The organism is Flagellimonas sp. L-11 (assembly GCF_056857735.1).
In genome coordinates this window covers 1-45446 of record NZ_JBSXNR010000030.1, presented here as the reverse complement: position 1 = coordinate 45446, position 45446 = coordinate 1, and the positions used below count along the sequence as shown (strand labels likewise).

The 45446-nt window shown below is 43.5% G+C and carries 34 protein-coding genes and 1 pseudogene; 25 read left to right on the top strand and 10 right to left on the bottom strand.

Annotation, left to right across the window (positions count from 1 at the left end; all coding sequences use genetic code 11):
• Positions 1–225: 225 nt before the first annotated feature.
• Positions 226–1596: an exopolysaccharide biosynthesis polyprenyl glycosylphosphotransferase gene (locus tag AC13CC_RS03790; protein ID WP_482875767.1), complete on the bottom strand. Its 1371-nt coding sequence runs from the start codon at positions 1594–1596 to the stop codon at positions 226–228.
• 200 nt (positions 1597–1796) lie between these two features.
• On the opposite strand from AC13CC_RS03790, the gene AC13CC_RS03785 reads away from it, so the two are divergent.
• On the top strand, positions 1797–2699 hold the full coding sequence (locus AC13CC_RS03785; protein ID WP_482875766.1) for a hypothetical protein: 903 nt from the start codon (positions 1797–1799) through the stop codon (positions 2697–2699).
• 447 nt (positions 2700–3146) lie between these two features.
• Entirely contained in the window at positions 3147–9818 is a 6672-nt protein-coding gene (locus tag AC13CC_RS03780) for a PKD domain-containing protein (protein WP_482875765.1), read from the top strand.
• Positions 9819–10076: 258 nt separating this feature from the next.
• Here the strand turns inward: AC13CC_RS03780 and AC13CC_RS03775 are convergent, their stop codons facing one another.
• Positions 10077–10820, bottom strand: a complete 744-nt coding sequence (locus tag AC13CC_RS03775; protein WP_482875764.1) for a tyrosine-protein phosphatase — start codon at positions 10818–10820, stop codon at positions 10077–10079.
• Positions 10821–11081: 261 nt separating this feature from the next.
• Here AC13CC_RS03775 and AC13CC_RS03770 point away from each other — a divergent pair, with 261 nt between their 5' ends.
• From AC13CC_RS03770 to AC13CC_RS03740, 7 genes are all read left to right on the top strand, one after another.
• A complete protein-coding gene (locus AC13CC_RS03770; protein ID WP_482875763.1) occupies positions 11082–12356 on the top strand; it encodes a sensor histidine kinase in 1275 nt (424 codons plus the stop codon).
• A 1-nt stretch (position 12357) separates the two neighbouring features.
• Complete coding sequence (locus AC13CC_RS03765; protein WP_482875762.1) at positions 12358–13050, top strand: response regulator transcription factor; 693 nt, start codon at positions 12358–12360, stop codon at positions 13048–13050.
• Positions 13051–13111: 61 nt separating this feature from the next.
• A complete protein-coding gene (locus AC13CC_RS03760; protein WP_482875761.1) occupies positions 13112–13354 on the top strand; it encodes a hypothetical protein in 243 nt (80 codons plus the stop codon).
• Positions 13355–13414: 60 nt separating this feature from the next.
• Positions 13415–14179 (top strand): hypothetical protein, encoded by a 765-nt coding sequence (locus AC13CC_RS03755; RefSeq protein WP_482875760.1) that lies wholly within the window; start codon positions 13415–13417, stop codon positions 14177–14179.
• A gap of 84 nt (positions 14180–14263) precedes the next feature.
• Positions 14264–16819: a M1 family metallopeptidase gene (locus AC13CC_RS03750; RefSeq protein WP_482875759.1), complete on the top strand. Its 2556-nt coding sequence runs from the start codon at positions 14264–14266 to the stop codon at positions 16817–16819.
• Between the two features lie 147 nt (positions 16820–16966).
• Positions 16967–17647 carry a DUF6799 domain-containing protein gene (locus tag AC13CC_RS03745; protein ID WP_482875758.1) on the top strand — a complete coding sequence of 227 codons (681 nt, stop codon included), beginning with the start codon at positions 16967–16969 and terminating at the stop codon, positions 17645–17647.
• A 68-nt stretch (positions 17648–17715) separates the two neighbouring features.
• Positions 17716–18624 (top strand): hypothetical protein, encoded by a 909-nt coding sequence (locus AC13CC_RS03740; protein ID WP_482875757.1) that lies wholly within the window; start codon positions 17716–17718, stop codon positions 18622–18624.
• Positions 18625–19048: 424 nt separating this feature from the next.
• Here the strand turns inward: AC13CC_RS03740 and AC13CC_RS03735 are convergent, their stop codons facing one another.
• Positions 19049–19423, bottom strand: coding sequence for a Fur family transcriptional regulator (locus AC13CC_RS03735; protein WP_326279008.1), 375 nt, complete (start codon positions 19421–19423; stop codon positions 19049–19051).
• A 79-nt stretch (positions 19424–19502) separates the two neighbouring features.
• On the opposite strand from AC13CC_RS03735, the gene AC13CC_RS03730 reads away from it, so the two are divergent.
• Both AC13CC_RS03730 and AC13CC_RS03725 read left to right on the top strand, forming a co-directional pair.
• On the top strand, positions 19503–20411 hold the full coding sequence (locus tag AC13CC_RS03730; protein WP_482875756.1) for an NAD(P)/FAD-dependent oxidoreductase: 909 nt from the start codon (positions 19503–19505) through the stop codon (positions 20409–20411).
• Positions 20412–20435: 24 nt separating this feature from the next.
• The gene (locus tag AC13CC_RS03725) at positions 20436–20822 is read left to right on the top strand and encodes a MerC domain-containing protein (protein WP_482875755.1); all 387 of its coding nucleotides are present in this window, start codon (positions 20436–20438) and stop codon (positions 20820–20822) included.
• A 170-nt stretch (positions 20823–20992) separates the two neighbouring features.
• On the opposite strand, the gene AC13CC_RS03720 is transcribed toward AC13CC_RS03725, so the two are convergent.
• The 3 genes from AC13CC_RS03720 to AC13CC_RS03710 form a co-directional block, all read right to left on the bottom strand.
• Positions 20993–22060, bottom strand: coding sequence for an LD-carboxypeptidase (locus tag AC13CC_RS03720; RefSeq protein ID WP_482875754.1), 1068 nt, complete (start codon positions 22058–22060; stop codon positions 20993–20995).
• A gap of 138 nt (positions 22061–22198) precedes the next feature.
• Positions 22199–23518 carry a carboxypeptidase-like regulatory domain-containing protein gene (locus AC13CC_RS03715; protein ID WP_482875753.1) on the bottom strand — a complete coding sequence of 440 codons (1320 nt, stop codon included), beginning with the start codon at positions 23516–23518 and terminating at the stop codon, positions 22199–22201.
• Positions 23519–23633: 115 nt separating this feature from the next.
• Positions 23634–26084 carry a M14 family metallopeptidase gene (locus AC13CC_RS03710; protein WP_482875752.1) on the bottom strand — a complete coding sequence of 817 codons (2451 nt, stop codon included), beginning with the start codon at positions 26082–26084 and terminating at the stop codon, positions 23634–23636.
• Between the two features lie 160 nt (positions 26085–26244).
• Here AC13CC_RS03710 and bshC point away from each other — a divergent pair, with 160 nt between their 5' ends.
• The gene (gene bshC, locus AC13CC_RS03705) at positions 26245–27849 is read left to right on the top strand and encodes a bacillithiol biosynthesis cysteine-adding enzyme BshC (RefSeq protein ID WP_482875751.1); all 1605 of its coding nucleotides are present in this window, start codon (positions 26245–26247) and stop codon (positions 27847–27849) included.
• Between the two features lie 221 nt (positions 27850–28070).
• Here bshC and pgmB read toward each other — a convergent pair whose 3' ends face one another.
• A complete protein-coding gene (gene pgmB, locus AC13CC_RS03700) occupies positions 28071–28730 on the bottom strand; it encodes a beta-phosphoglucomutase (RefSeq protein WP_482875750.1) in 660 nt (219 codons plus the stop codon).
• 207 nt (positions 28731–28937) lie between these two features.
• Between pgmB and guaA the strand changes: the two genes are divergently transcribed.
• From guaA to AC13CC_RS03680, 4 genes are read left to right on the top strand one after another with little or no spacing between them, the layout of a single operon-like run.
• Positions 28938–30470 carry a glutamine-hydrolyzing GMP synthase gene (gene guaA, locus AC13CC_RS03695; RefSeq protein WP_482875749.1) on the top strand — a complete coding sequence of 511 codons (1533 nt, stop codon included), beginning with the start codon at positions 28938–28940 and terminating at the stop codon, positions 30468–30470.
• Complete coding sequence (locus tag AC13CC_RS03690) at positions 30467–32647, top strand: LysM peptidoglycan-binding domain-containing protein (RefSeq protein WP_482875748.1); 2181 nt, start codon at positions 30467–30469, stop codon at positions 32645–32647. Before guaA ends, AC13CC_RS03690 begins: the two co-directional genes overlap by 4 nt.
• Entirely contained in the window at positions 32625–33029 is a 405-nt protein-coding gene (locus tag AC13CC_RS03685; RefSeq protein ID WP_163625627.1) for an OsmC family protein, read from the top strand. Before AC13CC_RS03690 ends, AC13CC_RS03685 begins: the two co-directional genes overlap by 23 nt.
• Positions 33017–33556, top strand: coding sequence for a DUF922 domain-containing protein (locus AC13CC_RS03680; protein ID WP_482875747.1), 540 nt, complete (start codon positions 33017–33019; stop codon positions 33554–33556). Before AC13CC_RS03685 ends, AC13CC_RS03680 begins: the two co-directional genes overlap by 13 nt.
• Positions 33557–33660: 104 nt before the next feature.
• Here the strand turns inward: AC13CC_RS03680 and AC13CC_RS03675 are convergent, their stop codons facing one another.
• Positions 33661–34524, bottom strand: a complete 864-nt coding sequence (locus AC13CC_RS03675; RefSeq protein WP_163625619.1) for a hydroxypyruvate isomerase family protein — start codon at positions 34522–34524, stop codon at positions 33661–33663.
• Between the two features lie 43 nt (positions 34525–34567).
• On the opposite strand from AC13CC_RS03675, the gene AC13CC_RS03670 reads away from it, so the two are divergent.
• The 3 genes from AC13CC_RS03670 (at position 34568) to yidC (ending at position 38429) form a co-directional block, all read left to right on the top strand.
• Positions 34568–34810 (top strand): DUF3820 family protein, encoded by a 243-nt coding sequence (locus AC13CC_RS03670; RefSeq protein ID WP_163625618.1) that lies wholly within the window; start codon positions 34568–34570, stop codon positions 34808–34810.
• Between the two features lie 49 nt (positions 34811–34859).
• Positions 34860–36494: a CTP synthase gene (locus AC13CC_RS03665; RefSeq protein ID WP_482875746.1), complete on the top strand. Its 1635-nt coding sequence runs from the start codon at positions 34860–34862 to the stop codon at positions 36492–36494.
• A gap of 66 nt (positions 36495–36560) precedes the next feature.
• Positions 36561–38429, top strand: a complete 1869-nt coding sequence (yidC, locus tag AC13CC_RS03660) for a membrane protein insertase YidC (protein WP_482875745.1) — start codon at positions 36561–36563, stop codon at positions 38427–38429.
• A gap of 272 nt (positions 38430–38701) precedes the next feature.
• Here yidC and AC13CC_RS03655 read toward each other — a convergent pair whose 3' ends face one another.
• Positions 38702–40570 carry a fasciclin domain-containing protein gene (locus AC13CC_RS03655; protein WP_482875744.1) on the bottom strand — a complete coding sequence of 623 codons (1869 nt, stop codon included), beginning with the start codon at positions 40568–40570 and terminating at the stop codon, positions 38702–38704.
• A gap of 202 nt (positions 40571–40772) precedes the next feature.
• Here AC13CC_RS03655 and mnmA point away from each other — a divergent pair, with 202 nt between their 5' ends.
• From mnmA to AC13CC_RS03640, 3 genes are read left to right on the top strand one after another with little or no spacing between them, the layout of a single operon-like run.
• On the top strand, positions 40773–41963 hold the full coding sequence (gene mnmA / locus AC13CC_RS03650) for a tRNA 2-thiouridine(34) synthase MnmA (RefSeq protein ID WP_482875743.1): 1191 nt from the start codon (positions 40773–40775) through the stop codon (positions 41961–41963).
• 54 nt (positions 41964–42017) lie between these two features.
• Entirely contained in the window at positions 42018–42959 is a 942-nt protein-coding gene (locus AC13CC_RS03645; protein WP_482875742.1) for an NAD(P)H-dependent flavin oxidoreductase, read from the top strand.
• Between the two features lie 49 nt (positions 42960–43008).
• Positions 43009–43482 (top strand): hypothetical protein, encoded by a 474-nt coding sequence (locus tag AC13CC_RS03640; RefSeq protein ID WP_482875741.1) that lies wholly within the window; start codon positions 43009–43011, stop codon positions 43480–43482.
• A gap of 85 nt (positions 43483–43567) precedes the next feature.
• Here AC13CC_RS03640 and AC13CC_RS03635 read toward each other — a convergent pair.
• A pseudogene (locus AC13CC_RS03635) lies at positions 43568–43728 on the bottom strand (IS1182 family transposase); the annotation flags it as partial.
• Positions 43729–43970: 242 nt separating this feature from the next.
• Here AC13CC_RS03635 and parS point away from each other — a divergent pair.
• The 3 genes from parS to AC13CC_RS03620 all read left to right on the top strand — a co-directional run.
• Positions 43971–44486, top strand: coding sequence for a type II RES/Xre toxin-antitoxin system antitoxin (gene parS / locus AC13CC_RS03630; RefSeq protein WP_482875740.1), 516 nt, complete (start codon positions 43971–43973; stop codon positions 44484–44486).
• Positions 44486–44944 carry an RES family NAD+ phosphorylase gene (locus AC13CC_RS03625; protein WP_482875739.1) on the top strand — a complete coding sequence of 153 codons (459 nt, stop codon included), beginning with the start codon at positions 44486–44488 and terminating at the stop codon, positions 44942–44944. Before parS ends, AC13CC_RS03625 begins: the two co-directional genes overlap by 1 nt.
• A 124-nt stretch (positions 44945–45068) precedes the next feature.
• On the top strand, positions 45069–45446 hold a 378-nt coding region (locus AC13CC_RS03620; protein ID WP_482878239.1), incomplete at its 3' end, for a transposase.

The window sequence follows — 45446 nt, the reverse complement described above, 5'->3', positions numbered from 1 at the left end:
TTCTTCGTAATTTGTGCATACTTGAAGATTAAAAAAACCCCGTTTTTCGAGCTAGAGACTCATTTTCGGGGTTTTGTTATACCTAAATATACGAATTAATTATCTGATAATCAAATAATTACACTACTTCTGAACGTGCCTATCTTAATCCACACCCAAGATTATCCTTATCCTAAGGATGATGTATTTTGGTTTAAATCACTTCAAAAAATTGATCATGCTACTTTAAACACCCCTCGAAAACAAAATGGTCGAGAGCGTCTTAAAGATGATTCGTAAATCAAGAACCACGGATTTATTCTTGATGTAATAAAGGTCGTATTCCAGCTTTCTAATGGAGTCCTCCAGATTTTCACCATATTTATATTTGACCTGTGCCCAACCGGAGATGCCTGGTTTTACAAGGTGCCTAACATTGTAAAATGGAGTGACCTCGTTTAATTTGTCCACAAAAACCTTTCTTTCCGGTCTGGGCCCTATAAAGGACATATCTCCACGGATAATGGACCATACCTGTGGCAGTTCGTCCACCCTAAATTTTCGCAAAACCTTTCCGAATTTGGTAACCCTTGCATCGTTTTTGGTTGCCATTTTCGCGCCTTTTTTCTCGGCATCCACAACCATGGATCTAAACTTAAAAACTTTGTATTCCTTTCCATGTTTGCCCACCCTTAATTGGGTGTAAAAGAGAGGTCCGGGATTGAAAAAAATATTCAATAGAAATACAAATGGTATGGAAAGCAAAAAAGCGATTCCGGAGATCAAGGTTAGGAAAAAATTGAATGCAAAGTTGGCAATGCCCTGCAAGTAATGGATTTTATTATTGCTCAATTGCAAGATCTCGTAAAGGCTGTCATTGTGGGAATCTATGGGAAGTGCCTCATAGGTGCTTTCATAAAACGAAGTATAGGTGAGCACCTCTTTTCCCGACAACAATGAATTTACCAGCATATTTTCCATTTGTTTGGAAAAATGGTTGTAGCTCCTTGTATTGATAATGCACGAATCTATATTTTTTTCAATAAGCTTGTTCTCACTGATGGGGTCGCTATCCTCGGAATTTAAATAAGTGGAAACAACTTTATAGTAGGTCTCGTTGTCATCTCCATTGATATAGTCAAGGTTTTTCTCCAAACTATCCTTGGTCGTTTCGTCGTATATGTAGAGAACCCGTTTGGTCGTAGGGACAAATTTGAAAATATAATTGAAGAGCAAGCGCCATAACGATAACTGGATAGGGCAGAAAATGATGAAAACCAGTAAATACAATTGCCAATAGGCAAAAGCAAAGAAAAATGTGGTAACCCCCACTATGGAAATAGTGAACAAAAATGTAATGGTAAATATCCTTATAATGGAATAGGTGATGGATTTGGGAACCTTCTCCAGATTGTAGGTTTCAAAAATATACGCCAAAACAAAGTAAATGGCCACCCCAATGGCAACAATCGTTATTTGATAGAAAAGGGGGTCTTCATTCTGGTAATCAACGGCCCTTAAAACAAAGTTTCTTAGAGAGATCCCAATCAATGTCAAATCACCTAAAAACAGAATGGATTTTCTTTCTAAGGTATTCAGTAGAGGTTTTGTACTCATAATTTTCTATATGCTATTAGAGCTCAATTCAAATGTACGCCTAAGCACCAAGGGATAAAAATCCTATTGAACAAACGTTCATTTTTCGAGATTCATATACGAACACCCGATTTTTTTGAAGTTTGACGAAAAGAAATCCGAGAGTTCCCCTTCAGGATTTTTTAGTCTTAAATTTGGTTAAAACCATCATTCATTTTGTTATGACCAAGAACAATCTTCGCATCAATAAAATGTTCCCCGTAAGATTAGTTTTTCTAATTGATATATTGCTTACAAGTATATCTTTTGTGCTGTCGTACTTTCTGTGCTCCCTTATCCTTCCAGATATTTGGAACCACGGAATGTTGATCCAATTGCCAATTATTGTAGCGCTTACATCATTTATTTTTCTTTTTATAGGCATTTACAAAGGATATGTGAAATATAATACTGTACGTGAAGTATATAGCATTTTCAATGCCATTTGTCTGGCCAATATTTTAACAATAGTCCTAGTGGTCGTTAATGGAAAACTGTTTATGGAAAAGGATTTAATGGTACCGCTATCGATTATTATTGTCCACAGTATATTGAGCTTTAGTGCACTCGCAATCTCTAGGTATCTTTACAAATTCTTTACCCTAAAAATTTCAAAACAAGTACAAAATTCTTCTATACTGATCTATAACAATGCCTTGGAAGTAAAAAAACTAAAATCCATGATTTCCCTGCTTGAAGAAAGAAACGGGGGGAACGATCAATTTTTGGTATTGAACAGTGAACATTTTGTAAAACGGTTTAGTGATAAATATATTTCTAAAATAGATTCCTGGTACATACATGAGGATTTGCTCGGGAACTACAATGATGAATATATGGAGTTTATTGACAAGATCCTAAATAAGAGTGAAACCGTTTATTTGGTCAATCTGATTACAAAGGATTTGGATTCGTCACAGTATGAGTTAACATTGATTGACTTAAACAAAAATGGAGTCCTTGCCAATAAGAAACTTGGAAGTGGAGAAAATAAAGTCCTGCACGACCAAAAAGTAAGTGTCAATGAAAACCTGACCATTCCCATTGGCAACAATTCAAACTTCCTGAATCAACAATCCGTTTAAGTACATTCAACCTTGGCCCAATAAAGCCCATAGTTGGTGACATTTAATTAATGTCTATTGATATAGGTTATGGGCTAATCCGATCTTAATTTTCTATTTATCATGTCGTCTCATTCAAGAAGTATCTTGCTGTGATGTGCATTCCTTTCTACCTATCAAAAATCAATGAGTATTTCATGTAAGGGACTATACCTTATTTTACAAGGATTCAGGTTAACAAGAATAATATTACAAAATATAAGCCATTGATTGTCAGGTGTATGAATCAAAATGGCGTTCGTCGATCTTAATGGTAGTTGGTCTAATTGCCATTTCCGCTTTATGAGGGTTCAAGCTTGTGATTTATCTTCGTATGGTTCCCCAAACAATAACACAAGATGAAAATGAAAATCAGCACGTTTGGGGATTGTTTCCCCTCCCTTTACGTTTACCAAACCAACAAATAAAATGAAAGAACACTACTCCACAACGCAGAGGTGCGCGGGCTTCCTTTGTTTCCTTTTCCTTATTTTCTATAGTTCCTCGATTTCAGCTCAAGTAAGTTTTTCCCAAACATTGCTAAAGTATAATGGCAATGAGGATTTGAGTGGAGGGGTTACGGGAATGATGTATGGTCCCGATAATCGATTGTATGTTACCTCCCTCAAAGGAATGGTAAACATATTCACGATAGAACGGAACTTGACAAACGATTATGAAGTGCTTGATGTGGAGGTTTTGGATGATATCCAAGGTATTGTTAACCATGATGATGATGGATCGCCCTGTAGTGGAAGTTATTCCCAATGCCATACACGCGAGACCATAGGAATCGTAGTGAGCGGCTCGGCCGAGAACCCGGTTTTCTATGTCTCCTCTAGCGATGTTAGAATAGGCGCAGGTTCTGGGGGCGGTAACGGTGATGTAGGTCTGGACACCAACTCAGGGGTCATTACCAGGTTCAGCTGGACAGGGAGTTCATGGGACGTGGTGGATATTGTACGTGGGTTGCCAAGATCTGAGGAAAACCATGCTACAAATGGTTTGGATTTGGTAACGATAGGAGGCAAGGAATATTTATTGGTGGCCCAAGGAGGCCATACCAATGGGGGTGGCCCCTCGGTTAATTTTGTGTTTTCCACGGAATATGCACTTGCAGCAGCTATTTTGGCCATTGATCTTGATGCTATTAACAGTATGCCCGTACAATTGGACAATGGACGTCAATATGTTTACGACCTACCAACGCTTGATGACCCAACACGAGCCAATGTCAATGGTATAACCGATCCAGATTCGCCCGGTTACGATGGAGTCGACATCAATGATCCCTGGGGAGGCAACGATGGCCTAAACCAGGCAAAGGTGGTACCCAACGGTCCCGTTCAAATCCTATCACCGGGTTACAGGAATGCCTATGATTTGGTGGTCACAAATTCGGGCGCGCTTTATGTGACCGACAATGGTGCCAACGGGGGTTGGGGCGGGTTTCCAGTAAATGAGGGAACTGCCAATGTCAACAACGACTATGACCCAAATGAACCCGGAAGCCAATCCTATTCCGGTGGGGAGCACATAAACAATAAGGACCACCTACAATTGGTAACAACGGATTTGTCCACCTATACATTCTGGGAATATTATGGTGGCCATCCCAACCCTGTGCGAGCAAATCCTGCGGGAGCTGGTCTGTATACCGCTCCAGGCGATGGAAACCTAGGAGCTGTTTTTAGAACCCAAATATATGATCCAAGTTCTCCAGGCACCGGATACACAAGTGACCCCAGTATCGCACTCCCTGCAGATTGGCCCCCTGTTCCCGTGGAATTGGCCAACGTGGAGGAAGGAGACTGGCGTGGTCCGGACGAGGACAATCCCGATGGGCCATTGGATGGTGAAATTGCCGTATGGAGCACCAACACAAATGGAATTGCCGAATACAGGGCCTCCAATTTCAATGGGGCCATGCAAGGAGATCTGCTGGCCACGGCAAGCAGCGGAAATATAAGAAGGGTACAGTTGACCTCCGATGGGCAATTGGAAAGTTTGAACCAAAGCTTTTTGTCGGGAACAAAAGGCTATGTTTTGGCCATTGCGACTACCGACGATGAAGAAATTTTTCCCGGAACCATTTGGACAGGTGACCTAAGCGGTAACATTCAGGTGTTTGAACCCTTGGATTTTGTGGAATGCATACTGCCTGGAAATCCAGGGTATGACCCATTGGCCGATAATGATTTTGACGGCTATACCAATCAGGATGAAATCGATAACGGTACCGATATCTGTAACGGGGGATCACAACCTTCGGACTTCGATAGTCTACAAGGGGGTACATTGGTTTCCGATTTGAACGATCCCGATGACGATTTTGATGGTATTCCCGACGTGGATGACCCCTTCCAGTTGGGGGATCCCACTACAAACGGAAGCGATGCCTTTACCTTGCCCGTTGCCAATGATTTCTTTAACTACCAACAAGGGCTGGGCGGTTATCTTGGTTTGGGGCTCACAGGATTCATGAACAATGGAACCGGTAACGGGAATTGGCTCAATTTTACCGATAGGAGGGATGACCCCAACGATCCCAATCCAAACGATGTAATGGGGGGCGCGCCGGGAATTGTTACCATGCACATGACCTCGGGCACTGCATTGGGGATTTCCAATACCCAGGAAAAGGGGCTGCAATATGGTGCCCAAGTTGATGTAACCACCGGGGTATTCCGTGTTACAGGGGGCATGGTCGGGCTTACAGGTGAATCGCGTTTGTACGGCAATACGGAAGCAGTCAATGGCGAACTTGGATTTTTTATAGGGGACGGAACACAATCCAATTACATCAAATTTGTAGTCAATACCAATGGCTTTTTGGTACAGCAGGAAATAAACGATGAGGCCGATTCGCCGATCATCGTATCTATTCCAGAGCCTGATCGTCCTGAAACTGGAATTTTGTTCCATTTTGTGGTAAACCCTTCAACGGGAGAAGTGACTTTTGAATATCAAATTGATGGTGCGGCCCCTGTTGAGATAGGTCGTCTTACCGCAGGGGGAAGCATATTGGAAGCCATTCAAAATCAAGGAACGGATTTGGCCCTTGGACTTATAGGCACTTCCAATACCGAAGGGGTTGAGTTGGAAGGTAGCTGGGACTTTTTGAATATTACCGGAAGCTCGCCTACGGTGGTGCAAGGCATAGCTGATATGGAGCGTATTGTAGGCTCTTCCGATGAAACCATCGATTTGGATACCGTTTTTGATGATAACCTAGGCGTGGAAAATTTAAGCTACTCCGTTGAGAACAACACCGATCCCAACATTGGGGCAAGCATATCGGGCAATATGCTGACCATAACCTTACCTGCAACACCTGCGGAAAGCACAATCACCATTAGGGCGACCGATAGTGAATCCTTGTTTGTTGATATGTTCTTTACCGTTAAGGCCATAGAGGAAAGTATTGTGATCTATAGGGTTAATGCAGGAGGCCCGGAGATAGCATCCATTGATGGCGATATGGCCTGGGCCGCGGATCAGTCAAGCAATAACTCTCCATTTTTGGCAGAGCCGGGAACCAATACGACCTATGCAGGAACCATCACCAACTTGGACCCAAGTATTGAAGCCGATACCACACCCTTGGCCATATTCGATACCGAACGTTTCGATGAAGCGAGCGGTGCCCCGAACATGACCTACTCCTTTCCCGTTCCCAAAAACGGCAATTATGAGATACGCTTATACATGGGTAATGGCTACTCGGGTACATCGCAACCTGGGGAGCGCATTTTTGATGCACTTATAGAAGGAATTGATTTGCCCCTTATAACAGATATTGATCTTTCGGAAAAATTTGGACATGCATCGGGCGGTGTGATAAGTCATATCGTCAAAGTATCCGACGGGGCAATAGATATCGAGTTTTTGCATGGAGCTATCCAGAACCCTTTGGTCAATGGTATCGAGATTTTGGATGTTTCCGATAATAGCACACCCATATATGTATTTGATATCCCAAATCAAATCAGCACCCCCGGCGAACAGCTCAACGGAAGCTTGATCGTTGATGCCAATGGTGGGGACGGCAACCTGACCTATGCCGCCGAAGGGCTTCCATCAGGGCTCTTTATTGAACCGACCAATGGTCAAATAGGAGGGACCATAGAAGCAAATGCGACCGAGGGAAGTCCCTATGCTGTTACTATAACCGTTGATGATAGTGATGGTACAACGGAGGATGCTGCAATAGTCAGTTTTCAATGGACCATCGACGGGGAGTACTTCTGGACGGACAAGAATGAAAATTTAAATTATACGGCAAGACATGAAAACTCCTTTGTGCAAGCCGGTGATAAATTCTACCTCATGGGAGGTCGGGAAAATGCACAGACTATTGATATTTATGATTACGGAACGGATACTTGGACTTCATTATCCGACTCGGCCCCATTTGAGTTCAATCATTTCCAGGCCACAGAATACAAAGGCCTAATTTGGATCATTGGCTCCTTTAAAACAAATGCATTTCCCAATGAAATCCCCGCAGAATTTATCTGGATGTTCGACCCAGCTAGCCAAGAATGGATACAAGGACCCGAAATCCCGACCAATAGACGTCGTGGATCATCCGGTTTGGTGGTTTATCAAGATAAGTTTTATGTAGTGGGGGGAAACACCGACGGACATGACGGGGGGTATGTGCCCTGGTTTGACGTATACGACCCCAAAACAGGGACTTGGACCGCCCTAACGGATGCTCCAAGGGCAAGGGACCATTTTTCGGCAGTGGTTATTGGTGACAAGCTATATGCGGCGGGAGGAAGGCTTTCCGGTGGTAGCGGAGGGGTCTGGGCCCCCACAATCGCTGAGGTCGATGTTTATGATTTTGCAACGGGAAACTGGAGTACTTTGCCCAACGGACAAAATATTCCAACGCCAAGAGGTGGAGCCGCAACGGTCAATTTCAACGATAAGTTAGTAGTTATCGGAGGTGAGGTAGAAGATGAAGAAGTATATGGGGTATTGACGGATGATGCCCTTAAAATCACAGAAGAGTATGACCCTATCACAGGTGCTTGGAAGCGATTGCCGGATATGAATTACGAGAGGCATGGTACACAGGCCATTGTCTCGGGCCCAGGAATTCACATTTTGGCAGGTGCCCCGAGCAGGGGAGGAGGCAACCAAAAGAACATGGAGTTTTTGGGCGTGGATGCCCCAGTAGGAACGGCAAGTCAGGCGAGTACATTACAGTTTGCCGAGAGCGTTGCTTTTGAGGACGGTCAAACTCTCGATATAGATCTGTCCGTGATGGGCGGAAACGTGGGGGTATTTATTAGGTCCATTGGGATTTCGGGCACTAACGCTTCAGATTTCAGTATAGATTCTGGTGCGCTTGTCAATGCCCTTCTTAATCCCGGTCAAACCCATACCATAACCGTATCCTTAAATGGTGCCGGAGCAGGTAAAACCGCAACTTTAACCATTGACTATGGTAATTCAAATACGGCCAGTATAGCACTTACGGGAACCGACGTAGACAGTGAAGGTGTTGTGGGCCTTACCTTGGTGGACGCCTCCACGGACACGGACCTGTTCAACTTGGTGGACGGCCAGCAGATCGACCTTGGGCCGTCGGGCGGACAGGCCCTCAACATCAGGGCGAACACACTCGGTGGACCGGGCAGCGTGCTTTTCGAACTGACGGGCCCTGTTTCGGCCACCCAGCGTGAGGGCGTAGCGCCCTACGCGTTGTTCGGCGACCTATCGGGCAATTACAACGAGAGGGACCTTCCGTTGGGGAACTATACCCTTACGGCCACGGCCTATAATGGCAGTGGTTCGAGCAGCGGGGTCATGGGCCAACCCTTGAGCGTGAACTTTTCCTTGGTGACCGTGGCGGATGGGATGCCCGTAGCTATGGCAACCGCCGATGTGGAGACCGGAGAAGCTCCATTGACCGTAAATTTCACGGGAAGCGATTCCACGGACGATGTGGGCATAATCTCCTACGAGTGGGACTTTGGGGACGGCAGTGCGCCCTCCAACGAGGCGGACCCCGTCCATACCTATACGGCAGCGGGCAGTTATGATGCGGTGCTGACGGTGACCGATGGCGATGGTCAGACGGATACAACTGGCATAACCATAATTGCAAATACGGTGCAGAGCGATCCCCCTATTTCCTTTGCCGAAGCAGACCAAGTAAGCGGGGACGCTCCCTTGGAAATACAATTTACAGGAAGCAATTCCACGGACGATGTGGGCATAATCTCCTACGAGTGGGACTTTGGGGACGGCAGTGCGCCCTCCAACGAGGCGGACCCCGTCCATACCTATACGGCAGCGGGCAGTTACGATGCGGTGCTGACGGTGACCGATGGCGATGGTCAGACGGACACGGATTTTGTGGCCATAAATGTATCGGGGCCCCTGACCGAAGGTGTTGTGGGCCTTACCTTGGTGGACGCCTCCACGGACACGGACCTGTTCAACTTGGTGGATGGCCAGCAGATCGACCTTGGGCCGTCGGGCGGACAGGCCCTCAACATCAGGGCGAACACACTCGGTGGACCGGGCAGCGTACTTTTCGAACTGACGGGCCCTGTTTCGGCCACCCAGCGTGAGGGCGTAGCGCCCTACGCGTTGTTCGGTGACCTATCGGGCAATTACAACGAGAGGGACCTTCCGTTGGGGAACTATACCCTTACGGCCACGGCCTATAATGGCAGTGGTTCGAGCAGCGGGGTCATGGGCCAACCCTTGAGCGTGAACTTTTCCATAGTTTCTGGTTTAACAGGTAAACAAAGTTCTTCCAATATGGATAATGCACTCGTGAAATCTGAACCACAATTCAATGTAGAAAATAAGGTCATGCCTTTTGAAATTATATTGTTCCCAAACCCCGGGGCAACAGAGGTCACAATATCGACCAACTCACTTAACCCGGACCTGAAAGGAATTAGAATATTTGATGCTACCGGACAATTGGTGAGGTCCTTCAACCCATCAGAATTTAGGGATGGCAGGAATGATTATAAACTACCTGTCAATAGTTTGCAGTCAGGGGTGTATCATCTTGGCATCTTGACTTATGATGGGGAGACCTATTTTAAACAATTGATCATAAGAAAATAAACAATATCGTACTTAACTGGAAACTTATTTAATCAGTAAACAAGCTTAGTTCCAACCCTTTTTCCCAAATAGTTTTTGTACTGGACAAAGGATTGGTTTTTTGAGGTTGAATGATGAGAATTTTTGCGAATTCCCTGTGGATGTATGCCTATGGACCTACTCCTGTCAAAATACGGTCTTTTTATGGGAAGTGACAACCAGTAAAGCAATATGGCCAAACGCAATAAGAATAAACATGGCCCACGGTACATTTCATGATCAGTAGAAAGACTGGATCGTATTTTCCATGACTGGAAGTAATCGGTTCAGCACTTTTTTGGAAAGCTTGATGTCTTTCAACAGGGAAAGCTGCCTACTGTTGTGAATATCCGTTCCAACAAAATCAATAAGCTTGTCGCTGAGCAGTTTTTCGGCCATTTTTTGAACCCCTATACCATAAGCCTCTGGGCCAAGGGAAAGCAGATTGAGCTGGAATAATATCCCATTGGATTTCATGGATGGATATTTCCCATACTTCTGGTGAAAATACATATATCGCTCCGGATGGGCCAGAATTGGAAAATATTGGCGCTTTGCAATTTTTTCGACGGCAATATCAAAATTAAAGGAAGGTTGCAGGTAGGACATTTCGATCAGCAAATATTGTTTGCTCAAGGGCATCACCTCTTCTTTTTCCAAAATGCTCTCAAAATTATCGTCGATCATGTGTTCTGCAGCACAATCGATATTGACGTTGGACAACCCCTTGTTGCCCAATTCCATTGAAAGTTGGTCGTAGGCTTTTTTAATGGTGCCAGGGGTGTTATCGTAAAAATTGTGCATGATGTGGGGGGTGCAAATAAAATGGGTCATACCAAGTTCGGATAGGCCATTGATCAAATCCATGGAATCATCCACCGTCTTTGCCCCATCGTCAATACCTGGAAGTATGTGATTGTGGATATCCACCAACCCATACAAATGGTCTGCCAAAAATTCTTTCTTCTGAAAAAAACTGAACATGATTAAAATTTGGACTACTAAGATAATGGATATGTTGACTTAATGTCAAAACAGGGGAGAGCGACTGGTATAAAACAAAAACCGACCCTTTTAAAGGTCGGCCCGATGGATTCGCTACTATTTTTATCTAACTAAACTCAAGTACTAAGATAGGCCTTGTTCCGATGCGTAGGGGTTAACAAAAGATCAAAAAGGTTAATGAAAGATTAATAGGGTTAACCATTGGGTAATTAGCTGGTTATTTTTTGTTTATTTAGCAATATGCTGACCAAGAGAAACCTGTATGTACTTGTTTTTGTGATTGCCGTAATTGGCCTTTTGGTGGTGCAGTACCAATATTTGCGCGTGGGACTCGGCTTGGCACGGGCCCAATTTTCAGATAAAATAGATAAGGCAAGGCAGAACATTACCAGTGAATTGGCCGAGGTAAACTCCTTGACCTACACCCTTGGCAATACCATACGAAAGGACACCACCGAGCTAAGGATAGGGCTGGACAGTCTTGAAAAGGCATCCCAATACTATTTAAACGATTATATATCGTATCAGTTGAACGTTTCCGGAATTGATGCACCTTTTTCCTATACCCTGTACTCCCGGGATTCCATAACCTATTTAAGTTCTGTCAGGTCGCATCTTAAGGCCGAGGATAAATTGACCTACCCTATTGAAATTAAGGGGTATTTGCCGGAACTTTTAAAAAAGGAGGTGATTCTGGAAATCGGTTTTGAGGATTTGAACAAGTACTTCTTGGGACAAATACGAGGGTTGATCATTCCAGGGCTGTTATTTCTTTTGATGATCGTCATCGTCGTTGTATGGGTACTCCGGTCATTTTACTTGCAGCGAAGCATCAATACAACTACCAACGATTTCATCAATAACCTGACACATGAACTAAAAACCCCGGTTTTTTCCATAGGATTGGCCACCAAGATTTTGGAAAAAGATGTTCCGGACAATAAAAAAGCCGTGGTGCAGCTCATTCGCACCGAGTCGGATAGATTGAAAAAGCATATCGAAAAAGTGTTGGAGCTGGCCAGTATGGAATCGGGAAAAAAACTTTTGCGGTTCCAAACATTCGATTTTAGGCCGGATTTAAAGCGAATTTGCGAAGGTTTTGCCTTACTTGCGCAACATGAGGCCATTGCATTCAAGTACGAACTGGGGGAGGGCCCTTATAACATTCGGGCCGAAAAGTTTCATTTGGAAAACGTAATCGGTAATTTATTGGAGAACGCACGGAAGTATTCGGACGACCCCAAGGTAACACTGACCGCCCAAACCCAAAAAGGATGGCTACTCGTTCATATTTCGGACAACGGCCAGGGTATTGCCAAGGAGGACATCAAAAAAATTTTCAGTAAATATTATAGGGTAAAGAACGGGGATGTGCACAAGGTAAAAGGCTATGGTCTGGGATTGTATTATGTGCAAAAGATCATTAAAATGCACCGTGGCCAAATTTCGGTGAAAAGTGAATTGGGAGAAGGAACTACTTTTATGCTATCCCTTAAATTGACCAAAAATGGATAAAATGTACAAATTGATTTTGGTAGAAGACGATAATTCCCTAGGGTACTTGCTCTCGGAATATCTGGGAATGAAAGGTTTTTCGGTCACTTGGGCCAAGGATGCTTCGGAGGCCATAACCAAAACAAAAAGCAATGTGTTCGACCTGGCCATTTTGGATGTGATGCTTCCCGATATGGACGGATTTGAACTTTCCCAGAAAATAAAGGCGATCAATGCAGAGCTGCCATTTATCTTTTTAACGGCCCGTTCGCTCAAAATAGATGTTTTAAAAGGGTTTTCCTTAGGTGCGGTCGACTATTTAAAGAAGCCGATCGATGAGGAGGAGCTGGTGGTCCGTATCAATGCCCTGTTGTCCAGATTGGTCAGCGATCCGGCACACGAAGACCAGGTATCTCAGTACGAAATCGGGGACTATGTCCTCAATATGGACAATTTTGAGCTCAACTATAAAGGAAAACCGATAAAATTAACGGGCAAGGAGTTTGACCTATTGGCCTTGCTGGCCAAAAACAAAAACCAATTGTGCACCCACAAGGAAATATTGACCACGGTTTGGGACAAAAACGACTATTTCAACAAAAAAAGCCTTAATGTTTTTATATCACATTTACGAAAACATCTTGGCCAAGACCCCAAACTGAGTATAGTAAACGTGAGCCGTCGCGGGTTTATGCTTCGGGTAGAGGAGACTTAAACCAAATATTCTGGCTTGGTTTTTGATACCCTTTCAGAGAATCTGGTTACCGTTTGTTTATATGTTTAATTTTTTTAAAAATAGTTCCCCCAAGCCCTCTTTGCACCAATTGGACCATCTTTATGGCCAAACCATATGTAAATGTCCGTTAAAAGAGCAAATATCCTATTGTCAAAGACTCATCGAAAGTTCCAAGTATCATTTGGAGCAATCCTGCCCAAAAAAGGATTCCGATTATTTTAAGGACTTGATCGAAGCTGCGGATAAAGAACTTCAACGATTGAACTCCCAAAGAAAATCCTGATGGATTTGAGGTGAAACGCTGCAAAAAGCAGTAAATTTAGGATTGTAAAAAAAAACAGCAATGAAAAAATCAATCCTTGTTATAGCCCTACTTTCAATTTGTATCAACGCCTTTGCCACAGAAACCAAACTTATGGTCCGGGCAAAAGCAAAGGACGCCAAGTTCGTGGGAAGTTCCATAGGTGGGGCACATGTTATTGTTCGCAATACCCTGAACGGTGAAATTTTAGCAGAGGGAAACACGGTCGGTGCTACGGGGAACACAGATCTTATCATGAAAAGTCCCCATGAGCGCTACACGCAACTTAGCGATGACAAAACTGCTGGTTTTTTGGCCATTGTGGATATTGACAAACCTACCTTTGTTCGCGTGGAGGTGCTCTCTCCCGTCAATAAAAAAAATGCACAGATACAGGCCAGTACCGAACTTTGGCTGATACCCGGAAAGGATATTTTAGGTGATGGCGTGGTATTGGAGATCCCGGGTTTTGTGATCGATATATTGGAACCCAACACGCATCAATATATTTCTTTGGAATCGATTCCCGCATCCGGTATAAAGATTACGGCCAACATTGTGATGATGTGCGGCTGCCCGATTGAGAAGGATGGTATTTGGGATTCCAATCTTATGGAGGTCAGGGCCTTGGTGCAAAAAGATGGAGTATCTTTTGGCGAAACGGTATTGAACAATCCAAGCCAAAACACCTTTGAAGGAACTCTGAAAGTCACGGAGGTGGGATATTACCAAATTACGGTGTATGCCTATAATCCCAAAACAGGAAATACGGGGGTTGATACGATAAATTTTGTGGTACGGGGATAAAGCCCACCTCATACAGGTTCCAAAACGACATTCATTGATTGGGTTGTGTAAAATTGGTACCTTATGCCTTCCAACCAGTCCATTATGAAAAAGAACATTGTGTTCTCCATTTGTTTATTGATACTCAACGGAGCCTGCGATACTGCCCCAAAGGTTGACTTATTGGAGGAAGGTATTCCCTTAAAAATGGCAGCATATAGAAAAGAGCAGGTGTCCGATGTGGTATATAACCTATCTTTCGATATCCCATCCGAAAAACAGGACCCAATTCCTTCCAGATTAAAGTTGGATTTGGAAATCAACGACCTTTCCCACCCCTTATACCTCGATTTCAATGCAGCCGGTTCCTTGCTAAAAAGCATCAGTGTCAATGGAGAAGCGCAGGAAATCAACCATCAAAAAGAGCACATCATTGTTTCTGGGAACCTTAAGAAAGGCCCAAATACCATCGAAATTGCTTTTAATGCAGGCGAATTGTCCCTAAACCGCAACGAGGACTTTCTCTACACGCTTCTTGTTCCTGACCGTGCCAGTACGCTGTTTCCCTGTTTTGACCAGCCCAATATCAAAGCACGTTATATTTTAGATGTTACTGCTCCAAACGGATGGAAAGTATTATGCGGCGCACCTTTGGTGAAAAGTACCAAGAAAGGAGACAAGGTCCACTATAATTTTGATGAGAGCGATTCCATGAGCACTTACCTGTTCTCCATGGTCGCCGGAAAGTTCGAGTCCGTTACAGAGAACCCAGGGGTATTTGATATGACACTTTTATACCGGGAAACAGACTCGGTTAAGATAGAGCATAGCATTCCGACCATTTTTGATCTGCATCAACGATCCATAGATTTTTTAAAGGATTATACACGGTATGAGTTCCCGTTTCAAAAGTTGGATTATGTGGCCATTCCCGGGTTCCAGTATGGCGGAATGGAACATGTGGGGGCCATTCAATACCGGCAATCCTCCATTTTTTTGGATGAGAGCGCCACGGAGCGCCGCAGAATGGGAAGTGCCAAATTGATAGCCCATGAAACTTCCCACATGTGGTTTGGGGACATGGTGACGATGGACTGGTTCAACGATGTTTGGATGAAGGAAGTGTTTGCCAATTTTATGGCCGATAAAATCATAAACCCCACTTTCCCCGATATCAACCATAAGCTGCAATTCTTGATTTCCCATTACCGGAGCGCCTACGGGGAAGATAGGACCCGTGGCACCAATCCCATACGTCAACAACTGGACAACTTAAAAAATGCCGGTAGCCTGTATGGGGGAATCATTTATAACAAGGCCCCCATTATGATGCGCCAATTGGAAGCGGCCATAGGGGAGAAGGCCTTTCGCGATGGCATACGGGAATATATTTCAACCTACGCCTACAACAATGCCACTTGGGGTGACTTGGTGGAAATTTTGGACGAACGTACCCCCAAGGATTTGGAACAGTGGAGCGAGGTATGGGTAAATCAATCCGGCAGGCCTGTTTTAACGGAAGAAATCAATTATGAAGAAGGAAAAATAAAAAGCTTTACCATTTCCCAACATGCGGAAGATGGGAGCGATAAGCTATGGCCACAGTCTTTTGAGGTAACCTTGGTGTACCCGGAAGCCGCCCGTATTGTCCCGGTTACGATTTCTGGAGGTAGTGTCGATGTAAAGTTGGCAGTAGGATTGCCAAAACCCCAGGCCATTATCTATAATTCCAATGCCTTTGGATATGGCGTTTTTCCTTTGGATGCATCGGATTTGGCCATCATCCCGCAATTGAAGGACGAAGTAGCTCGCGCTTATGCCTATGTAAACACATATGAGAACGCATTGTCCGGGAACATATCCCCTCTCGAAGCCTTTGACCTATATATGGAAGGTATTCTCAATGAAAGCAACGAGTTTGTGCACGGAATGGTATGCGGACAGGCAAGTGCTATATTTTGGGGTTTCTTGGACGGGGAACAACGAACAAAAAAACAACCTTTGGTTGAGGAACTGCTCTGGAAGGAACTTCTTGATGATGGGCACAAACCCAATATTAAAAAGAACCTATTTGGGCTTTGGAAGGGATTGGCCTATTCGGACAATGCCAAAGAGCGGCTTTACCAAATTTGGAACAAAAACCTTGAGATTCCCGATTTAAAGTTAAATCAAGATGATTATACCGACATGGCCATGTCCCTTGCGCTTTACGAGCACGATAAAACACCGGCCATATTGGAAAAGGCCAAAGCGCAGTTGAAAAATCCGGATAAAGTGAAACGTTTTGAGTTTTTATTGCCAGCTCTTTCATCGGATGTCGCCGTGCGGGATGCCTTTTTTGAGTCGCTCAAGGAAGCCCAAAACCGTGAAAAGGAATCTTGGGTGGGCACGGCATGTGCTTTTATACATCATCCGATTCGTCAAAAAACAGCGATCAAACATTTGCCCTTGGCTTTGGAACTGCTCGAAGAAATACAAAAAACAGGGGATATTTTCTTTCCCAAGCGATGGCTTACATCCACTGTAGGGCAATATCAATCCGATAAGGCCTATGGGATGGTCGAAACGTATTTATCGCAGCATCCTGATATGGAGCCATCATTAAAGGGCAAGCTTTTGCAGGCTTCGGATGATTTGTATCGTTTTGTAAATCAGGAGTAAAGACAATTTTTCTTCGTATTATGTGACTTTAGTTACAAGTGAATCACTCTAAATAATTGTTTTTCAGTGTTTTGATGATCAGGATCATTGTGTTCTTGTAGCAGTGGCCATACTTTGGTTCCAATAAATTTTATAAATACGAGTACCATGAAAAAGATTTTAATGTTGGTGTTCGTTGTTCTTGGAACAATGACGCTGATGGCACAGGACAGGGATAGGGACAGAGTCCAAGATCCCGATCAAGATCGAGACCGTTTAATGCTAATCGATGGCGATGTACTTCAAATTCGAGATCATGACCAGATGCGTTTGCAAGACCCCATTACGTTGAACGATGGAACGGTAGTTAACCCAAGTGGAACCTATTTTACCCGAGATCGAGATAGACTTAGGTTAAAAGATGGTGAATGTTTGGATAGTGATGGAATTAAATATCGCAATGAGTATCAGTATCGTTACAAAGTGATGCAAGCTGATAAAGGACTTACCGATGCACAGATTCAGCAACGCAACCAAAACAGGTATCAATTGATGCTCATTGATGGAGATGTATATCAAATCAGGACGCAATCACAAAACAGATTGCAGCAACGGCTTGAGCTTGCAGATGGAACCACGGTTGACCCAGACGGTACCTACATGAATCAAAATCGTCAGCAATTGAGGCTTCAAGACGGTGAATGTTTGAATTTGAATGGTGAAAAGTTCACAAACATGTACAAGCATCGTAAAATGATGGCAAACAAGAATATGAAGTCCATCAAAAACATGAAGTCTAAAAAATCCATGAACAAGGCTGCTCTTAAGAAAAAAAAGGGCGTCATGTGATGGTACTGGATATAGGGTTTGATCAATAGTATATGGTCGGGCCCTTGTCCTTTCTTAATTGATTTATCATGAAACGGTATGTACCCTTAAGTGTGATCTTGTGTTTAGGTACCCTAATGGGTGTATTTGCACAAAGGACCGGCAAGGAAAAGTCCGATAGCGAAGATTCCTATGTTTTGATGGATATAAGTCACATGAACGATGCGGTTTTTATGGGTAGGCGAGATTCCATAGCTGCTCCGTACCTATTGCCTTCCATTGGATATTATGACAAATCGGGATTGTTCATTGATGCCACTGTATCCTATCTAACAAGTTCCGATAAGCAACGCGTGGACCTTTTTTATTTGACTGGTGGGTATTTGTTTGATTCCAATAATTGGAGCGGAGGTGTTTCCGGAACGGCTTATTTTTACAATGAAGATAGTTACAATGTACAATCCGAGGTGGTCGCGGACATCACGGGTTTGATCGGTTACGATTTTAAATTGCTGGAACTATCGGTTTATGCCAGTTCCTATTTCAATAAGAATAGCTCACCCGATATGTTTTTAGGCCTTATGGCCGATCATACCTTTAGGGCATTTGACGATCATTTGTTGTTTGCTCCCCGATTTTCGGTTTATGCAGGATCCCAATACTTTTACGAAGAATACTACACTGCCAGCCGATTGGGCAATAGAAAAAGCAGTGGTGGTCAGGGTAGTGGTCCGGGGGGTTCTGTTGGTCCGGGAACCGAAATTACGATCGTGCACATTGCAGAGGCATCTGAATTCAATGTGCTCAATATGGAACTAGGCCTTCCCTTCCAATACCATTTCGACCAATTTATTTTGTCGTTTACACCTACTTGGGCATTTCCCCAGACCCCTGCAACCCTTACCACGGACACGGGTACATTTGAAGAGGATTTGGAGCATGTATTTTATTGGTCGGTAGGCATAAGCTACTGGTTCAACACATATAAGAAGAAATAAGGTTTCTATTTTCTATTGGGGCAAATAGTCCATAGGTTTTGGCCGCTGGTGGTTATCCTGTCCAAGTGCCCCACAAAGGATTCATCCTTCATTAAAAAATGAACATGTACAAAACCATTGGTATGTGTAAAAACTTCTTGGTGATGTTCGGAGTAAAACCCAACAAATCCCCCTTTGGCATTTTCAAATGAAAACTTTTGTGATTTCACTCCCTCTCGATAACCTTTCACTTCGGGCAAACAAAGGATAACAATATGGGGAAGAATAAGACATACGATGCCATCGCTAAAGGGAAAGCTTTTGCAGGCTTCGGATGATCTGTATCGTTTTGTCGGGATGGGATGGACCCATCTTAATGGATTTGATATACGTATATTGTTAATTATGGTTTAGGTTTCAGAACTCCACATACTCTTTTACAACACTAAGAACAATCCGCACAGGTACCCGTTAAAACACAGTTGACACTTTCAACCTTATAGCCCATAGGCAACGAAAAATCCACTTTTTCCTTTAAACAGGCGATAGTTTGGCAACTGGTACAACGAAAGTGGAAGTGGCTATCCGGCAAGGACTTCCCATCACAGTCCATGCAGATTGCAAAATACTGTTTACCATCCTCCGCTACAATATTATGGACCAGACCATCCTCACAAAACCGGTTTAAGATTCTGTATATGGTCGCCCTATTGATATCCATATCGATTTTGTCCTCAATGGCATCATGGCTCATGGCCTTGCCACTCTGGGACAATAAATCCAAGATTGCCTGTTTCGTTGGTGTGTTTCTTCTTTTCATAAATTATTAATGCGACATTGTTGCAATAATATAAAATATTCATAAGTTTGACAAAAATTTCGGGCTTACAAATCACATTATGGAAAAAAACAAGATATACGATGTTATTATTATAGGAGGGAGTTATGCAGGGCTTTCGGCAGCTATGGCCCTCGGAAGGTCGTTAAACCAAACCTTGGTTATTGATGGGGGCGAGCCATGTAATAGGCAAACTCCACATTCCCACAATTTTTTGACTCAAGACGGCAAACCTCCCAAGGAGATTGCCGACCTCGCAACAAGGCAGGTTAAGGACTATGAAAGTGTTGCGTTTTTTAAAGGCTTTGCATTAAATGCAAGTACATCTACAAGTGGTTTTCTTGTCCGTACCGATACTGGGGATGTTTTTGAGGGAAAAAAATTGATTATGGCCACAGGCATCAAGGATTTGCTGCCTGATATTCCGGGTTTTCAAGAATGCTGGGGGATTTCCGTGATACATTGTCCCTATTGCCATGGGTATGAATACCGCGGTAAAAAAACAGGGATATGGGCACCGGCAGAAAAAGCATTTCATTTGGCTCCGTTGTTGCTCAACCTTACCGATGATCTTACCATTCTAGGCCAAGAAGTGTCAAATTTTACCGAAGAAGAGTTAAAAACACTTCAAAAGCATGGTGTCAAAATGGTAAATCATAATGTTATGGCAATTGAACATGAAAATGGATACCTCCATAAAGTGGTCCTTGATAATGGGGACAAAATTTCCTTTTCGGCCGTTTATGCGGGTGTCCCATTTGAACAAAGTTCGGATATTCCCAATTCGCTGGGCTGTGAACTTACCGAAAAAGGTTTTATTAAAACGGACCATTTTCAGAAGACCACTGTGCCTGGAGTGTTTGCTTGTGGGGACAACAGTATTTCCATGCGGTCGGTTGCCCAAGCTGTGGCATCGGGCAACTTGGCAGGCGCCATGGCCAATATGGAACTCTCGAAAGAATCATTTTAAAAGAATCATTTTAAAACAAACTTCATGAAGATAAAAAACCAAACTTTTGACATAATTGCACTTACAAGCTCGTTTATTTGTGCCATTCACTGCGCGGCTGTGCCCATTCTGCTATCATTCCCATCCTTGTCCAGCCTACATTTTTTACACAATCCACTTATTGAATGGTCGTTTATCGGACTTGGTGTTGTCTTTGTATTTGTTTCCCTTTGGCCGAGCTATAAAAAAGTACATCGTAAATCAAGGCCTTTGCTCATTGCCGCCCTTGGTTTTGGTATAATTGCACTGGGCAGGTTGGATTTCAGCGGAACTTGGGAAGTCGTACATACGGTGTTTGGGGCCATCATGGTTGCTGTGGCCCATTTTATAAACTGGAAGTTGTTGCGTTTTAGGGGAGGGCATAAACATTAAAGTGCCGGGGGACAAACTTGATCATAATTTTAGCATCGACCTAACTGTTTTTGGACCAGGAGAATGTCCAAAATGTAAGAAACACCACCTCTTGGTATTTTCTATGTGCACAGTTTATGGGAAAGCCCCTTTAATTAAAAACATGCAAGCGATAGCTGGTGGCTTGGGGGTTAACCCACCGCCGGTTCCATTAAACGCAATTGTTTTTTATAGGCATTAAAGTAAGCCTCAACGCCTATGGGGAGGGTCGAATTTTGCGGTATGTGTCCAAAGCTCATGCCATAAGCGGCGGGAATGCCCAATGGGGAAATCCTGTCCATGATTACTTCCCTTAACGTAAAGTTTTCGGTAGTACGTTTACGGTCGCACCCTTTGCAAACACCAAAAATTATTCCCTTGGCCTTGGTAAAGCTTTCAACATCGCTAAGTTGGGTAAGCATACGGTCAATGCGGTACGGGGCTTCCTCCACATCTTCCAATAGTACGAGTTTGTCCGTAAAGTCGATTTCATAAGGAGTTCCTATCATGGCGGCCACCAAGGTTAAACTACCCCCTACAAGCTCGCCTTGACCAATGCCGGCGGTAATCGTATATCGGTAGTATTCGCTGTTGCGGTATTGTTTCGGGTCTTTTAATATGGCATTTTTGATGGGCAGTGTTTGCTGTGGTTCCATCAATACTTTTTTGAAGTAAACCTGACTGTACTCATCATCCAGCGTTTTTCCAACTGGTCCGTGAAAACCAATAAGACCGGTTTTTTTATAAATGGTGTTGATCAATGCGGTGATGTCGCTGAAACCAATTAAGGCCTTTGGGTTGTTTTCGATGACCCCATAATCCAATAAGTCAAGAATACGGGTGCATCCATATCCGCCACGGGCACAGAGAATGGCATCAATATCCGGGTTGGCAAACATTTCGTTCACATCCTTTGCGCGTTCTTCGTCGGTATCGCTGAAATAACCGTAATTACCTTTTATACGATCGGTGTGATAGGTCTTGAAACCCATTTTTTGCAGCGTGTCCAAAGCCAGATAGAGTGCTTCCTGTTCAATGGCAAATCCAGGGGCAACAAGGCCAATGGTATCCCCAAGTTTTAATTTTTTGGGCTTGATCTTGGGCTTGGGATCTGGGAAAGTTTGATGGCCCCAAGTGGTTTGGTGCAAAAGGGTGGCAGCTCCCAGAGCTGTTGCCGATTTTAAAAAACTTCTTCTTTTGGACATTGTTGAATCCCTCATAGAGGGTTTGACTCCCCGACGTTCTAGGTCGAAATGGATTATTTTTTTGGTTTGTACACCCCGTAGGCTTGCCCCCGAGGCAGTTGATTTATCAATACAAAATATAAAAATGCACAAAATTTAAAAGAACAGCATCAATTAATCACTGTTTCTTTCGTCTCTTAGTAATTGTCTTTGGATTTTTCTGATGGCCGATTCGATGGATTTTTCGGGTTCTATGATATTGTATTCGCCCCAAAAATCAGGATCCGAGAAGCCGGAGGCCTCATCACTTAGGATAATGGACTTTCGGATCTGTTGCCGATATCTGGGCCTTTCGGTCTTGCTTACTCTTTCCCAATCGGTGATGGCCATTTCGGCTGTCATGCTGTACTGTGAATTGAACCATTTATCGGCCCAGTCCACTTTAAACTCCATAAATACGCTGCTATAGCCGTAATGCCACTTTCCATCTTTTTCCCGGTAATCAACACGGTAGGAGACCTCTGTGGGCCATACATCCACTTTCGCGGGCTTTCTGCGCACAAAAAGTTGGGCAGCTTTGTTCCTATCTGTAATGTTCAATGAAAAAATGGCACCGGTTAAGATCTTATTCTCGACATCGATGTACAGTTCCCCGCGATATAAGGGCTCCAAAATACCTTCATGCTGATTGAATTTGATGACATAGATCAACCGATCATTGGTCATTGTGGAGCGATCAAAGGTAAATTTGTAGTTGGATAGGGACTCTTCCGAGAATATATATTCCGGGTACTTCATCATATCTACATACAAGGTGTTGTAAGGCCCCCCCTGAAGCTTTAGTGCCACGGTGTCCAACTTGCTGTAATCGGTGCTTTTTCTAGCCTTGTAAAGTTCAACGGCATCGTCCCGGGTGGAACTGTAAGGTGTTTTGTATACATTGACCACCGCTTCAGCCAAAGAAACGTTCCTTCTTCGTCTTTTTATGGTTTCTCGATAAAAGGCCGTCATTAACGAAGGATCTTCAAAATAATTCTCATCCCTGTTCTTTAGGGTCTCCTTGACCAAGGCCAACGCATCTTTTGGGGCGTTCACATTGATTTCCGAAAGCCTTGTAACGGACACCTCTAAGGATATTTCGTTTTTTTCACGTTCAAGGCTGGCAATGGGAACCTTTTTGGTTTTGTAGCCCAAAAATGAAACCACCACATTTTTGTTGGTGTATTCTTTGGGTACTTTTAAAAGAAAGTTTCCTTCTGTATTGGTAATGGTACTTATGTTGGTGCCTTCTACAGTGAGTGTGGCAAAAACCAAAGATTTATTGCTCGATGCCTCTTTGACCTCCCCACTATATTCATTGAAATCGACCGCTGCACCGTCTTGTTGAAAAGCAAAGGCCTCTGTTGGGCTTAACAGTGCCATAGCGCATAGTGCCAATGGCAAAAATGCATGGTGTTTTATGTTTAAAATCAATGATGGGATTCTCAGCGGCATATCGGCAATTTTTCTTTGTTATTTTTTATTAAATATACAAAATTTAGGGCGCAAATTTTCGTACCATTTTAGTTAAAAAACCGAACAATCCACTTAAAATCAGTTTGTAGGAACTTTAGTCCACCATAAAGAGCGCATTGGCAAAAAACAACTTGCCGTTTTCCCAAAATCCTCGGAACAAGGGGTTGTCCACCAAATAAATTACATGGCCGCGACCAAAATTTTCCACCCCGAATATTAAGGATTCGGAAATCTTTTTCTGTGCCTCTATACCTGCAAAACCAGAAAAGGGTTTGGTGTTTTGTTCGAGGTACACCGCATTTCCGTTGTCCAGATATTCATAGGCACTGCTTCCTAGCTTTAAAGAGAAATAATCGGAACCATAGCCGTAGGCCAATGGATTGGAGCTATCCACCTTGGTCTTGAAGATTGCGCCGGTAATCGCTCCCTTGATGCGTTCCCGCTCCCAATCTTTATAGGGTTGGGGGGTGTTTTCGGTGGAATCCTTTTCCACTTTCTTTTTCTTGATCCCAAATCCCTTTTTACCATCAAGGGCATCGATGGACCCGCCCATGGCAATGATTTTTCCGCCTTGTCTTACCCAATTCTTTAGCTTGGATAGTTGGTCTTCGTTAAAATGGTTGTCGTAACGCCCATCCGGCAGAACCAAAATGTTGTACTCGTTCAAGTCCACCCGGTTTGCATAGTCATCATCAATAACGGTAAGAGGGTAATGCAATTGTCGCTCAAAAAAGTGCCAAATTTCCCCGAATCGTAATGTTGAGGTGGGGCCACCGGATAAAACGGCGATCTTTGGCCTGCTTATCATTTGAATGGAAGAGGAACCAAAATCCTTACCTGAATCCACAAAACCTGTACTTGTGGAGGTAATCTCCTTTTTAAATGTAGCAGCAATGGTTTGCAGGGTTTGAATAAAATCTTCCTTGTTTTCGTTATCACCTTTGGTGATGATCAACGTACCACGCGCAAAGGATTTGCCTTCGATACTAAAAGGGTGGTCTGCTTTGCGAACCCTTATTCCCTCGTTTAGTAGGGCCGCCAAAAATCGGGCATCGTCCATGCTGTTCCAATCGGTCAGATAGGCATAGCTTCCGTTATTGATACCTGAAGGTACCATAACTTCTTCCGTGTTTAGGGAAGATACTTTGGACGTGGAGGCAATGGCGTCCAATCCATAGGCGTAGGGCAGCGACCAAGCGGTGATATCGTAGGTCAAAGAATCCGAAAGTTTGGCATTGGGCTCGAACAATACTTTTACCAAGGTGCCTTTGGGCTGGTCGGTAGATACTACCATACCATTTTTGTTGATGGACAGGCTGCCGTTGTTTCCGGTACCGTAGCTATGTCCTTTGTAAGAACCACTGGAAAGATCGCCGTATACAATATTGTGTTTGTCCAAAAGGGATTTAAGGGCATTCAATTTGTCCTTGCCGCCCTTTAGTACATAGCTTTTGTACTTAAAATCCTTATTTTGATGGAACTTCCTGAATTCCTCATTCAATTTATCCGCATTCTGGGAAGAAACCTCCACGGTGGAGAGCCCAGTGGTAAAGTGATGGGCAATCCGGTCTTTTAAGGTAAGTGTGTCACCAATAGCCGTGATAATCCCAAGCCCGGCCCTGCCACTTCCACCTTGTTCGTAGGTCATTCCAACAGAGCCGTTGTAAATGGGGTAGGTATCACCATAGCTGGGGTATAAGAGGTCAAAAACTTCTTTGGTGAAGTAAAACCAACCGTTGGCATCAAAATATTTGGCGTGATTTCTACCAAGGGTTACTTGAAAATCACGCTGAAAATCGGTGATCACCTCATGATAGGGTTCTGCCGCAGGTGCAAAATAATAGGGATTGTTCACCCCCTGCTCATGGAAATCCACATGGATGTGGGGCAACCATTGGTTGAACATTTTTAACCGTTGTTGGCTCTCTACCTGTGTCAACCACGCCCAGTCACGGTTCAGGTCGAACATATAATGGTTGCTCCGTCCGCTCCACCAACCTTCGTGGTGTTCCTTGCTGTTGGGATCCACTTGATACGGGCTGTTCTTATATTGATTGTACCAGTTGCTGTATCTGTCGCGCCCATCCGGGTTGATACACGGATCCATAATCACCACGGTGTTTTCCAGATAAGAACTCTTTTTGGTCAAAAGTTCATAAATGGTCTTCATGGAAGCCTCTGTGCTCACACTTTCGTTACCGTGTACATTATAGCTCAGCCAAACAATGGCCTTGGATGCATTTCCTCCTCCTCCTTCGGTATCCTTTAAATGATCCTGTCTGATGGTTTCCAGATTGGCCAAGTTTTCTGCGGAGGATACGTAGGCCAAGATCAAAGGCCTACGCTCGTAGGTCTGGCCATAAAAGGTAAGCTGCACCCTGTCCGGGGCGGATTCAGCCAAATACTCGTAATAATCCACCACTTCGTGATGACGGGTAAACTGTGTTCCGAGTTCGTACCCCAAAAATTCTGATGGGGATTTTAGTTGTTGTGCCGATACGGAAATTGATACGAAAAGAATGAGGGAAAATAAAAATCTGGTCATGCTTGGGTTAATTGGTTCTACCAAATCTACTAATAAATTGAGGCAGAATCCTAATTTTATTGGGCCCGACCCGCTAAAACCACATAAAATTCAATTAACGTATTTTTGGGATGAGAAAAAAAGAAGAGACTTATCTTTGAACACCTCATTGCAATTTTTAATGGAAGTAGAATGTATACCCTTTAAGGAGACCGGTTATTTTTCCCAATTAATTTGTGACTATCTCGATCAGAAAAAAGAATTATCCCCTTTTTTTAATAGATATCCTTTGCCCGAAAACTTTGGTGATCAAATCAAAGAAAAGGCCACAAACTATCCCAAAGCGCATCGAAAAGTCTTGGTCAATGCATTAAAGGAGCAATACCAAGGCGTTGAGGTTTCCAATGCAACGCAAAAAAATAGGGATGCCTTGTCCAAAGAGACCACATTTACGGTGGTAACCGGGCATCAGTTAAATTTATTTACGGGGCCCCTGTACTTCCTTTATAAAATTGTATCCACCATCAATTTGGCCAAACAACTCAATAAGGAACATCCAAAAAACCACTTTGTGCCGGTTTATTGGATGGCCACGGAGGATCATGATTTTGATGAGATCAATTATTTTAACCTGCACGGAAAAAAGGTGCTTTGGAACAAAAAGGCATCTGGAGCGGTAGGTCGATTATCTACGGAAGGCCTGGAGGAGGTGTTCGAGATATTTTCTGCGGAACTTGGAAATTTAGGACTTACAGAAAAGCTGAAAGACCTGTTTAAAAAAGCATATTTAGAGCATTCAACCCTTACCGAAGCCACCCGGTATCTTGCCAATGCACTGTTTGGTGACCAAGGTTTGGTGATTGTGGACGGCGATGATAAAGGTTTGAAGGAATTACTCGTTCCCTATGCCAAAAAGGATATACTGGAGCACACACCCCATAAAAAAATATCGGAAACAATCGATGCATTGGGGAAAGCTTCTCCGGACTATACCATTCAGGTAAACCCAAGGGAGATCAACTATTTTTATTTAAAGGATGGTCTGCGAGAACGAATTATCCTAAAAAAAGGGAAATACCATGTGATCAATACGCATATCGATTTTACCGAGGAAGAACTTTTAAAGGAACTTGACGGGCATCCCGAACGGTTTTCGCCCAATGTAGTGGCGCGACCTTTGTACCAAGAAGTGATTTTGCCCAACCTTTGCTACATTGGCGGGGGAGGGGAATTGGCCTATTGGTTGGAGCTTAAATCCTATTTTGATGGGGTTGGGGTTACATTTCCTATGTTGATGCTTCGAAATTCAGCTTTGCTCATAACGGAAAAGCAATCGGAAAAAGTGGAACGGATGGGATTGAAGGTTTCCCATCTATTCATGAAACAACATTCGCTGATCAATAAAAAGATACGCGACATCTCCAATATCGACATCGATTTTTCGCCACAGAAACAGTTGTTGGAAGAGCAGTTCCAGCACATGTACGAACTGGCCGAACAAACCGATAAAAGCTTTTTGGGAGCTGTAAAGGCGCAGGAGGTAAAGCAGAAAAAAGGCTTGGACAACTTGGAAAAACGGTTGTTGCGAGCCCAAAAAAGAAAATTAAAGGACCATGTGGTGCGGTTGACCGATCTTCAAAATGAGTTGTTCCCCAACCGATCGCTACAGGAAAGACAGCTCAACTTTTCGGAAATATACATGGAAATGGGAGAGGATTTGATTCCTTTGCTGTTGGAGACATTGGACCCCTTTTCCAAAGGCTTTACAATTTTAAGGCACAATTGATTGCTGCCTGATACCATTCAATACATTGATCTTTTTCATAAAAGCTTGCAACCAAAGTAGGGTATTTATGCTCTGGGTTGTTCCATAGGTGTAAATAGCTATGAAAATTTAAATTTTGAGTTGGTTAACTCATATGTTTAGGTTGGTTTTGATTTTATTTTTATTGAAAAGCCCTGGAGTGGTTCCCAGGGCTTTTTGTTTTTTATTGGCTTAAAATGATTTTAGAACAAATCCTTGAAATGTGATTTTACTTCGAACAGCGTAGCCTCCTTCATGGTGTCGAACCTAATATCGGCATGTCCTACACGCTCTTCGGGACCTATACCCACACTGTGAAAGTTGCCGGCTTTGGCAGCATCTATCCCTTTCTCGGCATCCTCAAAAACAATGCAGTTTTCTGGGCGCAATCCTAATCTTTCCGAAGCATAAAGGAAAATATCCGGGGCAGGCTTGCTTTTGGAAACGCTATTGCCATCACCGATTACATCAAAAAAATGGGTGGCCTTGAGCTGTTTCAACACTTTTGGGGCATTTTTACTGGCACTACCAAGGGCAACGCTAAAGCCCTCGGACCTTAAATGAGTTAAAAGTTCCCTGGCACCCGGCAAATAATCCTCTTGTGTCATGCTATCCAAACTTTCAACATATATGTCGTTCTTTTTTGTGGCAAGTTCAAGAATGGTCGCATCGTCCAAGCTAAGCCCGTTATGGTCCATTATCACCTTTATGGAATCCATTCTGGATATTCCCCGTAGTTTTTCATTAAGGGCACGATCAAATTGCCAACCCATATCGTCCGACAATTTTTTCCAAGCAGCGTAATGCAGTTCGGCAGTATCTGTGATTACGCCATCCAAATCAAAAATAAATCCCTTGATCATGGTCAGTGTTATTTAAAGGGCAAAGAAATAATGAAATCAGTTAAGAAAAAAACTAGATAAGTATGTACTTTTTTCAAAAGAAAGTGTAGGGCGCCTTTATAAAGATTGAGTTGTTGATAACCCGTTGGAATAACTTCATGGAAAAAGTTGTCTTAAATATCCTTTAAAAGATACTTTTGCAACTAAAGCAAATTCCTATTTTTGCCCATGCATAACAACGTACTCATCCTAGACTTTGGTTCCCAGTACACACAACTGATCGCAAGACGCGTTAGGGAACTCAACATTTACTCAGAAATTAAACCCTACAATAAACTGCCCGAGGATTTATCGGATTACAAGGCGGTTATCCTTTCCGGTTCACCATCTTCGGTGCGCTCGGAGCATGCCCCGCATCCCGATTTGTCCGAAATAAAAGGCAAGAAACCTTTGTTGGGCATTTGCTATGGTGCACAATATCTATCCCATTTTCATGGTGGTAACGTGGCTCCGTCCGCCACTCGGGAATATGGGAGGGCCAATCTGTCCTATGTAAATCCAGAAGACGATTTTTTACAAGGCATTGGCGAAGGAAGCCAAGTGTGGATGAGCCATAGCGATACCATTAAGGAACTGCCCGAAGGAGCCATCCGTTTGGCCAGTACCCATGATGTGGAAAATGCAGCTTATAAGATTGATGGTGAAATGACCTACGGGATTCAATTCCACCCCGAAGTGTACCACACCACCGATGGTAAAAAGCTATTGGAAAACTTTTTGGTGAACATTGCTGGATTAAAACAGGATTGGACGCCGGATGCTTTTGTTGAAACAACCGTGGAAGAGCTTCGCAAGGAAATCGGTGACGAAAAAGTCATCTTGGGACTTTCCGGTGGAGTGGACTCCAGTGTGGCGGCCATGTTGTTGCACAAAGCGATTGGCGATCATTTGTACTGTATTTTCGTGAACAACGGTCTTTTGCGCAAAAACGAGTTCGAAAGTGTTTTGGACCAATACAAGCATATGGGATTAAATGTTAAGGGTGTTGATGCTTCGGCACGCTTTTTGGATGCCCTGAAAGGAGAATCGGACCCTGAAGGTAAAAGAAAAATCATCGGCAGGGTCTTTATTGAGGTTTTTGATGATGAGTCCCACAAAGTGGAAAATGCGAAATGGTTGGCGCAAGGAACCATTTATCCGGATAGGATTGAATCGGTATCGGCCAGCGGTGGACCATCAGCGGTAATAAAAAGTCACCACAATGTAGGCGGATTGCCCGATTATATGAAATTGAAAGTGGTGGAACCCTTGAAAATGTTGTTCAAAGATGAGGTGCGAAGAGTGGGGGCAAGTATGGATATGCCCGCAGAAATTTTGGGAAGACATCCGTTTCCGGGCCCCGGTCTTGGAATCCGTATCTTGGGAGATATAACCGCAGAAAAAGTGGCTATTTTGCAAGAAGTGGATGCCATTTTTATTGATGGACTCAAAAAATGGGGACTTTATGACAAGGTTTGGCAGGCCGGAGCCATGCTTTTGCCTGTAGATAGTGTAGGGGTAATGGGAGATGAGCGCACCTACGAAAAATGTGTAGCACTCAGAGCTGTTGAAAGCACCGATGGAATGACGGCCGATTGGGTGAATTTACCCTACGAATTCCTGCAAAAGACCTCTAATGATATAATAAATAAAGTTAAAGGCGTTAATAGAGTGGTGTACGACATTAGCTCAAAACCACCGGCAACTATAGAATGGGAATGAAAAAACATATGTTACAACTGGTTTTTACCATGGTCTTTTTGTTGGCCATGGTGCCGGTATCCGCACAAAACTACGCAACACATGCTGTAAAGGAAGGGGAAACGCTTAAAAGCATTTCCCAACAATACAGGGTAACGCCCTACAGCATTTTACAGGCCAACAAGGAAATCAAAAGTGCTTCCGATGTAAAGGAAAACACCATACTTATAATTCCCTTGAACGGAAAACCTGTTGAAACCAAAACGGAGACAAAAGAGGAACAAGAGGAAGAAGAAGTAAAGCCGATTCGTTTCATACGGCACAGGGTACGAAGAAAGGAAACCCTTTTTGGACTAACGCAGAAATACAACATTACCGAGGATCAACTAAAGAGATACAACACCAAATTGTATTCCGAAACCCTAGAACGTAGGATGGTGCTCCAAATCCCTGTGTTTCCCGAGGTGGACCCCGATGAAGAAAAGGAGTTGGATTTTGAAACCTATACTGTTCAGCCCAAGGAAACCCGTTGGAGCATTGCCCACAAATATGGCATAAGTGTGGATAGCCTTTTGGTGCTGAACCCGGAATTGGACAAGAACACCAACTATTTGGCCGCTGGTGAAGAATTGAAACTGCCAAGGCCAAAAGGCGATAGCCTCAAGGAACAAAAGGTGGAATTGTTTACGTCCTATACCGTACCGCCAAAAATGACCCTTTACAGTTTGGGAAGGGAGTATGGTATTCCAACGGATTCCATTGTAAGGCTCAACCCCGAGATCATGAAAGAGGGTGGCCTAAAAGAAGGAATGGTGGTACGACTCCCCAAAAAGAAGAACAAAGAAGGCGAGGTGAACACGGAAAACTTTATTTTTTACGAAGTAAAGCCTAAGCAAAACATATTCAGAATCACCCAAAACCTGAAAATTACCAGGGATGAGCTGTTCCGTTTAAACCCGGCCTTGGAAAATGGGCTAAAAGCTGGAATGGTCTTAAAATTGCCCAAAGAAAAGGCAGAGGAATTGGAAGTGAAGAATGCCTTGGTTCTGGATAAGATCAATTTGGTGGACAGCATTAATGTGGAAAACAGGCCCAAACTGGTTTTTATGCTTCCTTTCCGATTGGACAAGGTAAATGTGGCCGATACAGAAAAGGCGGAGGCACTGATCAAAAACCGTAGGGACATAGCATTGAGTCTTGGATTTTATACCGGGGCCATGGTGGCTTTGGATTCCATTAAAAAGTTAGGGGTCTCGGTGGATGTTAAAACCTACGATACCCAACTGGACCAAACCAAGGTCAAAGAAATCCTATTTAGGGAAAATCTAACCGGGGTAGACGCCATTATAGGCCCATTGGCAGCCGGGCCCTTGGACGAAGCAGCTGTTCAAGCTTCGGCAAAAAACATTCCTGTGATCGCCCCAATTGCTTCAGATAGTAAGTTGAGCCATGCCAATGTATTCTACTCCGTACCAAGGGATGTTGTACTACGGGATAAAATGCTCTCCCACATGGAAAAAATCCATAAGGGCGAAAACGTGATAATCATTGCGGATTCTACCCATCAAGTAGCGCATGATTCCATTTTGAGCAAATTCCCGGCAGCACAAATCGCAAAGGTAATCGACAACAAATCATTGCATTTGGATGAATTTTTGATCAAACTATCCGAAGACAAGGAAAATTGGGTGTTCCTCGAAACAGATCAGCCCAATATGGTGTCCAGCGTTACTTCTATCCTGAACTCGGCCAACACAGCTTCCATGGTGGATTCCGAAGAGACCAAGAAAATCAAGGTACGCATGTTTACCACGAGTTATAACGATGCTTTTGATGATGAGGCCGTCTCCAGGACCCATCTTTCCAATCTTAAGTTTACCTACCCATCGTTCTACCGGGTGTCTGGGAATGATGCCTTTACCAGGGCATACACGAAAAAGTACAATGGAAACTTACCGGATAAATATGCTGTTCGCGGTTTTGATGTAACTATGGACATACTGCTAAAGCTCGCATACAAGAAGAACCTTTTCGAAACTTCAAAGTATATCGGTCTAACAGAATATGCAGGAAGTGGATTTGATTATTTCAACGACTGGACTTCCGGCTATTTTAACCGAGCCTGCTACATTATGCAGTATGATGACCTTACATTAAAAGAAGTTAAGCTCAAAAATGACGTCAAAAGTAACCTATAACGGAAACCTGCGCACTACCTGTGTGCACGTACGTTCCGGAAACGAGTTTATTACCGATGCCCCGGTCGATAACAATGGAAAGGGCGAGGCTTTTTCACCAACCGACACGGTGGCGACCGGCTTGGCCAACTGTATGATGACCATGATGGGAATCAAGGCCCGAGATATGGATGTGGATTTGACAGGGTCCACTGCCGAGGTAACCAAGCACATGGCGGCGAACCCAAGAAGAATCTCAAAAATCGAAGTGAAATTCGAGTTGCCGTCATCGGTGTCCGAAAAGCACAGGAAAATTTTGGTGCATACGGCCAATACCTGCCCGGTGCACTATAGCCTGCACCCCGATATTGAAAAAATAATCGAATTTAATTGGGTAAAATAATTTCCATAGGATGTATTTTTCTACTTGGTTTTTTGGGATTTGCACAAGAAATCGAGGAGGGAATCCCTTGGAACGGGAACATACGGCTTACTTGGGCCGATTTTAAGGGAGAAGTACCGCCAGGGGAGGAATCTGCGGCAACTACTGCGAGCGGCATCAGCTATACCTATTCGGCCAATCTGTTGCACCACGAGGTGAATTTGGATTTTGAGGTAAACGCTTATTTCTACCCCAACGAGTCTTGGTACCGACCCGAACTGTGCAACGAGAACACATTGGCCCACGAACAGCTCCATTTTGATATTACCGAGGTGTTTGCCCGTAAGATGCGGGAAAAATTACGTAGAACTTCTTTTTCCGATGATGTAAAGGCAGAGGTCAGAAAGATTTATAGCGATATTTTAAAGGAGCTGCAAACCTACCAAGAGCGATACGATTGGGAGACCAACTTTTCCCGAAACCGTGAGAAGCAGTTGGAATGGAACCAAAAGATAGCTGAAGCCTTGAAAAACGAAGCAAAAGGTTAATTGTATTTCTCCTTAATTGGTTGACATTTTTTAGCTATGGAATAAAAAAATGAGGGGACTAGCCCCTCAATTTCTATATCAAACTAACTAAAAGTGTTTCTTTTTTAAATATCACACCGCATAAACCCATCTTTTAATGCCTGGATCTTGTCATCCCAAGTAGGAATAAACTCTTGGGCCACGTACCCTGTAAAACCTGTATCGTGAATTGCTTTGATGATAGCAGGGTAGTACAATTCCTGTGTTTCATCAATTTCATGCCTGCCGGGAACACCAGCAGTGTGGTAGTGCCCAAAATAAGGGTGGTAATTCTGTATGCTTCGGATAATGTCCCCTTCTTGGATCTGCATATGGTAGATATCGAACAACAATTTAAAATTATCGCTGCCCAAGTGTTTGCAAAGTTCCACACCCCATAAAGAGTTGTCACACATATAATCGGGGTGGTTTACTTGGTTAAAAAGTTCCATTTGGATCACTACACCGTGTTCTTCGGCCAATGGCATAATCTGGGAAAGCCCGTCCACACAGTTTTGAAGCCCCACATAATCGTTCATCCCGTTGCGATTGCCACTAAAACAAATAAGGTTGGTATAACCCGCTTCGGCCACTTTCGGAATCATTTCCGTGTAGTTTTTGATCAGCTGCTCATGGTATTTTGGATTGTTCCATCCCTCAGCCAAACCAATTTCAGCACCGTTGCACATAGAGCAATGTATGTCGTACTTTTTTAATATGGGCCATCTGTCAGGGCCTACGAGATCAATGGCTTTAACGCCCAATTCGTTCAATGTCTTTAAAAAATCCTCCAGCGGGATGTCATTAAAACACCATTCGCATACACTGTGGTTGATATTGTGCTTGAGTTTAAAGGTTTTGGATTGCCCTTGGCTGGCTGCCATGGCAGAGGCTGAAGCCAGACCTGCAGACCCAACGGCAGCAGTGGCTATAAAATTTCTACGTTTCATTTTTCGGATTTGTTATGGGAAAGATAGTATTTTCGACCTAGATATGGAAATACGTCCCGATTCAAAACAGCTTTTGGAGCTGGCACATTACAAGATGCCCTTTGGTAAATTCAAAGGGCGTTACCTTGTGGATTTGCCCTTGCCTTATTTGGTCTGGTTCCGTCAAAAAGGATTTCCCAAAGGAAAACTGGGTGATTACCTAAATACGATGTTGACGATAAAGGATAACAACCTGGAACCCATCATAAGAAAGTTGCAAAAAGATTTTCCTCGCGAATCTTCCTGATTTTTGCCCAGCAATTAGTAATTTTACGCCCCGTAATAGAATGAGCAATATGTCAGATACCAAGTACATTTTCGTTACGGGAGGCGTTACCTCTTCGTTGGGTAAGGGAATCATCGCCGCATCCTTGGCTAAACTACTGCAAGCCAGGGGGTACCGGACCACCATACAAAAATTAGATCCCTACATAAATGTAGATCCGGGAACGCTGAATCCTTATGAGCATGGCGAATGTTATGTGACCGATGATGGTGCCGAAACCGACTTGGATCTTGGCCATTACGAACGTTTTTTGAACGTACGCACCTCCCAAGCCAATAATGTAACTACGGGCAGGATTTACCAAAGCGTTATTGAAAAAGAGCGAAGAGGTGAATTTTTGGGCAAAACAGTACAGGTAGTGCCCCACATTACCAACGAAATTAAGGAGCGCATCCAAATTTTGGGCAATAGTGGGGATTACGATATTGTTATCACCGAAATCGGGGGTACGGTAGGGGATATCGAATCATTGCCTTATATTGAATCTGTTCGGCAGTTGCTTTGGGAATTGGGCGAGCACAACGGTATTGTAATCCATCTAACCCTAGTGCCGTTTTTATCTGCGGCAGGGGAGTTAAAGACAAAACCCACGCAGCACTCGGTCAAAACATTGATGGAGAGCGGAATAAAAGCGGATATTTTGGTGTGCCGTACCGAACATCAGATTTCGGAGGACATCAAGGAAAAATTGGCGCTTTTCTGTAATGTAAGAAAAGAGGCTGTGATCCAATCCATAGACGCATCCACCATTTACGATGTACCTTTATTGATGCAGGAAGAAGGCTTGGATACCGTTACCTTGGAAAAGTTGGCACTTCCCAACGATACCCAGCCCAACCTAGATCAATGGAAGGAGTTTTTGCAACGCCATAAAAATCCAAAACATAAGGTAACCATCGGATTGATCGGAAAATACGTCGAACTTCCCGATTCCTACAAATCCATACAAGAGGCTTTTATCCATGCAGGTGCGGCCAATGAAGTGGATGTTGAGGTAAGATCGGTGCATTCCGAACATCTATCGGCCAAAAACATTGACAAAAAGATGATGGGCTTGGACGGCATTTTAGTTGCCCCAGGCTTTGGTGAACGTGGTATAGAGGGGAAAGTGTTGGCCGTTCGTTACGCCCGTGAAAACGATATTCCCTTCTTGGGGATTTGTTTGGGCATGCAAATGGCGGTTATTGAATTTGCCAGAACGGTGCTGGGTCTGGAAAAAGCCAACTCCACCGAAATGGATAAAAATACGCCAGACCCTGTAATAAGTTTAATGGAAGAACAAAAATCCATTACCGATATGGGCGGAACCATGCGTTTGGGCAGTTGGGACTGTCACCTAAAAGAAGGCAGTTTGGTGGAGAAGGTATACGGTTCTTCCGATATTGAAGAACGACACAGGCACCGCTACGAATTCAACAATGCCTACAAGGAGCAAATGGAGGAAGCTGGATTGGTTGCTTCTGGGCTGAACCCAAGAACAGGCTTGGTGGAAGTGGTGGAAATTCCTTCGCATCCATGGTTTGTTGGTGTGCAGTACCACCCAGAGTACAAAAGTACGGTTGCGAGTCCGCATCCCTTATTTGTGGGGTTTGTAAAAGCGGTATTGACCCAAAAGCAGAAACAAAACAATGCCAGTTTGGCATAAAACGGGGTTTTGGGCATATATTTGCCACCTGAAATACCAATAAAATATTTCTACTAAATAATATTCATGGAAGAAAAGAAGCTGGATATTAAGTCCATTATTGGATTTGTACTGATTTTTGGGATACTCATATACATGTTTTACCAAAATCAGCCTACGCCAGAAGAGTTAGAGGCACAAAAAGCAGAGCAAGCGCAGATAGAGGCGGAGGAAGCCAAAGCGGAGGAGGCGGTCAAAACCGCACCCGTAAAGGAAACCAAGACCATAGATCTTAACGATTCCACCGCTGTGGCCCAATACAAAAATACGGTTGGGGCATTTGGTTTCACCCAGACTTCGGATGGAACCACCACTCTCGAAAACGAAGTACTTCAACTGAAAGTATCCAATAAAGGGGGACAGATTATTGAGGCCAAAATGAAGAATTTTGTCACCTACGATTCCGTTCCCGTATTTTTGGTAAAAGATGGCAATGCCAACTTTGCACTGAATTTTACCACATCGGACAATCGGGTTCTCAGTACGGCGGACCTGTATTTTGAACCGTCACTTACCCAAAGCGGGGACAACCATGTGCTTTCCATGAAGGCCAAAGTGGCCAACAATCAATTTTTGGAATACCGCTACGAAATGAAACCAAAAGAATATTTGGTGGACTTTACCGTGCGTTCCCAAGGTTTGAGCGGAGTTTTCAATACCAGTAAGCCTGTTACCTTGGAGTGGGACCTTAAAGGTATTCGCCACAATAAAAGCGTGCAGTACGAAAATAGATATACCCGTCTAACGTACAATCACGATGATGGTGACATCAGCAAGCTTTCCGAGAGCAGTGATTTTGATGAGGAAACCGAAGTGGATGTAAAGTGGTTGTCGTACCGTCAGCATTTTTTCAGCTCTATTCTAGCAACCGATGAGCACTTTAAGACTGCCGATCTAACATCCACAAACTTGGTCGAGGAAGAGAGCAAGGAACTCCAATTTACGAAAGCATATACCACACGGGCCCCTTTGGAGCTGCAAGGTGGCGAACTATCACAAAACATGTACTGGTACTACGGGCCCACCGATGTAAAGGTATTGGATGATTATAAGGATTTGGGCCTTGCCGATTCCATTCCGTTTGGATGGGGAATCTTTGGTTGGATCAACCGTTACGTATTTACGCCCTTCTATACGTTCTTGAGCTCGTTTTTACCCTATGGAATTGCCATTGTTATTATGACGATTTTGGTTCGATTGGCACTTTCGCCCGTCACCTATAAATCGTATTTGTCGCAGGCCAAAATGAAGGTGTTGAAGCCGGAGATTTCGGAAATCAGCGAAAAGTACAAGGACAACGCCATGAAAAAGCAGCAAGAGACCATGAAGGTGTACAACAAAGCAGGGGTGAGCCCTATGAGCGGCTGTGTGCCCGCTTTGTTACAGTTACCCATTTTCTACTCCCTGTTCATGTTTTTCCCGACTTCCTTTGCGTTGCGGCAAAAACCTTTTTTATGGGCCGAGGACCTATCGTCTTACGACACTATTTTTGAGTTGCCGTTCACCATACCCTTTTACGGTGACCACGTATCCTTGTTCCCGATTTTGGCATCCGTGGCCATCTTCTTCTATATGCAGATGACAACGGGCCAGAGCATGCAGATGCAACAGCAGCCCGGCATGCCGAACATGAAATTTATCATGTACCTATCGCCCGTTATGATGTTGTTCTTCTTTAACAACTACGCAAGTGGGTTGAGTTTGTACTATTTCGTTTCCAACTTGATTACCATCTTTATTATGTTGGCGATCAAGAACTACATCCTGGACGAGGATAAAATCCATGCCCAAATACAGGAGAACAAGAAAAAACCTAAAAAGGAAAACAAGTTCCAGCGTAAAATGCGCGAAATGATGGAGCAGGCCGAAGAACAAAAGAAATCAGGAAAAAGATAGTACTGGGGTAAATACTTTTCGGTTCAAAAAAAACTCCCTCAAGATTTTCTTGGGGGAGTTTCCATTTATAGGTGTAGTTTGGAAAGATTTGGGACTCCAAAGATGCGACATCACGCCTATCCAAAAAATTAAAAGTTGTAAAACCGTCGGTTTTTGTGGGTAAATAATCCCTTGTTGATGTGTTATCGATGAACGGTAAATTTTACGCAATAAAAAACCCCCTCAATTTGTTTTGAGGGGGCCTTTTGCATTATCCATCAATCAAAAACCAGTTAGTTTGAAGTGTCCGGGATGAGTACAGTATCCACTACGTGGATGACACCATTGATGGCTTGTACATCCACGGCATCAATACCAATGCCCATGTTTCCGGCACCGTCGGTAATATCTGCAATGTTATCACCTGTTCCGGGTAGGTTGATGGTGATCATATCGCCTTCCAAAGTGGTAGCTGTGGCTCCATCGCTCAAATCACCGGATCGAACATTGGCACCTGCCACCACGTGGTGTTGCAATATGGGTATTAGGTCAGCTTCGGCCGGAATGCTGGCCAAGGCATCAAATGCTTCGTTGGTAGGGGCAAACACGGTGAATGGATCGCTTCCCGCACCGTCTTGTGCCGATAATACGCTCACAAAATCCGTACTTGGCGTCAACTCTGTCAATGCAGATACCAAGGTAGAGAAGTTCGGGTCGGCAGCGGCAAAAGTTACCACTGTTGGCAAGTCGATAACAGCATCCACGGTATGGATTACCCCGTTGCTTGCCACAATGTCCGCCATGGCCACGTTACTTGTACCGTTTAAGGTTACACCATCATCGGTATTAATGTATAAACTTAAATTCTCGTCAGCAGCATACTCAGCAGCTGTGTTCACATAAGCATTTGTCAAATCCGAGGAGAACGCAGCGGCTCCCACAATCACGTGATTGGCCAAAATAGCATTCAAATCATTGGAATTAGGATTGGTAAATGCACTAAAGGCATCGTTTCCAGGAGCGAATACAGTGAATGTTTCTTCTTCATTGGATAGTAAATCTGTAAACGTTGTGTTTCCACCATCGGTCAATGCACCTACCAAAGAGGAAAGTCCTGGATTGGCAACCGCATGGTCCACAATATTTGGAATATCTATTACGGCATCTACCACATGAACAATACCGTTGATTGCTTTTACATCCGCAGCTACTACGGAGGCAACACCGTTAAAGGTTACACCATCAGAGGTATCGAAAAACAAGCTTACATTTTGCTCACCGGCCCCAGTGGCCAAAGTACTTGTGTAACCGGAACCAAGTCCTGTTAAGTCGGTTGAGGTAACTTCACCACTGATTACGTGGTTAAGCAATACATTGGTCAATACATCCACGGGAACGTCCTCTAGCGCTGCACCATCAAGGAAAGCCTCAAAGGCTTCATCGGTCGGGGCCAATACGGTAAAAGGTCCATTACCGCGCAATACGGTGGGTAAATCCCCGTTGGCCGCGGTAAGGGCAGCAACCAAATTCTGTAGGTTTTCGTTGCCAATGGCCAAATCGGTAATGGGCATTAGGATAATGTCGGCCAGTTCATCCAAAATAGCCTGGGGCAATAAAACTTTGTCTATAATATGTACAACACCATTGGAAACTTCAATATCTGCGGTAGTCACCTCAGCGGCAACATCGGTTGCATCTTGAATAAACACGCCACCTTCGGTGGATACTTGCAAGGAGGAACCCTGTAAGGTTGTAAGGCTCATTCCGTTGCTCAAATCGGTGGATAGGGCAGCATCTCCTACCACGTGGTAGGTTAAAATTACAGCTAGCAAATCTTGTAATTGTTGGGAGCTAAAATCGTCCAAGGAATCAAAACCATCCAGTTGTGCAAGCAAATCTGTAAATGCTTGATTGGTTGGGGCAAAAACCGTAAATGGCCCTTCACCACTTAAAGCAGCAACCAAGTCGTTATTGGCGCTCTCATCCGCTTTTTGAAGGGCGGCAACCAAAGTGCTCAATTCGGCGGTTGCCTGTGCGGCTTCAACAATATTATCTCCTTCCTGTTCAGGAGGCATAGGTCCATTGTCATCATCGGAACACGATGTGAATCCAATGAAAACCAATAAAAGGGTCAATCGGGTTAAATGTTTTAAAGCTTTCATGTTATTTTAGGTGTTTGTTTAACAATGTGAAAATATGATTAAACAAAATAACAACAATAATGTTTAACATTTTTAATTAAAACTTTAACAAAATTAAAATTCTAGGGATGTGTAGGTTATAATTTCACAGCTGTTGCTTTAGGATATATTTACCATTATTAATTAACGTCAATTCGTATTTTTGTAGCCTTAAATCATTGCAATGAAAAAGGTTGTTGTTGGACTTTCGGGAGGAGTGGATTCAAGCGTAGCTGCTTATTTGCTCAAAGAGCAGGGGTACGATGTAATCGGTCTGTTTATGAAGAATTGGCATGATGATTCTGTGACCATTTCGGAGGAATGCCCTTGGTTGGAGGACAGCAACGATGCATTGATCGTGGCCGAAAAACTGGGAATCCCTTTTCAAACCGTTGATTTAAGTGCGGAGTACAAGGAGCGAATCGTGGATTATATGTTCAATGAGTACGAAAGAGGAAGGACCCCCAACCCCGATGTGCTGTGCAATCGGGAGATCAAGTTTGATGTGTTCCTTAAAATCGCCCTACAATTGGGGGCCGATTACGTGGCGACAGGACATTATTGCAGAAAAGGAACCATCCAAAATGACGATGGTACGGAAACCTATCAGTTATTGTCCGGTAAAGACCCGAACAAAGACCAATCCTATTTTCTTTGTCAATTGTCGCAAGAACAGTTGTCCAAGACCTTGTTCCCAATTGGTGAATTGTTAAAACCAGAGGTTCGAAAAATAGCGGCAGACAACAATTTGATCACGGCCGATAAAAAGGACTCCCAAGGATTGTGTTTTATAGGAAAAGTGCATCTGCCCGAGTTTTTGCAACAAAAATTAAAGCCCAAAAAAGGGGTGATCGTGGAAGTGCCTAGTGATGCCGCACAATTTTCGATTGCTGTTCCAGCATTTCGGAATGAGCGGGAAAAATTGGTTTTCCAAGCCGAAAAGCCTGTATACTCCGAAACAGACGGTAAAGTGGTCGGGGAGCACCAAGGCGCGCATTATTTTACCATTGGGCAGCGAAAAGGCCTCAATGTTGGCGGAACCAAAGAACCTTTGTTCGTAATCGATACCGACGTGGAGAAGAACATCATCTATACCGGTCAGGGGAAAACGCATCCGGGGCTTTTAAGAAATACGCTGTTCATAAAGGAGGACGAACTCCATTGGGTACGCCCGGATTTGGCTTTGCAGGAAGATGAAACTATGGAAGTAATGGCCCGAATTAGATATCGACAGCCCTTGCAAGCGGCAACACTCTACAAAGTAGAAAACGGCTTGTATGTGGATTTCAAAGAAAAACAGTCCGCCATTACCGAAGGGCAGTTTGCCGCTTGGTATAGCAATGATGAGTTGATCGGTTCAGGAGTGATCTCCTAACCGGAATCCTTATTTATTTTGATTATTTTGGTGGAAATCTGAATCAAAACCTTCATGCAAAATAAAATCACGCAACTTTTCGGAATAGCATACCCTATCATTCAGGCGGGAATGGTCTGGGCCAGCGGTTGGCGTTTGGCCTCTGCGGTTTCCAATGCAGGTGGATTGGGGTTGCTAGGAGCGGGAAGTATGTATCCCAAGGTGTTGGAAGAGCACATCATAAAATGTAAAAAAGCAACCGATAAGCCTTTTGGGGTCAATGTTCCCATGTTGTATCCTGACATTGAAAAGTTGATGGACATTATTGTTGACCAAGAGGTGAAAATTGTATTCACTTCTGCGGGAAATCCGAAAACTTGGACCAAATTTCTTCAAGAGAAGGGAATTACTGTGGTTCATGTGGTGAGTAGCGTAAAATTTGCCCTCAAAGCCCAAGAAGCCGGAGTGGATGCCATAGTGGCAGAGGGTTTTGAAGCTGGAGGACATAACGGAAGGGATGAAACCACGACCATGGTACTGATACCTTCGGTAAAAGAGAAAATACAAATACCCCTAATTGCCGCTGGAGGTATTGCCACGGGCAGAGCCATGTTGGCAGCTATGGTTTTGGGTGCCGATGGCGTTCAGGTAGGGAGTAGGTTCGTGGCCTCCCCTGAGGCATCGTCCCACGAACTCTTTAAGCAACGGGTGGTTGATGCCCAAGAAGGGGATACCCAATTGACCTTGAAGGAGCTGGCACCGGTACGTTTGCTCAAAAACAAATTTTTTAAAGATGTACAGGAAGCCTATGCCGAAGGAGCTTCCATTGAAGATTTAAAAACCCTATTGGGAAGGGCCCGGGCCAAACGCGGTATGTTCGATGGGGATATGGAAGAAGGAGAACTGGAAATAGGCCAAGTTTCCGGTTTGATCCATAACATAACACCTGCGGCAGAAATAGTTAAAGAACTAATGGCTGAATTCAACCAGGCAAAAGCTGAAATTCAGCACTATTAAAGCATTCCGCCAAAAGTTTGGGAAACTTTTAATACTTTTACGCTGCGCAATGAGAACACTAATCCCCACACTACTCTTTTTTGTGCTCGCCTCGCATTGCCATGGGCAAGTGGAGCGGGACAAAGCACTCCACTTTTTGGGAGGTAATCTCTTTGGCCTTGCAGGGGCCGGAATCGCTAAACAAGCTTCTGATGGGAATAGAATCTGGACTTTTGTTGGGTCCGTGGCTGGCAGTACCCTTATTGGATTGGCCAAAGAGACCGTGGATGCTGGACAACGCGAAAATGGTTGGGACAATGATGATCTCGCCGCTACCATTTTAGGGGGTGTTACCGTGGGTGTTACCATAGACCTTTTCTCTAAAAAAGATGATAGAAGGCACTTGCGAGGTCGTTACTCTAACCTGAACTTAAAGAAACAAAAGCAGTTTCTTCATCCAAAATCGGAATTTGTTGTGTTGGATGGCAAACTCCCGTCACTGAATACCTTGGGGCTTTCCAATCGGGAGTTAACTGTTAAATAGTTTTACAAATACTTTTTAGAATTTGTAAAAATCCGTCAATTCGAATAATTTTTTTAAGTGAAAACCAGAAAATTGTATCTGTCTACAGGTAGGTTTTAAGGTTGTAGACGATGGTCGAGAGGTGCATGCACTTGTTAGCCTGTCCCAGTCCTATGGAGTTTACCTTTAGTAGGACCATGAATTGGGTCAGGGTATACCGAATACTGGTTCCACCGTGCTCTGCCGTCTACCTTTCATGTACCTGCCATAATGATCATCACGGACTTTTTGCCTAACTTGTGCAACAGACACAATGGCAATAAGTAATTGCTTGCTATTGACTACCTCGGAAAATCCTCTTAAATTTTCAGTTCGGTGTATTCTTGCAAAGTTAACTGCCAAACCACACAACTACTCATAGCAGGAAACCGTTGGCTGTAATTAAAAACCCCTCCTTAATTTTGAATTTTAAGACAAATGTCTTATATTGATGGACAAATGTCAATGTTATGCTTGCTGAGAAACAAAAAGAACATTCAAACGATTTAACAGCTGTCAATAAAGCGATTAAGGTTTACGTTCGAAATATAGGTAAATCTTCACGAATAAAAATCAAAGCAAAAAATATCACATATTCTGATTTTTTTGAAAATAAAATGCTAATAATTCGAGCAATAAGAGAAGGCTTACCTTACAAGTTGTTTAGTGAAATTAAAGAAATTACACCTTTTACAGAAGATGATTGGGCTGAATATTTGAACCTATCTAAAAAAACATTACAGAGACATAGTAATGATGCTAATTATCTTTTTAAGCCTATCCATACTGAAAAAATAATAGAATTAGCAGAAGTCACAAATTTCGGAAAAGAAGTATTTGATTCTGCAGAACAATTTTATTTATGGCTTAACACGCCTTCCTATGCACTCGGCAATTTAAAACCAGCTGAGCTATTAAAAGACTCTTATGGAAAGGAGTTGGTAATGAGTGAGTTAAATAGAATTGACCAAGGAATTTTCGCATAATGAGAGTATTTAGACTTTCAAAGAAAAAATTTTCTAAAGAATTAAGCGGAAAAGGTGCTTCTAAGTCAGGAAATAGATGGAATTCAAAAGGAACAGAAATAATTTATTCAGCCGAAAGTAGAGCATTGGCTATGGCTGAGGTAGCAGTGCATTTAAGCCTTGCTACTTTACCCAGTGATTATGTGATGATTGAGATAGACATACCAGACAGCATAAAAATAAAAGAACTCAAATTAAAAGACCTTCCAGAAAATTGGAATAATCATCCACCAAATATTAGTACTCAAAAATTAGGCGATGAATTCATTGACTCTTTAGACTTATGTGTTTTGAAAGTTCCGTCTGCAGTTGTTCAAGGGGATTCCAATTATCTAATTAATCCTTATCATAAAGAATTTAAAAAAATAAAAATTTTAGATATAACAGAATTCCCTTTTGATAAAAGAATATTTAAATAACTACAGCAAACAAAGATGGTAATCGTTGCATAAGCCCCTGATTCAAGAAAAACAGACCTCGAATGAGGCTAAAAAGGCAGTCTCTTTTTTTTGTTTAAAACTGAAAGGGATCGTAACTTTAGTTATGAGCCGAAAAGTAGTATGGAAGACCAATGACCAGGACCAGTTGAGCCTTCTTCCACCCAGTTATGATGACCTTGTGCCCAAAAACCATCCTGTCCGGATCGTCAATTCAATTTTGGAGGGAATAGACCTTGGAGCATTGGAAAGGACCTATAAGGGAGGGGGCACCTCCAGCTATCACCCGAAGGTACTGCTCAAGATATTGGTCTATGCCTATCTGCGCAACCTGTATTCCTCCCGCAAGATAGAGGAGGCCCTTGGGGAAAACCTTCATTTTATGTGGTTGGCCGGCACGGCACGGCCGGACCACAATACCATCAGTAACTTCCGTTCGGGAAAGTTAAAGGGCCACTTTAAAAGAATATTCGATCAAGTGGTC

Coding starts and splice junctions, on each gene's coding strand:
- AC13CC_RS03790 (WP_482875767.1), bottom strand. CDS start 1,596: ATGAGTACAAAACCTCTACTGAATACCTTAGAAAGAAAATCCATTCTG.
- AC13CC_RS03785 (WP_482875766.1), top strand. CDS start 1,797: ATGACCAAGAACAATCTTCGCATCAATAAAATGTTCCCCGTAAGATTA.
- AC13CC_RS03780 (WP_482875765.1), top strand. CDS start 3,147: ATGAAAGAACACTACTCCACAACGCAGAGGTGCGCGGGCTTCCTTTGT.
- AC13CC_RS03775 (WP_482875764.1), bottom strand. CDS start 10,820: ATGTTCAGTTTTTTTCAGAAGAAAGAATTTTTGGCAGACCATTTGTAT.
- AC13CC_RS03770 (WP_482875763.1), top strand. CDS start 11,082: ATGCTGACCAAGAGAAACCTGTATGTACTTGTTTTTGTGATTGCCGTA.
- AC13CC_RS03765 (WP_482875762.1), top strand. CDS start 12,358: ATGTACAAATTGATTTTGGTAGAAGACGATAATTCCCTAGGGTACTTG.
- AC13CC_RS03760 (WP_482875761.1), top strand. CDS start 13,112: ATGTTTAATTTTTTTAAAAATAGTTCCCCCAAGCCCTCTTTGCACCAA.
- AC13CC_RS03755 (WP_482875760.1), top strand. CDS start 13,415: ATGAAAAAATCAATCCTTGTTATAGCCCTACTTTCAATTTGTATCAAC.
- AC13CC_RS03750 (WP_482875759.1), top strand. CDS start 14,264: ATGAAAAAGAACATTGTGTTCTCCATTTGTTTATTGATACTCAACGGA.
- AC13CC_RS03745 (WP_482875758.1), top strand. CDS start 16,967: ATGAAAAAGATTTTAATGTTGGTGTTCGTTGTTCTTGGAACAATGACG.
- AC13CC_RS03740 (WP_482875757.1), top strand. CDS start 17,716: ATGAAACGGTATGTACCCTTAAGTGTGATCTTGTGTTTAGGTACCCTA.
- AC13CC_RS03735 (WP_326279008.1), bottom strand. CDS start 19,423: ATGAAAAGAAGAAACACACCAACGAAACAGGCAATCTTGGATTTATTG.
- AC13CC_RS03730 (WP_482875756.1), top strand. CDS start 19,503: ATGGAAAAAAACAAGATATACGATGTTATTATTATAGGAGGGAGTTAT.
- AC13CC_RS03725 (WP_482875755.1), top strand. CDS start 20,436: ATGAAGATAAAAAACCAAACTTTTGACATAATTGCACTTACAAGCTCG.
- AC13CC_RS03720 (WP_482875754.1), bottom strand. CDS start 22,060: ATGAGGGATTCAACAATGTCCAAAAGAAGAAGTTTTTTAAAATCGGCA.
- AC13CC_RS03715 (WP_482875753.1), bottom strand. CDS start 23,518: ATGCCGCTGAGAATCCCATCATTGATTTTAAACATAAAACACCATGCA.
- AC13CC_RS03710 (WP_482875752.1), bottom strand. CDS start 26,084: ATGACCAGATTTTTATTTTCCCTCATTCTTTTCGTATCAATTTCCGTA.
- bshC (WP_482875751.1), top strand. CDS start 26,245: ATGGAAGTAGAATGTATACCCTTTAAGGAGACCGGTTATTTTTCCCAA.
- pgmB (WP_482875750.1), bottom strand. CDS start 28,730: ATGATCAAGGGATTTATTTTTGATTTGGATGGCGTAATCACAGATACT.
- guaA (WP_482875749.1), top strand. CDS start 28,938: ATGCATAACAACGTACTCATCCTAGACTTTGGTTCCCAGTACACACAA.
- AC13CC_RS03690 (WP_482875748.1), top strand. CDS start 30,467: ATGAAAAAACATATGTTACAACTGGTTTTTACCATGGTCTTTTTGTTG.
- AC13CC_RS03685 (WP_163625627.1), top strand. CDS start 32,625: ATGACGTCAAAAGTAACCTATAACGGAAACCTGCGCACTACCTGTGTG.
- AC13CC_RS03675 (WP_163625619.1), bottom strand. CDS start 34,524: ATGAAACGTAGAAATTTTATAGCCACTGCTGCCGTTGGGTCTGCAGGT.
- AC13CC_RS03670 (WP_163625618.1), top strand. CDS start 34,568: ATGGAAATACGTCCCGATTCAAAACAGCTTTTGGAGCTGGCACATTAC.
- AC13CC_RS03665 (WP_482875746.1), top strand. CDS start 34,860: ATGTCAGATACCAAGTACATTTTCGTTACGGGAGGCGTTACCTCTTCG.
- yidC (WP_482875745.1), top strand. CDS start 36,561: ATGGAAGAAAAGAAGCTGGATATTAAGTCCATTATTGGATTTGTACTG.
- AC13CC_RS03655 (WP_482875744.1), bottom strand. CDS start 40,570: ATGAAAGCTTTAAAACATTTAACCCGATTGACCCTTTTATTGGTTTTC.
- mnmA (WP_482875743.1), top strand. CDS start 40,773: ATGAAAAAGGTTGTTGTTGGACTTTCGGGAGGAGTGGATTCAAGCGTA.
- AC13CC_RS03645 (WP_482875742.1), top strand. CDS start 42,018: ATGCAAAATAAAATCACGCAACTTTTCGGAATAGCATACCCTATCATT.
- AC13CC_RS03640 (WP_482875741.1), top strand. CDS start 43,009: ATGAGAACACTAATCCCCACACTACTCTTTTTTGTGCTCGCCTCGCAT.
- parS (WP_482875740.1), top strand. CDS start 43,971: ATGCTTGCTGAGAAACAAAAAGAACATTCAAACGATTTAACAGCTGTC.
- AC13CC_RS03625 (WP_482875739.1), top strand. CDS start 44,486: ATGAGAGTATTTAGACTTTCAAAGAAAAAATTTTCTAAAGAATTAAGC.